The 57,671-nt window shown below is 56.6% G+C and carries 52 protein-coding genes (2 of these 52 cut by a window edge); 29 read left to right on the top strand and 23 right to left on the bottom strand.

The genetic code is table 11. The features are described from left to right. The 3 genes in view from bhcC to bhcA are tightly spaced (at most 27 nt apart) and all read right to left on the bottom strand, a layout consistent with a single transcriptional unit that may run on beyond the window. Positions 1-433, bottom strand: partial view of a 3-hydroxy-D-aspartate aldolase BhcC gene (bhcC, locus tag GS611_RS13465; protein ID WP_171636432.1) — the 5' end (the start) only. Its footprint begins 731 nt before the window's first position; the window shows 433 of its 1,164 coding nt (coding positions 1-433); the start codon lies at positions 431-433; its stop codon lies beyond the left edge, outside the window. A 27-nt stretch (positions 434-460) separates the two neighbouring features. Further along, positions 461-1,429, bottom strand: a complete 969-nt coding sequence (gene bhcB, locus GS611_RS13460) for a beta-hydroxyaspartate dehydratase BhcB (protein ID WP_171636430.1) — start codon at positions 1,427-1,429, stop codon at positions 461-463. After that, positions 1,429-2,619: an L-aspartate--glyoxylate aminotransferase BhcA gene (gene bhcA, locus GS611_RS13455; RefSeq protein ID WP_171636428.1), complete on the bottom strand. Its 1,191-nt coding sequence runs from the start codon at positions 2,617-2,619 to the stop codon at positions 1,429-1,431. The genes bhcB and bhcA overlap by 1 nt, the downstream gene beginning before the upstream one ends. Before the next feature lie 169 nt (positions 2,620-2,788). Here bhcA and bhcR point away from each other — a divergent pair, with 169 nt between their 5' ends. Beyond that, a complete protein-coding gene (gene bhcR, locus GS611_RS13450; protein WP_171636426.1) occupies positions 2,789-3,637 on the top strand; it encodes an HTH-type transcriptional regulator BhcR in 849 nt (282 codons plus the stop codon). Here the strand turns inward: bhcR and GS611_RS13445 are convergent. The 5 genes from GS611_RS13445 to GS611_RS13425 form a co-directional block, all read right to left on the bottom strand. Beyond that, complete coding sequence (locus GS611_RS13445) at positions 3,615-4,487, bottom strand: bifunctional allantoicase/(S)-ureidoglycine aminohydrolase (RefSeq protein WP_171636424.1); 873 nt, start codon at positions 4,485-4,487, stop codon at positions 3,615-3,617. The genes bhcR and GS611_RS13445 overlap by 23 nt on opposite strands. Before the next feature lie 183 nt (positions 4,488-4,670). Further along, the gene (gene nagA / locus GS611_RS13440) at positions 4,671-5,804 is read right to left on the bottom strand and encodes an N-acetylglucosamine-6-phosphate deacetylase (RefSeq protein WP_171636422.1); all 1,134 of its coding nucleotides are present in this window, start codon (positions 5,802-5,804) and stop codon (positions 4,671-4,673) included. Then, positions 5,801-6,829, bottom strand: coding sequence for an SIS domain-containing protein (locus tag GS611_RS13435; RefSeq protein WP_171636420.1), 1,029 nt, complete (start codon positions 6,827-6,829; stop codon positions 5,801-5,803). The genes nagA and GS611_RS13435 overlap by 4 nt, the downstream gene beginning before the upstream one ends. A 12-nt stretch (positions 6,830-6,841) precedes the next feature. Next, positions 6,842-7,597 carry a GntR family transcriptional regulator gene (locus tag GS611_RS13430; RefSeq protein ID WP_171636418.1) on the bottom strand — a complete coding sequence of 252 codons (756 nt, stop codon included), beginning with the start codon at positions 7,595-7,597 and terminating at the stop codon, positions 6,842-6,844. Beyond that, positions 7,584-8,471 carry a BadF/BadG/BcrA/BcrD ATPase family protein gene (locus tag GS611_RS13425; RefSeq protein WP_171636416.1) on the bottom strand — a complete coding sequence of 296 codons (888 nt, stop codon included), beginning with the start codon at positions 8,469-8,471 and terminating at the stop codon, positions 7,584-7,586. Before GS611_RS13425 ends, GS611_RS13430 begins: the two co-directional genes overlap by 14 nt. A 158-nt stretch (positions 8,472-8,629) precedes the next feature. Here GS611_RS13425 and GS611_RS13420 point away from each other — a divergent pair, with 158 nt between their 5' ends. From GS611_RS13420 to GS611_RS13395, 6 genes are all read left to right on the top strand, one after another. Continuing rightward, complete coding sequence (locus tag GS611_RS13420) at positions 8,630-9,553, top strand: N-acetylmuramic acid 6-phosphate etherase (protein WP_171636414.1); 924 nt, start codon at positions 8,630-8,632, stop codon at positions 9,551-9,553. Next, positions 9,550-10,800, top strand: coding sequence for an ABC transporter substrate-binding protein (locus GS611_RS13415; RefSeq protein WP_171636412.1), 1,251 nt, complete (start codon positions 9,550-9,552; stop codon positions 10,798-10,800). The genes GS611_RS13420 and GS611_RS13415 overlap by 4 nt, the downstream gene beginning before the upstream one ends. 63 nt (positions 10,801-10,863) lie before the next feature. Further along, a complete protein-coding gene (locus GS611_RS13410) occupies positions 10,864-11,778 on the top strand; it encodes a carbohydrate ABC transporter permease (RefSeq protein WP_171118044.1) in 915 nt (304 codons plus the stop codon). Between the two features lie 10 nt (positions 11,779-11,788). Continuing rightward, the gene (locus GS611_RS13405) at positions 11,789-12,628 is read left to right on the top strand and encodes a carbohydrate ABC transporter permease (RefSeq protein ID WP_171229417.1); all 840 of its coding nucleotides are present in this window, start codon (positions 11,789-11,791) and stop codon (positions 12,626-12,628) included. Beyond that, complete coding sequence (locus GS611_RS13400; RefSeq protein ID WP_171636410.1) at positions 12,625-13,659, top strand: Gfo/Idh/MocA family protein; 1,035 nt, start codon at positions 12,625-12,627, stop codon at positions 13,657-13,659. Before GS611_RS13405 ends, GS611_RS13400 begins: the two co-directional genes overlap by 4 nt. Further along, positions 13,656-14,651, top strand: a complete 996-nt coding sequence (locus GS611_RS13395; RefSeq protein ID WP_171636408.1) for an ABC transporter ATP-binding protein — start codon at positions 13,656-13,658, stop codon at positions 14,649-14,651. The genes GS611_RS13400 and GS611_RS13395 overlap by 4 nt, the downstream gene beginning before the upstream one ends. A gap of 59 nt (positions 14,652-14,710) precedes the next feature. On the opposite strand, the gene GS611_RS13390 is transcribed toward GS611_RS13395, so the two are convergent. Next, a complete protein-coding gene (locus tag GS611_RS13390) occupies positions 14,711-16,942 on the bottom strand; it encodes an adenylate/guanylate cyclase domain-containing protein (RefSeq protein ID WP_348539747.1) in 2,232 nt (743 codons plus the stop codon). A 57-nt stretch (positions 16,943-16,999) separates the two neighbouring features. Further along, the gene (locus tag GS611_RS13385; RefSeq protein ID WP_253285047.1) at positions 17,000-17,950 is read right to left on the bottom strand and encodes a FecR domain-containing protein; all 951 of its coding nucleotides are present in this window, start codon (positions 17,948-17,950) and stop codon (positions 17,000-17,002) included. A 512-nt stretch (positions 17,951-18,462) separates the two neighbouring features. Here GS611_RS13385 and GS611_RS13380 point away from each other — a divergent pair. From GS611_RS13380 to GS611_RS13345, 8 genes are all read left to right on the top strand, one after another. After that, complete coding sequence (locus GS611_RS13380) at positions 18,463-18,891, top strand: hypothetical protein (protein ID WP_171636406.1); 429 nt, start codon at positions 18,463-18,465, stop codon at positions 18,889-18,891. After that, positions 18,888-19,553 (top strand): MotA/TolQ/ExbB proton channel family protein, encoded by a 666-nt coding sequence (locus GS611_RS13375; RefSeq protein WP_171636404.1) that lies wholly within the window; start codon positions 18,888-18,890, stop codon positions 19,551-19,553. The genes GS611_RS13380 and GS611_RS13375 overlap by 4 nt, the downstream gene beginning before the upstream one ends. Before the next feature lie 31 nt (positions 19,554-19,584). Continuing rightward, positions 19,585-19,911: a biopolymer transporter ExbD gene (locus GS611_RS13370; protein ID WP_171636402.1), complete on the top strand. Its 327-nt coding sequence runs from the start codon at positions 19,585-19,587 to the stop codon at positions 19,909-19,911. A gap of 4 nt (positions 19,912-19,915) precedes the next feature. Beyond that, positions 19,916-20,293, top strand: coding sequence for a biopolymer transporter ExbD (locus GS611_RS13365; protein WP_152460515.1), 378 nt, complete (start codon positions 19,916-19,918; stop codon positions 20,291-20,293). Next, on the top strand, positions 20,290-21,438 hold the full coding sequence (locus GS611_RS13360) for an energy transducer TonB (RefSeq protein WP_171636400.1): 1,149 nt from the start codon (positions 20,290-20,292) through the stop codon (positions 21,436-21,438). Before GS611_RS13365 ends, GS611_RS13360 begins: the two co-directional genes overlap by 4 nt. Positions 21,439-21,637: 199 nt before the next feature. Next, positions 21,638-23,560: a DUF3604 domain-containing protein gene (locus GS611_RS13355; protein WP_171636398.1), complete on the top strand. Its 1,923-nt coding sequence runs from the start codon at positions 21,638-21,640 to the stop codon at positions 23,558-23,560. Positions 23,561-23,718: 158 nt separating this feature from the next. After that, positions 23,719-24,549: a peptidyl-prolyl cis-trans isomerase gene (locus tag GS611_RS13350; RefSeq protein ID WP_171636396.1), complete on the top strand. Its 831-nt coding sequence runs from the start codon at positions 23,719-23,721 to the stop codon at positions 24,547-24,549. Continuing rightward, entirely contained in the window at positions 24,546-25,535 is a 990-nt protein-coding gene (locus tag GS611_RS13345) for a HupE/UreJ family protein (protein ID WP_171636394.1), read from the top strand. Before GS611_RS13350 ends, GS611_RS13345 begins: the two co-directional genes overlap by 4 nt. Positions 25,536-25,697: 162 nt before the next feature. Here the strand turns inward: GS611_RS13345 and GS611_RS13340 are convergent, their stop codons facing one another. Further along, positions 25,698-26,645: a helix-turn-helix domain-containing protein gene (locus GS611_RS13340; protein WP_171636392.1), complete on the bottom strand. Its 948-nt coding sequence runs from the start codon at positions 26,643-26,645 to the stop codon at positions 25,698-25,700. Positions 26,646-26,702: 57 nt separating this feature from the next. Here GS611_RS13340 and GS611_RS13335 point away from each other — a divergent pair, with 57 nt between their 5' ends. The 4 genes from GS611_RS13335 (at position 26,703) to GS611_RS13320 (ending at position 30,610) form a co-directional block, all read left to right on the top strand. Next, entirely contained in the window at positions 26,703-26,924 is a 222-nt protein-coding gene (locus tag GS611_RS13335; protein ID WP_152460509.1) for a hypothetical protein, read from the top strand. A 4-nt stretch (positions 26,925-26,928) separates the two neighbouring features. Further along, positions 26,929-28,593 (top strand): sulfatase-like hydrolase/transferase, encoded by a 1,665-nt coding sequence (locus GS611_RS13330; protein ID WP_171636390.1) that lies wholly within the window; start codon positions 26,929-26,931, stop codon positions 28,591-28,593. A 143-nt stretch (positions 28,594-28,736) separates the two neighbouring features. After that, a complete protein-coding gene (locus tag GS611_RS13325; RefSeq protein ID WP_171636388.1) occupies positions 28,737-29,846 on the top strand; it encodes an HlyD family secretion protein in 1,110 nt (369 codons plus the stop codon). 17 nt (positions 29,847-29,863) lie between these two features. Then, a complete protein-coding gene (locus tag GS611_RS13320; protein WP_253285045.1) occupies positions 29,864-30,610 on the top strand; it encodes an outer membrane protein in 747 nt (248 codons plus the stop codon). 259 nt (positions 30,611-30,869) lie between these two features. Here GS611_RS13320 and GS611_RS13315 read toward each other — a convergent pair whose 3' ends face one another. From GS611_RS13315 to GS611_RS13300, 4 genes are all read right to left on the bottom strand, one after another. Beyond that, positions 30,870-31,940, bottom strand: a complete 1,071-nt coding sequence (locus tag GS611_RS13315) for a DUF2793 domain-containing protein (RefSeq protein ID WP_171636386.1) — start codon at positions 31,938-31,940, stop codon at positions 30,870-30,872. Positions 31,941-32,110: 170 nt separating this feature from the next. Further along, complete coding sequence (locus GS611_RS13310; protein ID WP_171636384.1) at positions 32,111-33,550, bottom strand: mannose-1-phosphate guanylyltransferase/mannose-6-phosphate isomerase; 1,440 nt, start codon at positions 33,548-33,550, stop codon at positions 32,111-32,113. Between the two features lie 69 nt (positions 33,551-33,619). Continuing rightward, complete coding sequence (galU, locus tag GS611_RS13305) at positions 33,620-34,513, bottom strand: UTP--glucose-1-phosphate uridylyltransferase GalU (protein ID WP_171229432.1); 894 nt, start codon at positions 34,511-34,513, stop codon at positions 33,620-33,622. A gap of 658 nt (positions 34,514-35,171) precedes the next feature. Then, positions 35,172-36,413 carry a lytic murein transglycosylase gene (locus GS611_RS13300; RefSeq protein WP_216598282.1) on the bottom strand — a complete coding sequence of 414 codons (1,242 nt, stop codon included), beginning with the start codon at positions 36,411-36,413 and terminating at the stop codon, positions 35,172-35,174. A gap of 179 nt (positions 36,414-36,592) precedes the next feature. Here GS611_RS13300 and GS611_RS13295 point away from each other — a divergent pair, with 179 nt between their 5' ends. Genes GS611_RS13295 through GS611_RS13270 form a run of 6 tightly spaced genes read left to right on the top strand, consistent with a single transcriptional unit; the run spans position 36,593 to position 43,125 of the window. Next, entirely contained in the window at positions 36,593-37,552 is a 960-nt protein-coding gene (locus GS611_RS13295; RefSeq protein ID WP_253283324.1) for a cytochrome ubiquinol oxidase subunit II, read from the top strand. Continuing rightward, the gene (locus GS611_RS13290; RefSeq protein ID WP_171636382.1) at positions 37,549-39,639 is read left to right on the top strand and encodes a cbb3-type cytochrome c oxidase subunit I; all 2,091 of its coding nucleotides are present in this window, start codon (positions 37,549-37,551) and stop codon (positions 39,637-39,639) included. Before GS611_RS13295 ends, GS611_RS13290 begins: the two co-directional genes overlap by 4 nt. Continuing rightward, complete coding sequence (locus GS611_RS13285; RefSeq protein WP_171636380.1) at positions 39,636-40,268, top strand: cytochrome c oxidase subunit 3; 633 nt, start codon at positions 39,636-39,638, stop codon at positions 40,266-40,268. Before GS611_RS13290 ends, GS611_RS13285 begins: the two co-directional genes overlap by 4 nt. Continuing rightward, positions 40,261-40,587, top strand: a complete 327-nt coding sequence (locus GS611_RS13280; protein ID WP_224856200.1) for a cytochrome o ubiquinol/quinol oxidase subunit IV — start codon at positions 40,261-40,263, stop codon at positions 40,585-40,587. The genes GS611_RS13285 and GS611_RS13280 overlap by 8 nt, the downstream gene beginning before the upstream one ends. Before the next feature lie 34 nt (positions 40,588-40,621). After that, positions 40,622-41,605, top strand: coding sequence for an HlyD family secretion protein (locus GS611_RS13275; protein WP_171636376.1), 984 nt, complete (start codon positions 40,622-40,624; stop codon positions 41,603-41,605). Further along, positions 41,602-43,125, top strand: a complete 1,524-nt coding sequence (locus GS611_RS13270; RefSeq protein WP_171636374.1) for a DHA2 family efflux MFS transporter permease subunit — start codon at positions 41,602-41,604, stop codon at positions 43,123-43,125. Before GS611_RS13275 ends, GS611_RS13270 begins: the two co-directional genes overlap by 4 nt. Here the strand turns inward: GS611_RS13270 and crcB are convergent. Together crcB and GS611_RS13260 are read right to left on the bottom strand one after the other, a co-directional pair. Further along, complete coding sequence (gene crcB / locus GS611_RS13265; protein WP_171636372.1) at positions 43,122-43,484, bottom strand: fluoride efflux transporter CrcB; 363 nt, start codon at positions 43,482-43,484, stop codon at positions 43,122-43,124. The genes GS611_RS13270 and crcB overlap by 4 nt on opposite strands. Beyond that, entirely contained in the window at positions 43,481-43,849 is a 369-nt protein-coding gene (locus GS611_RS13260) for a CrcB family protein (protein ID WP_171636370.1), read from the bottom strand. Before GS611_RS13260 ends, crcB begins: the two co-directional genes overlap by 4 nt. A 249-nt stretch (positions 43,850-44,098) precedes the next feature. Here GS611_RS13260 and GS611_RS13255 point away from each other — a divergent pair, with 249 nt between their 5' ends. Next, a complete protein-coding gene (locus GS611_RS13255) occupies positions 44,099-45,679 on the top strand; it encodes an FMN-binding glutamate synthase family protein (RefSeq protein ID WP_171636368.1) in 1,581 nt (526 codons plus the stop codon). 83 nt (positions 45,680-45,762) lie between these two features. Here GS611_RS13255 and GS611_RS13250 read toward each other — a convergent pair whose 3' ends face one another. From GS611_RS13250 to GS611_RS13235, 4 genes are read right to left on the bottom strand one after another with little or no spacing between them, the layout of a single operon-like run. After that, on the bottom strand, positions 45,763-46,419 hold the full coding sequence (locus GS611_RS13250) for an ABC-type transport auxiliary lipoprotein family protein (protein WP_171636366.1): 657 nt from the start codon (positions 46,417-46,419) through the stop codon (positions 45,763-45,765). Beyond that, on the bottom strand, positions 46,416-47,732 hold the full coding sequence (locus tag GS611_RS13245) for an MlaD family protein (RefSeq protein WP_171636364.1): 1,317 nt from the start codon (positions 47,730-47,732) through the stop codon (positions 46,416-46,418). Before GS611_RS13245 ends, GS611_RS13250 begins: the two co-directional genes overlap by 4 nt. Before the next feature lie 5 nt (positions 47,733-47,737). Beyond that, entirely contained in the window at positions 47,738-48,553 is an 816-nt protein-coding gene (locus GS611_RS13240; protein ID WP_171636362.1) for an ABC transporter ATP-binding protein, read from the bottom strand. Position 48,554: 1 nt separating this feature from the next. Then, complete coding sequence (locus tag GS611_RS13235; RefSeq protein ID WP_171636623.1) at positions 48,555-49,679, bottom strand: MlaE family lipid ABC transporter permease subunit; 1,125 nt, start codon at positions 49,677-49,679, stop codon at positions 48,555-48,557. Positions 49,680-49,940: 261 nt separating this feature from the next. Here GS611_RS13235 and GS611_RS13230 point away from each other — a divergent pair, with 261 nt between their 5' ends. From GS611_RS13230 to GS611_RS13220, 3 genes are all read left to right on the top strand, one after another. Then, entirely contained in the window at positions 49,941-51,473 is a 1,533-nt protein-coding gene (locus GS611_RS13230) for an alkaline phosphatase family protein (protein WP_171636359.1), read from the top strand. Between the two features lie 158 nt (positions 51,474-51,631). Next, a complete protein-coding gene (locus GS611_RS13225) occupies positions 51,632-53,497 on the top strand; it encodes a PAS-domain containing protein (protein WP_371732268.1) in 1,866 nt (621 codons plus the stop codon). Continuing rightward, the gene (locus tag GS611_RS13220; protein ID WP_152460491.1) at positions 53,497-54,198 is read left to right on the top strand and encodes a response regulator transcription factor; all 702 of its coding nucleotides are present in this window, start codon (positions 53,497-53,499) and stop codon (positions 54,196-54,198) included. The genes GS611_RS13225 and GS611_RS13220 overlap by 1 nt, the downstream gene beginning before the upstream one ends. A gap of 142 nt (positions 54,199-54,340) precedes the next feature. On the opposite strand, the gene GS611_RS13215 is transcribed toward GS611_RS13220, so the two are convergent. After that, entirely contained in the window at positions 54,341-55,651 is a 1,311-nt protein-coding gene (locus tag GS611_RS13215; protein WP_171636357.1) for an HlyD family type I secretion periplasmic adaptor subunit, read from the bottom strand. Further along, positions 55,635-57,671: the 3' portion of a type I secretion system permease/ATPase gene (locus GS611_RS13210; RefSeq protein WP_253285043.1), read on the bottom strand. Its footprint extends 111 nt past the window's final position; 2,037 of the gene's 2,148 nt are visible here — the last part of the coding sequence; the start codon falls outside the window, past its right edge — the gene reads right to left on this strand; the stop codon is at positions 55,635-55,637. The genes GS611_RS13215 and GS611_RS13210 overlap by 17 nt, the downstream gene beginning before the upstream one ends.

The raw sequence follows: 57,671 nt of genomic DNA, 5'->3' as shown, positions 1-57,671 counted from the left end.
CCACCGCCGCGCCTGAAAGATCCGCGACATTGTCCAGATCATCGACACAGACGATAATGCGGCTGCCCAGCTTTGGCAGGCTGGCAAGACGGTCGATCTTGGCGGGGTCACGCACCTGGTTCGACACCAGAACGTCCTTGATGCCGCCGCGCACGAACACCTCGGCCTCTGAAACTTTCTGGCAGCAGACGCCCACGGCGCCTCCGATCTTCTCCTGCAACTTGGCCACGTCTACCGATTTGTGCATTTTTCCATGCACGCGGTGGCGCATGCCGTGCGCCTTGGCATAGTCGCCCATCTTCTTGATGTTGCGTTCAAGCGCGTCGAGATCCAGCACAAGAGAGGGGGTCTGGATATCTTCTTCATCCATTCCGGGCTTGGCCGGAATGTCAAAGCCTACTTCGAATTCGTCGAGATTGGTCATATCTTTCATTTCCGTATTCCTATGTAGGGATTGATGTCACGCGTTCAGCCAGGGTAGCCTGTCCAGATCGACATTACCCCCGGTTATGATCAGGCCGACACGCTTGCCTTTGAATGCGTCCGGGTTCTTCAGGATCGTGGCCAGCGGAACGGCCGAAGATGGCTCCATCACGATCCGAAGGTGTTTCCACGTCAGCTTCATCGCGTCGATGATCTCTTGCTCTGATGCCGTGTAAATCTCGGATACGTGGTTCGACACGAAATGCCAGGTCAACTCTTTCAGCGGCACCAGCAGCCCGTCGGCGATCGTCTTGGGTGCGTCATCCGCGATGATGTGGCCGGCCTTGAAGCTGCGATAGGCATCGTCGGCCTGCTCCGGTTCCGCCGCGATGATCGCGGTTTCCGGGGCGAGCGTCGAAAGTGTCAGACAGGTGCCGGACACCATGCCGCCGCCGCCGATAGGTGCGACAACCGCATCCAGACCATCGGTCTGCTCGATGAACTCGCGCGAACAGGTGCCTTGCCCGGCAATCACGCGCGGATCGTTGTAGGGATGGACGAAATCCCCGCCCGTGGCGGCCTGAACCTCGGCAAAGGTTGCTTCGCGCGACGAGGTGGAGGGCTCACATTCCGTGATCTTCCCACCATAGCGCCGCACCGTGTCTTTCTTTGCCTGTGGCGCTGTGCGCGGCATGACGACATTGCACGGTATGCCCCGCTTCATTGCCGCATAGGACAGGCACGAGGCGTGGTTGCCCGAAGAATGGGTTGCGACGCCTTTCCTGGCCTGTTCGTCGTCAAGGCCAAACACGGCGTTTGCAGCGCCGCGAACCTTGAAGGCGCCCGGTTCCTGAAAGTTTTCACATTTGAAGAACAGCTGTGCACCGGATAGCTCGTTCAGATAGTCTGATGTGCGGACCGGTGTGCGGCGGATGAAAGGTTCAATCCGATCATGTGCCGCCAGCATGTCCTCGTAGGTAGGGATATACATGTTGCAGTCCTTCATCACGCGGCGTCCTTTTGAATGGCGCCCGAATGACCGCGATAGTATTCCTGCGCAGCCGCCACGCCCGAGCCCAACTGGATGTTCAGGCCCAGGTCGACCATGCACATTTCAGCGGTGGCAATCCCGGACAGGGCCATGACATCCGTCAGGCTTCCCAGATGCCCGATGCGGAATACCTTGCCCGCGACTTCGCCAAGACCGACACCGAAGGCAACGCCGTATTTTTCGGCCGCGTGCGTGACAATATCGGTGGCGTTGAAACCGTTTGGCGTACGGATCGCGCTGACGGTGTCAGAATAAACCGAAGGGTTCGCCGCGCACAGGTCCAGCCCCCAGGCGCCCACGGCGGCGCGCACGCCTTCGGCAATACGGTGATGCCGGGCAAAGACGTTTTCCAAACCTTCACCCAGCAGCATGTCACAGGCCTGATTGAGGCCATTCATCAAGCCAACCGCAGGTGTGTAAGGGTATGCGCTGTTGGCATAGCCTTTCGCCATGTCGTGCACGTCAAAGAAGGTGCGGGGCAGGGTCCCTGTGCTGGTCGCGTCCATTGCCCGCTGGCTGAACCCGACGATGGCAAGGCCCGCAGGCAACATGAACCCTTTCTGCGAACCCGTGACGGCCACATCAACGCCCCATTCGTCAAAACGGAAATCCATGGATCCGATCGATGAAACACCATCGACGAACAGCATTGCAGGGTGCCCGGCAGCATTCAGAGCCTTGCGTACAGCGGCAATATCCGATTTCACACCGGTCGCCGTTTCGTTATGCGTGGCAAGAACAGCCTTGATTTCGTGGCTTGTGTCGGCGGTCAGAATCTCTTCGTAACGATCGGCTGGCAGCCCTTCGCCCCAAGGGGTTTCGACGATCTCGACATTCAGACCGTGGCGCTGGCACATATCGATCCAGCGATGGCTGAACATGCCGTTGCGCGCCGCCAGAACCTTGTCACCGGCCGACAGGGTGTTGGTCAGCGCGGTCTCCCAGCCTCCGGTTCCGGTCGACGGGAAAATGAAGATTTCGGCGCTGTCGCTTTTCAGAATTTTTTGCACACCCGCGCGTGCTGGGTGCAGAATCTGCCCGAACAGCGGCGAACGGTGATCGATCGTGGGCATGTCGCAAGCCTTGCGAAGGCTTTCGGGGATATTGGTCGGGCCCGGAATGAAAACGGGATTTTGAAAGCTCATGGGTGGTCTCCTTCCGTCGTTGACCACACAATAAGTTCTAGCCGCTCTGCCCGATATATTTTTGAAAAAGACTTTCAAAACACCACGTATTGAATTTAATTTATAATTGTCAGTGTGTTATATTTTTCATATGATGAATTAGTCTTTCACGAATGATCAAAGGGTTTTTATGGATTCTCAAGACAATACTCGCGAAGTCCGCAGAAAAGCCCGTGGAAGACCACGGGGGTGGGACGACAAGACAGCGCAAAACACGATCAAATCTCTCGACCGTGCGATGGAAGTTTTTGAGTATTTGAGTGAAGCGCAGGGCAAGGCGTTAACCGCGCTGTCCGACGAAATGGGCCAGTCGCCCGCCACAGTTTACCGAATTCTCGTTACACTAGAGGGCAGGGGACTTGTCGAGTTCGATCATGACGAGCAGGTCTGGCACATCGGTCCTCGTGCGTTCGTAATCGGCTCGCGCTTCCTGCGTCGCACCAGCCTTGTGGACCGGGCCCGACCCGTGATGCGAAAGCTGATGGAGGCCACCGGCGAGACCGCAAACCTGGGGGTCGAAAAAGAAGGAATGGTGTTGTTCCTGAGCCAGGTTGAAACCCATGCCAGCATCCGGGCGTTTTTCCCACCGGGCACGCTGTCTCCGATGCACGCATCGGGCATCGGGAAAGCTTTGATGGCATATATGGATGAAGATCGGCTGGACCGGCTGTTGGCCAAGACGGAACTGTGGGCCTTCACGGACCGGTCGATTACCAGCCCGGCCGCGCTGAAAGAAGATCTTGCCATGGTCAGGGCACAGGGCTTCTCGATAGACAACGAAGAAAAAAACGCGGGTATGCGATGTATCGCTGCGCCGGTTTTCGATATCAACCGAGAGGCTGTAGCCGGGATTTCGGTATCCGGACCGACAAGCCGCGTCAGCGAAGCCGAAATCGCGCGCCTAAGCCGCCCCGTCATCGAGGCGGCGCGTCAGTTAACTCTGGCCATCGGCGGGACTATTTCTGCGCCGCTGACTTGAGGCTCCGGTGCTGCGGATAAGCCGCTGGTCCCGGCCGCAGGGCCATATGACGGTTCACGTCTTTGTACAGCAGGTAACGGAACTTACCCGGTCCGCCCGCATAACAGGCCTGCGGGCAGAACGCGCGCAACCACATGTAATCGCCGGCCTCGACCTCTACCCAATCATTGTTCAGCCTGTAGACGGCCTTTCCCTCAAGAACATACAGACCATGTTCCATCACATGTGTTTCAAGGAAAGGAATGACGGCGCCGGGCTCGAAAGTCACCACGGTCACGTGCATATCGTGCCGCAGGTCACTTGGATCGACAAAGCGCGTCGTGGCCCATTTGCCGTCGGTTCCGGGCATCGGCGTCGGCGTGATCTCATTTTCGTTGAGAACCAGAACGTCCGGGCGGTCAAGCCCTTCCACCGCTTCATAAGCCTTTCGAATCCAATGGAAGCGCAGGGTCTCACCGCCTCGGTTTCGTAAGGTCCAGTTGCATTCAGCGGGCAGGAAGGCATAGCCGCCGGGCGTCAGCTCATGGGTCGTGCCGTCGGCCGTCAAGGTCGCTGTGCCTTCGACCACGAACAAAACGCCTTCGGCTTCGGGATCGGTCTCGGGACGGTCAGAGCCACCGCCGGGCTGAACCTCCATGATGTATTGCGAAAAGGTTTCGGCAAAGCCGCTTAGCGGGCGGGATATCACCCATAAGCGGGTGTCGTCCCAAAACGGCAGAAAACTGGTCACGATATCCCGCATCGTTCCCTTTGGGATCACTGCATAAGCGTCAGTAAATACGGCGCGGTCAGTCAGCAATTGCTCCTGACCAGGGTGCCCACCGTGTGGAGAATAATACTTGGCGGTCATGCATGCTCCTGAAAAATGTCATATGCCTGAAATATGCGCCGAAGGATCGGTGCGGACCACCCGCAAAAAGTTGACAGCTCTATTCGTGAAGATTTGAAAAATCAGAATTTGGCCGTCGTTAAGCGCGCGCAGCATTGGCATCATGCGTGCGCTGCGCAGCCGGTCGGACCAACAAGGATTGGGTCAGGGTTGCACCGGTCTGACCCCGGACAGATCCGGGGCAATCCGTATCATCTGCGACAGGTTAGGTTTCAGTCCTGTGCTTTTACCGGAAATCATCCCAAGCGGAACGCTTGTCGCTGCGGCGAGTGCATCCTGAACGGGGATCCCAGCTTGTTCCGTCAGAACCCGCACCGCTTTTGTAAGGCACAAGTCTGCCCCGGCCAGAGTGCCGTCCTCCAAAGTCAGCCTGCCGTTTTCCCGCCGGATCCGGCGTCCTTCCAACTGAAACTCGGTCAGTGACGTTCCGGCGACCGCCATCGCATCGCTGACAAGGAAAATCCGCCCTGGTCCGCGCTTGGCGGCCCAGGCAATCCGTATCGTATCGGGATGAACGTGGATGCCATCCGCGATCAAGCCCGCCGATAGCGATCCGCAGGATAGCGCCGCGCCGACCAGTCCCGGTTCACGACTGCCGAGCTGGCTCATTGCATTGAATAGATGCGTTGCGCACTGCGCCCCGGCCCTTGAAAACGCCTGGCAGGTTTCAAAAGGCGCGTCCGTATGCCCCAGAGAAACGATGACCCCCGCGCGTTTCAACTCTTCAACCTGTTGCGGGGTTGTGCTTTCAGGTGCCAGCGTGACCATCAATGCAGGCAGGTGTTTTGCAGCGTCGATCAGAATTTCCAGATCGGTTTGCTGCATCGGGCGGATCAGGGCGGTATCATGTGCGCCCTTGCGTCGCACAGACAGGTGCGGACCTTCCAGATGCAGGCCCGCAATGCCGGGAACACCCGTCTGAACGGCCTTGATGGCGGCATCAATCGCGGCCCGGGTTTTCTCGGCCGTGTCCGTGATCAGGGTTGGCAGGATGCGAGTGGCACCCAGCGCGCGATGAGCGCTGGTGATTTGGGTCAGCGTGTGAACCGATGGATCGTCGTTGAACATCACGCCACCGCCGCCGTTGACCTGCAAGTCCGCATAGCCGGGGCTGAGGATGTCGCCATGCAGATCCTCGATCTGGTCATCCTGTGCGATCTGGGCCTCAGGTAGCAACGCATCCAGCACGCCGTTTCTGAACCGTGCGGCATATCCTTCACGCAATTCAGTGCCATCGAAGATCGGGCCGCCCGCAAAGGTAACAGTAGAGGGGGTCATACCGTTTCCGTCACTTTTTTCAGATGGCGTGGTGTGTCCGGGTCGATCCCGCGTTGTGTGGCCACCTTTTCCACCATTCCATAAAAAGCAGCGATTGTCGGTATCGGGTCCGTCATCCAATGCGACGTCCGGACATGGGGCAGTTCCGTGGCGTGTTTCACGCGGCCGGTTGTGGCGAAAACCACAGCGCCTTTGGACGCCAGTGCGTCCGCAACTTCGGCCAGATTGTCCTCTGCTGCATCTCCGGACGACAGGGCAAGCACGGGAAAGCCCTGATCCACGATGGAAACCGGGCCGTGCAGAACCTCGGCCGCCGAATAGCTTTCTGCGTGGATCTGGCAGGTTTCCTTGAATTTCAACGCGGCTTCGTTGGAGATTGCCAAAGACAGGCCCCGGCCCAAGGTAAACAAAGAACGCCCATCCACCGCGTCCGCCACGGCGCTCCAGTCGCAGGCGATTGCGGTCGACAAACTGTCCGGCAGCCCATGGATTGCGCGCAACAGGTGATCATCGCGCTTCACCTGCGCAATCAGCCACAGCCCGGCGACCAGAGACGTCACGAATGTCTTTGTCGCCGCCACGCTCAGTTCGGGGCCCGCGTGAATGGGCAGTGTTGCCGCAGCCGCCTCGGCCAGGGCAGAGGCAGGGTTGTTCGTGATCGCGACCGAGTAAGCCCCGCCGGATGTGAGCGACTGCGTTAGCTGCACGATATCCGGGCTCTGACCGGATTGTGAGACTGAGATGCAGATTGCATCCTCGCAACGCATGTCGACCCCGTAGATGGATTTCACCGACGGTCCGACCGAAGCCATCGGCAAACCAAGCAACAGTTCCGAGGCGTATTTCAGAAAGCTGCACGCATGATCCGAGGATCCGCGCGCCACCGAGATCAGGAACCGCGGGTCGCGGGCCCGGATCTCGTCGGCGCTTTGCGCGATCAATTCCGCGCCCTCGGTCAGAAGGCGGTCTACGGCGTCGGGAATCTCATCGATCTCGCGCCGCATCTGAGTGGTTGTGTCAGGCATTTTCCCAGGCTTTCAATTTGACAGGCGCAGTTCGGCCACAAAGTCATAGGCGTCACCGCGGTAGATCGAGCGGGTCAATTCAGCGACCCGCCCGCTTTGCAGATATGAGGTGCGTTGAATCCGAAGCCCGGCCGTACCTTCCGCAACATCCAGAAGCTCTGCCTCGGGCGGTTCGAGGTTGATGGCCGAGATTTTCTGGATCGCGCGCACCGGTCGCAGACCAGATTGTTCAAGAACAGAGTAAAGCGACCCCGTCACGTCGGTGGGGTTCGGCAGGATATCGAGCGGAAGGGCCGCTTTTTCCAACGCCATCGGGCGTCCTCCTGCCTCTCGCAGACGGTAGATACGCGCGACCTGTTCATTTGCCGACAAGCCCAATGCCATCATTTCTTCCGGGGACGGCAGGAAAACCCCGCGCTCCAGCCATGTAGAGGTCGTCTTGAGCCCGCGCCGCTCCATGTCTTCGGTGAACGATGTCAGATGGGACAGCGATTGTTCAACCTTCGCTACGGGTTCGCGAACAAACGACCCAGACCCCTGTCTTTGCTCGATTGCACCTTTGCGCACCAGCTCATGAATGGCCTTGCGTACGGTCACACGGGACAGGTCGGTGATCTCGGCGATTTCTCTTTCAGGGGGCAGCGAACTGTTGGGAGGCAGGATGCCGTCCTTGATCCCTTGTTCAAGGCGTTGACGGAGCTGTACATAGCGCGGGCCCGAGCTGTGCCCCAACCATCCTTCGGGCCGCAGGAAATCAGCTATGTTCATGTTCGATTTCCTCCAGATACGCCTGTGCCAATGCAAGTGCGCCGGACAGTGGATCGCCTGCGGGCTGGACCAGAGCAGATTGCATGTTCGCAGGCAGGTAGGGCGCGTAAAGGGGGCCAATTCCGCCGGTCAGACAAACGGGCAGGCCAACGTTCCAGCCCATTTTCTTCATCACGTCGATCAGATAGCCCGCACCGTCCTGCAGGATGGATCTGGCCAAGTCGTCCCCGCGATTGGAAATCTCGGTCACAAGCGGGGCGAGGGCGCCAAAGTCCGATGGCGTCATGTCAGCGGCGGCCCGTACAATTCCTGCGGCATCGCCAAATCGAGACAGCAGATCCTGCGCCAATGCTGAAGGGCCGGCCGTGCCGTCCGTGTGCTCCAGCGTCTTGGCCAGCGCCCGTTTGCCAACCCATTGCGCGGAAGCCTGATCGCCCAGAACAGGGCCCCACCCGCCGGCAAACTTCATCGTGCCACCCCTTTGCATTGCGACAAAAGAACCGGTACCGCAATGTGCGACAAACCCGTCCATGGCCCCCAATGCGCCGCGCAAAGCTGCTGCGCGATCATCTTCGATCCGGACGTGCCGAAATGGCAATGCCGTCGCAAGTTTCCGGGCAATTGCGTCACCTGTTATCCCGGCCAGGCCCAGATAGGCGGGCGCTTGCGCAAGCTCCTCGGGCGAACGGCCCGCCTGAACGGCCAGAGCTTCCAGACCGCGCTGCAGCTCGATGCAGGCGGCCTCGAAATCCGTGGACACGTTTGCTGCGCCGACTTCGACTCTGTGTGTTTTGCCATCAACAAAAGCGGCGACGCGGCAACGCGTTCCGCCCCCGTCGGCGGCCAGGAACATAGGTTTTGATGACTTTACCATATACAGACCTTTATAATACCTTTTACGTGTTTTGAAGTCCTAATTGCGACCAAAGCGGCGAATTTCATGCTATATCGGCCAAAAATATGGAAAAAAATAAATGGTAGACTAATGGTATTTAAAAGGTATGATATCGAGAGTTCTTGGGGGAGAATCACTTGATTACGCCGGCGACAGAACAATTGCATCAGGATGCGCATGGGCTTGATACCCGTCCGCTGGCCGAAGTTGCCGGCCTGCTGGCGCGGTCGCAGGTGTCAGCGGCAACGGCAGTGCTTGATGCGCTTGGCCCGATTTGCAGCGGGGCGACGGCCATGGCCCAGACGATCCGGTCGGGCGGCAAGCTTCGATATCTTGCGGCGGGGTCTTCCGGCCTCATGGCGGCCTCGGACGCGCTTGAGCTTGGCGGAACCTTTTCCATCCCGTCGCAGCAGATCCGCATTCATATGGCGGGTGGAATGCCGATCACGGCAGACATGCCGGGGGATGTAGAGGACGCTGTTGATGGGCTGGCGCAAGAGGTGTCGGATATGGTTGCCAACGATACGCTCATCGCGGTCTCGGCCAGCGGCACCACGCCTTATACCGTCGCTGCCGCAAAACTGGCGCGCGACCGGGGGACGCCCGTGATCGGGATTGCAAACAACGCGGGTTCGCAATTGTTACAACTGGCGGACCATGCCGTTCTGCTTGCGACCCCTCCGGAATTGATCTCGGGATCAACCCGGATGGGGGCCGGCACTGCGCAGAAAATAGCTCTCAACACGTTGTCGACGCTGATGGCCATCGAGCTTGGGCATATTCAGGACGGCATGATGATCAATCTGCGGGCGGACAATGACAAATTGCGGGCACGCGCCAACGGAATCGTGTGCCAGCTTACCGGCGTATCACCGGAACGTGCTGATGATGCCCTGAGGGCCGCGGATGGGAACCTGAAATGCGCGGCACTTGTCGCCGCAGGTGCCGCATCGGCAGAGGATGCACAAAAGCGACTGGCTGAAACGAATGGCCATCTGCGTCATGCGATGAACCGGCTGAATGAAAATAACGAACATAGCAACCTGGGAGAAACCAAATGAAACGCAAAGTTCTGAGCCTAGCTCTGATGAGCACGGCGCTGGTCACAAGCGCCTATGCGCAAGACGCCACGCTGACAATCGAAAGCTGGCGCAACGACGACCTCGCTCTCTGGCAGGAAAAGATCATCCCTGCTTTCGAGGCGGCCAATCCAGGTATCAAAGTTGTTTTCTCGCCTTCAGCCCCGGCGGAGTACAATGCGGTTCTGAATTCGAAACTGGAAGCCGGATCCGCCGGTGATCTGATCACCTGCCGCCCGTTCGATGCTTCTCTGGCGCTGTACGAAGCGGGCCATCTGACCGACCTGTCCGATTTGGATGCGATGGATAATTTCTCAGACGTAGCCAAATCGGCGTGGCAGACAGACGATGGGTCGGCCAGTTTTTGTGTTCCGATGGCATCGGTGATCCACGGATTTATCTACAACAAGGATGCGTTCAACGAACTGGGTCTGGAGGTTCCGACCACCGAGGCAGAATTCTTTGAGGTGTTGGACAAGATCAAGGAAGACGGCACCTATATTCCGATGGCAATGGGCACCAACGACCAGTGGGAAGCCGCAACGATGGGCTATAACAACATCGGCCCAAACTACTGGAAGGGCGAAGAAGGCCGTCTGGCCTTGATCAAGGGTGAACAGAAGCTGACCGACCCACAGTGGGTTGCACCTTATGCGACACTGGCCAAGTGGGGCGCGTATCTGGGCGACGGGTATGAGGCGCAGACCTATCCCGACAGCCAAAACCTGTTCACGCTGGGCCGCGCTGCGATCTATCCGGCAGGCAGCTGGGAAATCGCAGGTTTCAACACGCAGGCAGATTTTGAGATGGGCGCCTTCAAGCCGCCGGTCCAAAATGCCGGTGACACCTGCTATATCTCGGACCATACCGATATCGGCATCGGTCTGAACGCTGCCAGTGAAAACCAGGAGGCTGCCCGCACGTTCCTGGCCTGGGTCGCAAGCCCGGAATTCGCCAGCATTTTTGGCAATGCGGTTCCCGGTTTCTTCCCTCTGTCCAATACTCCGGTTGAACTGGAAGATCCCCTTGCCAAGGAAATCGTCGGATGGCGGGATGAGTGCGAGAGCACCATCCGTTCGACCTATCAGATCCTGTCACGTGGCACGCCCAACCTCGAAAACGAGACCTGGGGTGCGTCCGTTGCAGCCATCAAGGGCACCGAAAGCCCTGAGGCTTTGGGCAAGAAACTGCAAGACGGGCTGGCCAGCTGGTACGCACCGCATCAGTAAGACCTGAACCACTCTCACCGGACGCGGCCCGTCGCGTCCGGCACCTTTTCCCCGGAGATCCCCATGCAGACCCGCCGCATACGCTGGCACATCGCCGTTTTCCTTGCACCTGCGGTGCTAGTTTACACGGCGGTGATGATCCTGCCCTTGTTCAACACGCTCCGCCTTGCGCTGTTTACCGAAGTCGATCAGGCGCGTGTGTATGTGGGGTTGGAGAATTTCCGAACCTTGTTCCTTGATCCGCTCTGGTCCGAGCAATTCTGGAATGCGCTGGGCAACAACTTCTGGTTCTTCCTGATCCACATGCTGGTGCAGAACCCCATCGGCATCGCTTTGGCCGCGATCCTGTCACACCCGAGGCTGCGCTTTGCCGCACTGTACCGGTCGGCCATTTTCATTCCCACGATCCTGAGCTTCGTGATCGTGGGTTTTGCCTGGAAACTGATCCTGTCTCCGCTTTGGGGGATTGCGCCCTCGATGCTGGACGCGGTTGGCTTGAAATCCCTGTTCGCGCCTTGGCTGGGCAAGGAAGAATACGCGCTGACAACTCTGGCGCTTGTCTCGGTCTGGCAATTTGTCGGCATCCCGATGATGCTGATCTATGCGGCCCTTCTGTCGATCCCCGAAGAAATTCTTGAAGCCGGAGAGATCGACGGGATCACAGGAGCTTCGGCTTTCTGGAAAATAAAACTGCCGCTGATCCTGCCTTCGATCGGGATCATCTCGATCCTCACATTCGTGGGCAATTTTAACGCGTTTGACCTGATCTATGTCTCTCAAGGCGCGCTGGCGGGGCCGGATTTTTCGACCGACATCCTGGGCACTTTCATGTACCGCACGTTCTTTGGTTTCCAGCTGCAACTGGGTGATCCGTATATGGGGTCCGCCATTGCCGGCGCCATGTTCGCCATCATCCTTGTGGGTGTTTGCATTTACCTTTTCGGCATCCAGACCCGGATGCGCCGGTATCAGCTGTGAGGGCTCTGCAATGAACAAGGCACGCTCCAATCCACTGAACACCGCCGCAATGCATGGTGCGCTGATCCTTTACACTCTGATCGCGCTGTTCCCGGTTTTCGTGATCATCATCAACAGCTTCAAAACGCGCCGGGCCATCTTTCGCGAGCCGCTTGCCTTGCCTGATGCCGAAAGCTTTTCCTTGATCGGCTACCAGACGGTGATGAAGCAGGGGGATTTCTTTCTCTACTTTCAGAACTCGCTGATCGTCACCGTTGTTTCACTGGCCTTTATCCTGCTGTTCGGCGCCATGGCCGCCTTTGCCCTCAGCGAATACCGGTTCAAGGGCAACATGTTGATGGGCCTGTATCTGGCGCTTGGGATCATGATCCCGATCCGCATCGGCACCGTGGCGATCCTGGAGATGATGGTCGCCACAGGGCTTGTGAACACGCTCTGGGCCCTGATCTTCGTCTACACGGCACAGGGTTTGCCGCTGGCGGTGTTCATCCTGTCCGAGTTCATGCGCCAGGTCAGTGATGACCTGAAGAATGCAGGGCGCATCGATGGGCTTTCGGAATACACGATCTTTTTCCGGTTGGTGCTGCCTCTGGTCCGGCCCGCCATGGCGACCGTCGCCGTGTTCAACATGATCCCGATCTGGAACGATCTCTGGTTTCCCTTGATCCTGGCACCCGCTGAAGAGACCAAAACCCTGACGTTGGGCAGCCAGGTCTTCATCGGCCAGTTTGTGACCGACTGGAACGCGGTTCTGTCCGCGCTCAGCATGGCGATCCTGCCAGTTCTGGTGCTCTACGTCATCTTCTCGCGCCAGCTGATCCGTGGTATCACCTCAGGAGCTGTCAAATGACCCGGGTTCTGATCGCTGGTCTTGGCAACATGGGCCTGAGCCATGCCTTGGCCCATCATCGCCACCCCGACGCACGGATCGTGGGGCTGGTCAACCGCACAGGTCATGTAGACCATCCCGAACTGTCAGGCTATCCGGCCTATTCGGATTTTCAGGCGGCACTGGCCGAGACAAACCCAGATCTGGTCGTCGTCGCAACCTATTCCGACAGCCACGCAGACTTCGCCTGCGCCGCAATGGAAGCAGGTGCGCATGTCTTTGTTGAAAAACCACTGGCCACGACAGTTGCGGACGCCAGAAGCGTGGTCGCAAAAGCAGTGGAAACCGGCCGGAAACTGGTGATCGGATATATTCTGCGGCACCACCCGTCATGGATGCGACTGATCTCGGAGGCGCGCGATCTCGGCGGGCCGTATGTCTTTCGTCTGAACCTGAACCAGCAAAGCAGCGGGGTCGAATGGGAAACCCACAAGGCCTTGATGCAGACGACATCGCCTATCGTCGATTGCGGCGTGCATTACGTCGATGTGATGTGCCAGATCACCGATTCCGATCCCGTCCGCGTGCATGGCATGGGCCTGCGGCTGAGCGATGAGATTGCCGAAGACATGTATAACTACGGCCAATTTCAGGTGATCTTCGAAGACGGCTCGGTCGGCTGGTACGAGGCTGGCTGGGGCCCGATGATGTCCGAGACTGCCTTTTTCGTGAAAGATATCGTGTCCCCCAACGGATCGGTATCAATCGCCGATGGCAACAAGGGCGCATCCGCGGATATTGACGGCCACACCAAGGTTGGCGGTCTTCTGGTCCACCGTCCTGACGGCGACCGGACAATCGAAATGCCGAATGAGCCCGGCCATCAGGAACTCTGCGACGCTGAACAGGCCTATATGCTGCGCGCCATCGCCGAAGATTTCGATCTGACCCGCCACATGAACGACGCCGTGCAATCGCTGGCCATCTGCCTGGCCGCTGATGAAAGCATCCGTACCGGCCAACCCATTTCGCTGAAAGAGGCACGCACATGACCGCCCTGACGCTGCAAAACGTGAACAAATCCTTCGGCACCGTCGAGGTTCTGAAAGACATCAATATCGAGGTGGAAGACGGCGAATTCGTCGTCTTCGTCGGCCCCTCGGGGTGTGGCAAGTCCACCCTTTTGCGTGTCATCGCGGGGCTCGAGGATGTGACGTCGGGCGAAGTGCGCATCGGCGGAGAGCTCATGAACCTCACCCCGCCCTCGAAACGCGGTATCGCGATGGTGTTCCAGAGTTACGCTCTCTACCCCCACTTGAACGTGCGCAAGAACATGTCATTGGCGCTGAAACAGGAGGGCCAGAGCAGGCAGGTCATCGACGAGCGTGTCGAAAGGGCAAGCAAGATGCTGAACCTCGAACCTTACCTTGACCGGTATCCTTCCGAACTGTCCGGTGGACAGCGCCAGCGCGTCGCCATCGGTCGTGCCATCGTCCGGGAACCAAAGCTGTTCCTGTTCGACGAGCCTCTGTCCAATCTCGATGCGGCTCTGCGTATGAATACAAGGTTGGAAATTGCGAACCTGCACCGGCAGCTTGACGCTTCGATGATCTATGTGACCCACGACCAGACCGAGGCAATGACTCTTGCCGATAAAATCGTCGTTCTGCGCGACGGGTGTGTGGAACAGGTCGGCAGCCCGATGGAGCTTTACAACAATCCCGCCAACCAGTTCGTGGCCGGTTTTCTTGGGGCGCCGTCGATGAATTTCTTTCCTGCCAGCATGATCGGCGAAAGCGCAGACATTACAACGGGTATCCGGCCGGAAGACCTGTTTTTGTCTGACGACGGTCCGGTGGTCGCAAACGTCACCCATGTCGAGCATTTGGGCGGTGACACCAACGTGATTGCTATGATGCAGGATCACCAGATCACCGCGCGCCTGTTTGGGCAGCATCAGGTTGAAGCCGGTCAGAGCATCCGATTTGGATATTCTCCTGGCAGGGTCTATCGCTTCGACGCACAGGGTGCGCGTCTCGCGTGACAGTCACTGACGCAGGGCTCTGGGGGCCGAAGTCAGCCGACTTTTCCATGCAGCGCCGCCTAAACACCACCGGCTATTCTGGTGTTTCGGGTGAACATGACCGGCCCGGATGATGAGGCCGCGCGGAAATCAGCGGCGCGACCCGCCAAAGCGCGATAGAACTGGCGCAATCCGGGTTCGATATCTGCGGCAAGTTGTTCGCAATGCTGACACATGCGCACGATGTCGCCCTGAGGTTTTCGGGTTCTCAATGCTGCAATCAACTTACCGTGCCGAGCAACGAGTTCCTGGAACGCGTCGGTCTTCCGCAAAGCGGAATCTCCAACCAGAACAAAAACGGGCTCTGGGTTGGCTTTGCCTTTCAGGTCAACTTGGCCTGCCTGCAAAAATGCCAGGTCATCTCGCCCGGCTTGATACGCCGCGTCTGAAACGACAATGTCATACTCGACCGTTCGACAGCATTGTTCGATCCGTGCCGAAACATTCACGACGTCTCCAATAACCGTATAGTTGAACCGTTTTTGCGATCCGATGTTGCCGACGCAGGCCTGCCCCGTGGCGATTCCGGTTGCCAGCGCTATCGGCTTTCGGTTCCGCATGATCTCGGATGCATTGAACTGTGCCAAGGCACGCCGCATCCTGAGCGCGGCAAGCCCTGCGCGGCACGGGTGGTCCGCAACAGGCAAAGGCGCGTTCCAGAAGGCCATGATGGCGTCACCGATGAACTTGTCGATCGTACCACGCTCATGCAGGATCTGATCTCCGAGCTTAGAAAACAGCGCGTTCAGCAAGGATACAAGTTCCGTTGCCGACGCGGACTCGGACAGAGCGGTAAATCCCCGGATATCCGAAAACATCACGGTGATTTCCTGACTTTTTCCGCCCAATTGCAGCTGGTGGCCCGAATTCTCCATTTCATCAAGGATCTCCGGGGCCACGTAATGCGAAAAGACTTTTCGAATCTGGCGCTTTTCGCGCTCGGTCGAAACAAAAAGATACCCCGCCAGCAGACCGAAATTTGCGATGCCTCCAATCAGGGGGAAGGTGGCATCGAACAGGATGGATTGGTTTTGAAAAACCAGCCAACTGATGGCAAGAACGGCTGCGGCGGCTATGCCACCGGCGATGAAGGATGCGATGGCACCAAAGCTGGACATGACGGCAATCACCACAAGCCCCAGAAACGCAAAGGCAAGCAGTTCCTGTGCTGCGGTTATGTCAGACCGGCTGAGCATTTCCCCGGTCAGAGTCTGCTCGATCATTTGGGCATGAATTGAAACACCGGGGACGCTTTCGCCAAGTGCCGTCTGGTGAATATCGAACAAACCGGCAGCGGAAGTTCCGATCAGGATAATTCTTCCTTCGATTTCAGATCGCAGCCCAGGGTCTTCAGTACCTTCCAGAACATCCTTGGCTGAAATGTAAAGGTCGGGGCTGTCCCGCCGGTACTTCAGCCAAAGCTCGCCATTCTCGGTTGTCGGCAAACGGTATCCGGCGATTTCGACGGCCAGCATGATGCCAGCCTCGTCAGGCGCGCCTTCCACAAAAATGCTGGTCTCACCCAGAGCGACCCTGAGTGCTTCGACGGCAAGGCTTGGCAGCGGACCGTCCGGACCGTTCCAAAGAACCGGTGCACGTCTTACGATGCCGGTCCCACCGATGGGCGAGACATTGACCCCGCCGACACCCGCCGCCGCCCGATCCAATGGTGGCGCGATCGGCGTCCAATGCGGAACCGAGATCAGCCCCTCGGCGGGGCTTTCCCCGAATTCAATGATTCCGGCCTTGGCCGCAATGGGTTCACCTTTGGCTGACAATCGCGCGGCCACGCCCAGCACCACGGGCCAGTAGGCCATTTCCATTCCAAGCAAGACATCGTTGTCCAGCTTTTCGGCATGGCGTTCCACAGTCAGTACGCCCGCCAGCGATGGATCATTCAGAAGGCGAGACGGCGAATACCGGTCAGGTTCGGCAAACAGCATGTCGAACGCAATCGTCGCGGCGCCGTAGTCACCCAGATTTTGAACCAACTGCGCAACCAAAGTGCGGGGCCAGGGCCATTGTCCAAAGCTGGCAAGCGAAGCTTCATCAATATCCACGACGCGCACGGGGAGTTCGGGATTGAACTCCCGCGGGGATAATCTTTGCAAAACGTCGAAATAGATCAGGCGCGTCATTCGAACCGGGTACGGATCCCACGCCCGGATGAAGCAACCCAAAAGGATCAGCCCCAGCCCCACGAGGCGGAAGGCCCATCGCCCGTTCCTGGATTTCCGCACCTTGTCGCTCACACCATCCTCCAGACAAATGGAACTGGAACTGCGTGTTAAACAGCAATTCCCGAGCAATTACGGATCAGTTTCTTCCCGCTCTGGTTCGTCCCGTTCGGGCTCCTCAGGTTCCGGTTCGTCCCGTTCGGGTTCCTCATGTTCAGGTTCTTCCTGCTCCGGTTCTTCTCTGTCGGGCTCTTCCTGCTCAGGTTCTTCGCGTTCGGGTTCCGCAGGGTCCGGTTCTTCTCTTGCCGGTTCATTGTTCGCGGAAGGCGAAGGTCCAGTGACCGTATTCTGCGCTTCACGTTGCTGAGGAGGGTCTCTACGGGCTTCCGACCGGTCTGTCTCGATGCGCCGTATGGGCGCTCCATCACCTGAGCACCCTTCAACGCGTACCTGCAAAGGGGGCAGCAGCCCTTCCTGAGACTGAACGAATGGAAACCCGCTTTTCAGCGCTTGTTCGTATTGCGCCTGATCGGCAGGCCGTCCAACTCCTCCGTCTCCGCTTGTTGCGAACATGCTGCATTGACGCCCCGAAGACCTGCACGCGCCCTGACTGCCGCACATGCGGACCGTACCTTGCAGGACAAGCATCGCGCTTTGCTTTTCCGACACGATCCACATGTCGAAGGTGGTGCCGCGCACGGCCATTGTCGCCGACGGAGTCCTGATCGAGTATGCTTTCTTTCGGCTTTTTCCGGAAATAAACCGAAAACTGCCACCCAAGGCCTGAACGGCAAAGCTCTTGGCTTTGCGGTTACTTCGCAGCATGGACACATCCAGCACCATGCGTGCGTTGGGGCCGATGGCAATCTTGGTGTCATCCACAAAAACGATTTGGATTACGCCAGTCTGATCCGTGCTGAGCGCGTCGCCGGACGCAACCTCCATTCCTGAATAAATGGGTTGTGCTTTTCCCGCGCGAACAACTTGGGCGCCTTGTTTGACGCTAATAATTTTTCCGATGTTGGCGATGGTCTGCGACGGTATGGCCGCGACAACGCAAAGAACCATTACAATCTTTAACAACGACAAACTCGAACCCTTTCCCCCAATGGGCTTTCAAGCACGGAAACCGCGCTGTGCTCGACGCTTGCCTCTCGAAAAGCATGTTATTATTCATATGCATTAAAAATGTAGACAAATATGCATTATTTTTCGCGCTTTTAGCAAGAATTAAGTGAAAACGACGTTCCAAATCCGCTTTGGGGGCGCTTCTGTGCAGCCTTAATCGGGCGCAGTTTCGAACCTTTTGTTGCGGCTTAAGCACCTGTTTGGAAAAAGTGCGACTTTTCAAATTAGATCCGACATCAACTTGCTGGTTGTCCAGATGCGCTGAGCAGCATTGTGTGCAGTTGAAATTCTGATTGCGCAGCGTATGTCTTGCCGTGAACGTACGTATATCAACACGCGCTGACGACCCTTTTACTTTGCCACCCTTCGCGGCTCTTTAATGTGACATGTCCCTCGGGTAGAAACGCAGATGGGCAAGCTGACGGTCGCTGCCCGATTGTTCCAGCGCTGCAACACGGAGTCTGTTCATGCTGTTTCGTCGCATTATGGTCGCGGCCATGTTTTCTGGCTGTTTGCTGTCCACAGCGCCTGCACAATCCGATTCTGCTGCACGGCTCTTTGTGGAGCTGAACTCGGCCGAGAATGTCGCCAACGCGTGCAGGTTGACGTTTCTGGTCAAGAATGAAACCGGGCAGCCAATCGACGGTGCCGTGTTCGAAACCGTCATTTTCGACACCGAAGGTGGTGTTTTGAACCTTTCACTTTTCGACTTTCGTGACTTGCCCGCCGACCGGCCCCGGGTGCGCCAGTTCGACCTTCCCAACAGAACATGTGACACAGTTGGACAAGCCTTGATCAACGGCGCGAACTCCTGCGTCGTGGATGGTTCCGAAAGTGACATATGCGACAGCACCCTCACGCTCAGCAGTAGGGTGGAAATGGAGTTGTTGGGATGAGTCCTGTAGCCGCACTACGTGAGATATTTGACCTCGGCGGGCCGGTGGTGGCGATATTGATCGCCATGTCGGTTTTGACGCTGGCCGTCACCCTCTACAAACTCTGGCAATTTGCAGCCTGCGGTGTCGGGCGGCACAAGGTGCTGTCTGAAGCTCTGGCAGCCTGGGACGCAGGAGATCACAGTGCCGCGCGCGCAAGGCTGGCGGACAGCAGCAGCTATCTTGCCCCTATTGTGGGCGCGGCGATGAACGCATCTGGTGTTCCGGGGGCCGATGACCGGCTGGATGCCGAAGCGGGTTTGGCGCTTGCCGGGCTGGAACGTGGTTTTCGTTTGCTGGACACCGTGGCGCAGCTGGCGCCTTTGCTGGGTCTTTTTGGTACGGTTCTGGGTATGATCAGTGCTTTCCAAAGCTTGCAAACCGCTGGATCATCGGTTGATCCGTCTCTTTTGGCCGGCGGGATCTGGGTGGCCCTGATCACCACGGCCGTTGGTCTGGCCGTTGCGATGCCAACGTCGATGGTTTTGTCCTGGCTTGAAAGCCGAACCGCACGCGAGCGTGTTTTTGCGGACAAGGCTTTGCGTACGGTTCTGGTTCCCGGTCATTCCATCCAAAGTACAGAGGCAGCGGCACAGGCCCCGGTCGCCCCAGAACATGCGTAACACTGCGCCTTTTGTGCGGCGGCGCATGTCGATGACACCCCTTATCGACGTGATCTTTCTGCTGTTGCTGTTTTTCATGCTGTCCTCAACGTTTTCGCGGTTCAGCGAGATCGAGTTGAGCAGCGCCGCCACAGGCGGGAATGCCGACGCAACGCCGCCCGAACGCCTTTTCGTGCAACTTGGCCCCACACGTGTTGTCCTGAACGGTCAACCCCTGTCGCTTGAGGAATTGTTCGATCAGGTCCAAGCCGGTCAGGTGCTGGTGAGCCTTGATCCGGAGACAACTGCGCAACGTCTTGTGGACCTGCTTGTCCCATTGCGTGGGCGCGAAGGTTTGACGGTCAGGGTGTTGGAGTGAGGCAATGATCCGTTACATCCGACCCGGTCGAAATCGTGATTCCACCATTCCGCTGATCAACGTCGTCTTTCTGATCCTGATCTTTTTTCTGATTACGGGTACGATTGCACCGCCATTGGATCCCGATCTGGATCTGGTGAATACAGCGGACCTTGACGGCCGCGAGCCGCCGGATGCGCTTGTTCTTCATCGGGACGGGACGTTGAGCTTTCGCGGCAATCCGATCGAGGCGGAAGCTTTCATGGCCGCGCATGACTCGGGGCCTGTGCGGATCGTTCCGGACAGGAATGCGTCGGCCTCTCGATTGATGGAGATCACCAGCAGTTTGCGCCGGTTGGGTGCGCCAACCGTTTTTCTGGTGACCGAACAGGCCCTAGAATGATCAGGCGGTCCATTTCTGTTGCAATCATTGCAATTTCGATTTCCGTACTGGTGCATCTGATCGGCCTGATTGTCACGGTGCCAGAGTTGTCAGATCCGGCTTCCGGGGAACCCGGTACCGACACAATCGAACTCAGCAACGCGTTCGAAGAGTTGGCCGATACCAGGATCGAACCCGTACCGCCCGCTCCGAATGAACCGCCAACCCCTCCGGTGGAACCGCCAACCCAGCCGCAGGAGGCAGAAGTTCCGACAAGTGATGCCCGCGTGGCCTCGCCGAATCCGCAAGAGACGTTCACGCCCGACACCGGGGATTCAACGATTATCCAGCCGAGGGCGCCGGATGAGATTGTCGTGGACCCTGTAGACCAGAACCTGGAGGACGAAGGCGAAGCCGCCGAAGCCGAAGGCGCTGCGTCGGCAAGGCCTGAAGCGTTGGCCGAAACACCCGAGGTGCCTAAGGAAGAGGCGGTCGATCCGGTTGAGCCTTCTTCTGCCGAAGAACCGGTGTCCGAGGAACAACAACAGATCGCCGCGTTACCAGTCGAGGTGGCTCCGGTTGTTCCGGAAAACACGTCCCCACTTGAACCTGTGATACCGGAAGAAGCGTCAGAACCTCTGGATGAAGACGCCGAATTGACCGTACCCGATGCAAGCGTGGACGGATCCGAACAGGCCGTAGCCACGTCATTGCGGCCTCGCCTTCCAGACCGACGCCCGCAACCCACCCTGCGGGGTGCGTTGGATCCGTCAAGCAACTTTGACGCTCTGAGATTTCCGGAACAGACGATTGAATCACCGCTGGCGACGTATCAAAGAGAGGGTGTCGACGCCTTCCGACAAAACCGGGGCGGCACACGTTCAGGCGGGCGGGGGCCGGGAAATTCAGACACCACGAACTATGCAGGTCAGGTTCTTGTTCATCTGAACAGGGCGCCAATCGTTTACGTTGCCGGTCGTGGCTATGCGCGTGTTTTTTTTCAGATTGACCCGGATGGTTCATTGGCCTGGGTTGATGTCGTCGAAAGCTCTGGCTCGCCGGAAATAGAGCGCGCAGCCAAAGAACAGGTTCGAACCGCCGCACCTTTCCCGCGCCCGCCTGGAGGCGTCAGCCGGAAGCTTTCATTTTACTATCAGATAAGATGATCCGACGGGTCTTGTCAGGTGAACATGATTAGCGATCACCCTAAGGGCTTTCGCCGAATTCCCTGATTGCGCGGGTTTGCAGCTCTGAGATTAAGAATACCCTTTGGCCGATAGAATGTGATATAAGAAAATGGGAATATAATAATGGCGCGATGAAATTCGCCCTCATAGCTAAGTATTCCTGAACTGGGAGGTCACTTTGTTTCGGAAATCTGCTTGCATAATCTCACTCATATTGGTCCCTGCTGTTGTTGGTGCCGACGCCGTACCCAGCGAAGATGCCGCCGAGGGATTGTTTTCTGATCAGCCCTATTCCCCTTACGCCCAACGCACATTTCCTGAACGTCCATTATGGGGGGACACTCACCTTCACACCGGGCTTTCGCTGGATGCGGGTGCTTTCGGGAACACCTTGCTGCCGGATGAGGCGTGGCGTTTCGCCAAGGGTGAGCAGGTCATTTCTTCAACGGGTCAGCCTGTAAGACTGTCACGACCATTGGATTGGATGGTTCTCACGGATCACACGGATCTGATGGGGTTCGCGCCGGATTTGCAGGCTGGCAAGCCGGGCGTTCTTTCTGATCCCAAAGGACTGGAGTGGTACAAGGGGTACAAGGCCGGCGGGGAAGAAGCCGGTAAAGCGGCTTTCGACATCATCACCAATTTTTCTCAAATGACACTGCCGGAAATCCTGTTGGAATCGTACAGCCCCGGTGCCGATGCATTTGCCTTTACCTGGGAAAGCATCGTTCTGGCGGCAGAGCGGCACAATGACCCCGGCACCTTTACCGCTTTCATCGGCTTTGAATGGACCTCGGTACCGAAAGGGTTCAACTTGCACCGTAATGTCATGCTGCGCGATGGGCCAATCAGGGCGCTTCAAATGGTGCCGCCGGTCACGCAGCCGCCTTACGGTGATACGGATCCAAAGGCGCTTTATGCCTGGCTTGAAGAGTATCAGGAAAAAACGGGGGGGCGTGCAGTTGCCTTTGCCCATAACGGGAACCTGTCGAATGGGTGGATGTTCCCAACCGAAGACACCTATCACGGCGGCAAGGTTGACGAGGAATATGTCGCGGCCCGCGCAAAATGGGAGCCCCATTACGAAGTCACCCAGATCAAGGGTGACGGTGAAGCGCATCCTTTCCTGAGCCCGGATGATGAATTTGCCGATTACGAGAACTGGGACGTCGGCAATCTGGACATAACCGAGTTGAAAACCGATGACATGCTGGCCGGAGAATACGCACGAGAGGCATTGAAACGCGGATTGATGCTGGAAGAAAAGTTTGGCGTGAACCCCTATAAATTCGGCATGGGGGGTGCGACGGACAGCCATACCTCTCTGGCCACGGCCGAAGAAGACAACTTCTTTGGAAAATCCGTCAGCGTCGAGCCCTCAGCCTCGCGTATCAAGCATCCGTTCATAGCCAATGACCTTGGTGAAATTCCCGGCGACCTGCTTGTCGCCTCCGGATACACGGCTGTCTGGGCTACTGAGAATACACGCGCGGCGATCTTTGACGCGTTCAAGCGCCGGGAAACCTATGCAACGACCGGGCCAAGGATCGGCCTGCGGTTCTTTGGCGGATGGGGTTTCAGTGAAGCTGATGTTGAAACCCGTTTTCTGGCCAATGTTGGCTATACCAAAGGGGTGCCAATGGGTTCGGACCTGCGCCCGCGCGAGGGTGAGGCTGCGCCAAGCTTCCTGATCGCCGCTCTGCGCGACCCGGTTGGTGCCAATCTTGACCGTGTTCAAGTGATAAAGGGATGGCTCGATTCTGAAGGTGCCTTGCAGGAAAAGGTCTACGACGTCGCATGGTCGGATAACCGCGAGGTCGATCAAAACGGCAAAGTCCCTGCGGTTGGAAACACTGTGGACGTGGATACTGCCAGCTGGACCAACACAATCGGAACGGCCGAACTTGTCACCGTATGGTCAGACCCGGATTTCGATCCGAATGCGCGCGCATTTTACTACGTCCGCGCCATCGAAATTCCAACGCCGCGTTGGATCCTGTATGACAAGTTGAGATATGGCATCGAATTGCCCGAGGATGCAGTGCTTACGCATCAGGAACGCGCCTATTCGTCCCCGATCTGGTACACCCCGGCAGAGTGATCCGTTCTGCGATTGGAACACAAGCCGAGTTAATGACCTTACCTCGGTGCGTCCTCCGCGTTACTGTAACACGCGGAGGGCATCATCATGCAAAAACCCGACCCGATGACGCCAACATCTGAACAAACAATCTGGCCACGTTTCACGCAGGAGGCTTGATGCGAGTACTGAAAGAACCTCTGCTCCATTTTTTTTTGATAGGAGCGGCAATTTTTGTTTGGTTCCATATTGTAGCGCCGGAAAGCGAGAACGTTGAATATCTTGAGAAAATAACACTCGACCAGGATGACGTTGCGCTTTTGTCCGCTCGTTTCGAAGCGCAGTGGAAACGCCCTCCAAGCGATGCGGAACTGAAGGCTTTGGTCGACGCATCCATTCGTGAAGAGGTTCTGGTCCGGGAGGCAAGACAACTTGGTCTGGATCGCGGAGATCCCTTGATAAGGACCCGGCTGAGCCAAAAAATGGATTATCTGACCGAAGCCATTGCCACTTCCATCGTTCCGAATGACGAAGATCTGGAGGTTTTTCTTCAGGAAAACGCGGAACGCTATGCAACGCCTGTCATGGTGGCTTTTAATCAGGCCTTTCTTGGAGAGGAGCCCGGAGAGGCCGAAATCGAGAAAGCCCTGGCCACCCTGCGCGCCAAGCAAGACATCTCCGATCTGGGCGGTTCGACCTTGCTGCCGGCATCAATGCCTTTGTCCGCGACGCGGGTTGTCGAGTCGGTCTTTGGAGGAGGGTTTTCGCATAGCATAACAGAGGTCGAAAAAGGTCAGTGGACGGGTCCGATCCGGTCAGGTTACGGTATCCACCTTGTCGAGGTCGTTGCGGTCGAGCCCAGCCGAACACCGCCACTTGCTGAAATTCACAATACGGTGCTGCGGGACTGGCGCCGCGCGATGAGTGAAGATCTGGCGCAAGCGCAATATCAGTCTCTGGCCGAAAAATACGAGATTGTGGCCCCCGATCTTTCAGGCCCGGCTAAATGAGAGCTTTGATCTGCTTCCTGTTTGCGCTGCTGTTTGTGTGGCCTGCAAATTTCGCTGCTGCGCACGCGCTTGATCCGGGATTTCTGGAAATTCGTCAGATTGCCTCTGACACCTGGAGCGTTCATTGGCGAAAGCCCGACGTGAATGGCCAACCGATGGCGATTGACGCAGTTTTGCCAGATGGCTGCACTCCGGCGCGTGGCCCGGATCCCATTTCCGACGGTCGAGGGTGGGTTTCGTCCTGGGTCGTCGAATGCCAGGCGGGTATCGCGGGCCAACCCATTGCCATTGAGGGCCTTGAGACTCAGAGAAACGACGTGCTGGCGCGTGTGCATCCCCAGGATGCGCAACCTACTACGTTTCGTTTTACACCGGATATCAATGTTCAAATCATACCTTCTGAACAGTCGACATGGTCAGTGTTTGCCGCATATTCCCAGTTGGGATTTGAACACATACTGGAAGGTTGGGATCACCTTTTGTTTGTCTTTGCGCTGTTTGTTCTGGTCCGCGATCCATGGAAACTTGTCGGAGCCGTAACAGCGTTCACACTTGCGCATTCAATAACCTTGGCGCTGGCAACGATGGGCGTTTTGAATGTTCCCGGACCACCAGTCGAGGCCGTTATCGCATTGTCCATCGTTTTTCTGGCGATGGAGATCGTCAAAGGTGGCGAAGGACGGTTCCGGCTTTCAAAACAGAAACCCTGGATCGTTTGCTTCGGGTTCGGGCTTTTGCACGGCCTAGGTTTTGCAGGGGCCTTGGCTGATATCGGGTTGCCCCCTAACGATATTCCCGCGGCATTGCTGGCCTTCAACCTCGGTGTCGAAGCCGGGCAGCTGAGTTTTATTGCTGCCTTGGCTCTTTTGATGGCGACCTGGCGGCTGATCGCGTTTCCGGTTGGCAAACATGCCACGGTCTTGACCGCGTATGGGATCGGCTCAGTGTCAATGTACTGGCTGATAGAACGCATAAGCGGTTTTTGAACCGCGGCGAAGTCGCGAGAGTTGAGCAAGATTTTGTGGATCATGACGGCGCATGTGCATGAAATGGAATCCGGCCCGAGCCTGACCTGCTGAGCTTTTGCGCGGTTTCGATTTTGCTTCCATGAAAGGCCATGGTCACAAACAGCACAAAGCCAAGTGTTTTCAATCGACAGTGGCCGATGGCAATTCGCCGAAACACTTTTTGTAATCTTGTGAGAACTGCCCGATATGCCAAAAGCCATATCGGTTTGCGGCGTCAGAAATTGACAGATCTTTGCCTTGTTCTGCAAGCAGGCTGCGAACCCTGTTAAGGCGGAGCCTTGTGTAATAGGCCTTTGGGCCGATACCGAATTTTTCGTTGAACGCGCGTTCCAATGTGCGCAATGACACACTGATATCCCCGCAGATCTCGCTGATGGGGACGTTTTCGTCCGGGGTCGCCGTCATCCGATCAATGGCCGCAGCAAGTGCCAGGGCTTTTCGGTTTATCCGCGGTTCCCTGCGACCCGCCCCGCCCCCCAAAGCGATCCGCAGTATCTCTTCGATCAAATGGGTTTCGCCCTGTTCTGACGAATTTGGGTTCGCCAACAAAGTCTGAATGTCGTTCAAAAGCGCAGCCGAGCGATCAGGTGGCGTTGCAGGTAACAAAAATGCCCGGAATTCCGTATCAGAAACTGCGATCCCCAGCTTCTCGCCTATTTTCATCGCATTCTCAGTTTCAACGGTCATCGTATATCCGCCGAACCCGCTGTCGCTGATACAGTCGAACTCATCGCCGCTGCCGAAGGACAGAAACGGTGGCGTTTCGATGCTGGTACCGTTCCAGTCCGTCAGTCTTGAATGGGTAGGGATGCCAAATGTGATGTGCCCCTTCGGAGACGCGCCGATCTGGTGCACACGCCGCGAGAAACCAAACTTCATAACGGAAATAAGCGGGCCGGATCTAACCTTGAAATCAGCCTGCATTTCGCCGTCTTCGATCTGACGGAAATCCATATCCCATTTGGATATTGCGGCGATCTGGTTCGGATCACGGAAAGTGGCCGCAAAAAACCGGGGCGCTTCGGGCGGGGCCAAGTCTAGTTTTGTCGATTTTTTGATGCGGTGCAAAATATCTCCCCTGTAGTTTGCATGAAAAGCTTAGTCGAAACATAGGAATATGTTCAAATGAAATTGCCCGATCCGCTTGCCGCGCCCAAACGTGGTCGCCCTCCGCTTCCGAAAGCAGAAGTGCGGTCGGAACGGATCGTGACCCTTCTTACACCCTCACAGCGTCACAGGCTTACGCGTCTTGCGGATTTAACCGGTCAGACACTTTCCAGTGTCGCCCACGATCTTATCGCACAGGGTCTGGAGCGAGAAGAAAACCCAAGGAAAAAGGAAACCTAAAGAAATGGATCTCAAGTTGTTTTTGCTGGGTTCTCTGGCGATCAGCGCACCTGCCTACGCGCAGGATGCACCCATTGCGCATGATTCCGAGTTTTATATCCTTCAGGCCCAGAACAAGGATGCCTGGGAACAGGACGATACAGCCGTTGATCAGGCTCTCGCGGCATTTCGAGACGAGAACGGTGGCAACCCCCCGAACATCATCAGTATTCTGGTCGATGACATCGGTTTTGGGGATATGGGTATCCCAGAATTGAACGCGGTACGCGGCATCAGTACCCCAAACATCAACGATTTTTCTGACGAAGCGATGCGCATGGTGCGCATGTATACAGAGCCATCCTGCACCCCGACACGTGTGGCCCAGACGACCGGTCGTCTGCCGGTTCGGATCGGAATGGGTGATACGACCGTCGACATCGCCGGTTTCGGTCTGCCCGGAGAGGAAGTGACGCTTGCCGAGGTTCTGAAGGCCGAAGGATATGCAACCTCGCATGTCGGGAAGTGGCACATGGGTGACATTGCCGAGAGCTGGGCAATGAACCAGGGGTTCGACTATGCGCAGCACGCCGTTCATCAACAGGGTCAGCTGACGATTTTCAATGACGATGCAATCCGCGAGCAGGTTTCTGTTGGTATCGCAGATTTCGTCGACGATTACACGATCGACGACTGGTTCCGCCCCGATGCATCGGCCATGGCCACGGTGATCGAAGGAAATGCCGGCGGACCTGTTCGTGAGATCCGAATGGAGCCGGGTGAGCGTTGGAACGCAGCCAAATATGATGAGATGAACCAAGCTTTTCAGGACAAAACCCTGAGTGAACTGGAACGCTTGGCCGGCGGTACTGAGCCTTTCTTCCTACAGTATTGGCCGATGATCCCGCTGGACAACACGCGGGCCGGGCGTGACGGGCCGGAAAGCGTCAATGGAGGTCTGTACGCCGACAAACTGCAAGAGCTGGATACGTATTTGGGCGAAATCTTCACGCGCATGGACGAGCTTGGCGTGACAGATAAGACGATTGTCGTGTTGATGGGCGACAACGGCCATTTCACCAAGTATTCACCGGCATCCGGTTTTACGCCAATGGTCTTTCGCGGAGGCAAAGGCGATACGACCGAAGGCGGGGTTCGCGTGGACGCTTTCATAAGGTGGCCGGGTCTGATTGAACCAGACAGCATGATCAACAACATTATTCATGTGTCTGATCTTTATACGACGCTGGCTCGTTTCGGCGGCGCGGTTCAGCATATTCCCCGAGACCGGTTGATTGATGGCGTGGATCAATCTGCCTCGATCCTGTTTCAAGATGAAAGCAAAGGTCGGCGTGATCACGTGATCATCTATTCGGTGAGTACCCCAAAGGCGGTCGTCAAGGACAAGCTGAAGCTCAACCTTCCCGGGCCGGGTCAAAACGCGATCATTGCAGATTTCTTTGATGTGATGCGCGACACCCACGAAAAATACCCGGTTTCGACCGAAGTTGGTGCTTGGGGCGGGCAGGAGTTCGTCCGCATACTGGGACGCCACATGGCGAGAAAAGAGCTGTTCCCCGATACAGGCCCGGCCACAGGAATGCCGTATGAAGGAATTGAAAACCTGCGGCCGGAAACGCAACAGGCAGTCGAGGCTTTCATGGTCAAACGATCTTCGGCGCAACAATGAAACAAGGCCGCGCGCGTCAACAGAAATGCGCGGCCGCGAAATCGACACGCAAATAGGGCAAGCGTTGGCGTACTTCTTGGCCGCATCCGAAACCAATCTTGCGCCCCGCTGGTATCAGCAGCTCTGCGCAATGGAGTAAACATATGCTTATTGTCTTAGGTCTCTATTTCGGAGTGATCTGGGTGGTGTTTTCCAAGCTGGGGCTGCTTCCATGGAACCGGTTCTGGAAATCTGTCGTCTATGGGGGTGCCGCAATCATTGCTCTGGTTGTAATCGGTGCCCTCAACCACACCACACCGACAGGGCCTGTTTCGGTGCAAGGCGTTGCCACCAACATTGCCCCCAATGTGTCAGGTACTGTTGTTGACGTTGCGGTTCGCCCCAATGAGCGGGTTGCGAAAGGGGATCCGCTGTTCCGGATTGACGATACACCCTTTCGGATCGAAGTCGCCCGGCTGACAGCCAGTCTTGAAACTGCGCGTTCTGCGGCAGATCAGTTACAGTCCGATCTGGCAGCGGCGGAAGCCGACATTGAATCCCTCACCGCGCAATTGACCTTTGGCGTCCAGCGCCGTGACGACATTGTCGATCTTGAGAAGCGGGGGGCATCGACGACCTTCCAGTTGCAGGAAGCTGTGTCTGCCATCGATCAATTGTCCGCAAGCCTGCGCGCGGCCGAGGCGCGCAAAGCCGGTCTGGAGCGGCGGATTGCCGCCAAGATCGACGGTATTGATGCCGGCGTGGTCGAGGCTGAGCAGGCTTTGGCGCAGGCGCTTTGGAAGCTGGAACAAACAGTCGTGCGCGCGCCGGAAGACGGCTTTGTCACCGCCGTTTCTCTGCGTCCCGGAAATCGTGTATCTATCGCACAGGGGGCGATCTCTTTTGTTGTCCCCGATGACCGCCATCTGATCGCAAGTTTGCCCCAATCAAGTCGCATGAACGTTTCCGTCGGCGACCAGATCCGCCTTGCGCTGCGAATCCAGCCGGGCGGCGAATTACCAGGGACCGTCATATCGTTGCCCGTAGGAACGGCAGAGGGCGTTGTTGACTCGCGCACGGGCCTTCCTTCACTGCGCGATCTGGCTGGCGTGTCCAGCTATCCGGTGCTAATCGAAGTTCCGGACCAGATCAATATCGAAGATTTTCCATTCGGGACTTCCGGCACTGCGCTGGTGGTTACGGACAAGGCGGGCGCAATCGGTGTGTTGGCGGAAATCCTGTTCTGGATCACCAAAAAGCTGAATTACATCTGAAACATTGGAGGGACGAGATGAAAACAGAACTGGCAATAAAAGGCACGGGTTTGGCCTTGGTTGCGGCGTTTGGCACAACCGCTTCCGCGCAGCAAAGCGATTGGTCCCATGAAGCGACGATTTACCTTTTCATGCCTGAAACGGAAACTTCTATCGAAACCCCGTCAGGAACATTGGACGGCACGTTGAGTTTTTCTGACGCTCTGAGCAACCTGGATTTCGCCTTTATGGGCGCGTTTGCGGCATCCAATGGGCGTTGGAGCCTGCTGGCTGACTACAATTATACAAATTTATCCTTCAGCAACAGTGGTGCCGGTCCGTCTGGATCCACTCTCGATACATCATTCACCACCCAGTTCCTAAGTGGGTACGTGGCCTATCGGGTCTATGAAGATCCTTCCGTTCAACTGGACATTGCCGGTGGTTTCAGATGGTTCAGCACCGAAACCAATTTCACACTAACGTCCGGTTCGGCACCTGGGCGCACGACCGTTGTGGACGACGATTGGGTAGACCCGGTCATTGGCGCAAGAATACGTTACGTTTTTTCCGACAAATGGACGGGAACCGGGTTCGTTGATTATGGCGGCTTCCGCAGTGACAGCGAAACGTGGCAGGTTCTGTTGACGGCAGATTATGCTATCAATGACAGATGGGTGATCCGTGGCGGATATCGCTATATCGCCTTCGACCATGAGATTGGCGGCAATGATTTCGAGTTCCATCAGTCCGGGCCGGTGATCGGGGCGACCTACCGATTCTGATTGATTGTAAACGACTATTGTCTTCGGCTTTGACTTGGTACGAGACGTCAGTCGGGGAGGCGTGCATGTTTGGTCGGTGCAAACTTTTTCTTACAAGTTGTTTGCTGCGTTCCGTGAGCGGGCGCTCCACCAACCATCCTGCTTTTGCCGGTGTGATGAAGGGCTGCAAATCTGGTGGCGCGGGTAAACGCGGAACGGGTCGCAACCGATCTGCTGTCGGATTGGCCGCCTGATTCCGGTATCCAGGCGGCCCTGCCTGTCAGAACCAGCGACCAATGGCCGTGACGGATGGCGCCAAGGCTGCCGCATCCGAGATCGCCGAGAAGACAATGAATGTCGATTGGGACGACGAAGGTGTATCAAACCCGGTAAAACGGGTTGCAATACCTCCGGTACCGTTCAGGTTCGGGGGCGTCGAAAAGTCAGCCGGAAAATCCCAGGTTATTGGGCCGTTTTTGAAAAGAGCACCCTCAGCAGTCGTGCAGGCCACGGGCGCAAGAGTGGCCGTACAGATCTGAGTGCCGTCGGCAAACCGCACATAATCTCCGTTGGCATTGCTGCCGCGCTCAATGACAGCGCCGGTCGGAACACCTGCGTTTTCCGCCACTGTTCCAAGAAGGTTTCCAGGGCCGTATCCGTAGTCGGCGCGCATCAGTCGGCCCGAAGTCGTGTCGCTGGCGTCCGCCTGAACAGCTGCCCCCGACACGGTTCCGGCTACGGGATCAAAGGTCATCGCTTCAGTCCAATTGCCGCCGTCAGGAGATACTTTGATGGAAAATCCGGTTGTGCCAGACAGTCCCATTTCCGCGTGACCCGTCCAGTTCGATTGGAACAACAGCGACGCGGTATCACCTGTGCTGGCTTTGTTGATCTTCAGCTGATGCCCGCCGCCTTCGTGGCTCAGCAAGGTCGCCGGGCTGCGAACGGATAAACGGTTCGTACTGTCTGAATTGGTCGCGACCCCGACTCCGTCCAGGTTCTGCGTGCTGACTGGAAGGGGGGCCCAGGCTGTTCCTGTCCAGTATTTCAGATCTCCGGCCGCTTCATCCCAGGCGCGCCAGCCAATGTCGGGGGTCACAAAATGCCAGGCGTTGTCCAGCCAGGCGGCAAGTTCACCGGCATGTCCTGTCCAGTCCCCGGTCGGGTTGGCTCCAAGGGCATGAACATCGCCTTGCTCGGGGACAACTGGAGGTGTCCCGGAATCTGTGGACCGTACCGAGAGTTGCACGACCAGATCGAGCTGTCTCAGGGCTTCGTTGTGGGTAACGTGTTTTTGCGCTTGTGCCGGTTGCAGCAAAGGCAGGTTCAATCGGGGGGATGTTTGTGACACGGGGGTTCCTCCTGTGGCGTCGGTCCGAAGCTTCGGTTGCGCGCTACCCTGCCGCAAAGCGCGTCAATCCTGTCTGACCGGGCCGACCGCCCAGGGAAGATTTTGGTAAGATTCTGATGTCTGCGGAGAACCCGCCGATAGGCGTTCCCGTGCAGAGCAATGCCCGGGAATCAATCTCGGGCGTAGATGTCGTCGTATCGGATGATGTCGTCTTCACCCAGATAGGTGCCAGTCTGAACTTCGATCAAAACCATGGGAACTTTCCCGGGGTTTTCCATTCGGTGTGTCGCTCCCAGTGGGATATAGACGGATTGGTTTTCGGTTACCAAACGCTCCTGATCATCGATAGTGACCTTGGCCGTGCCTTCAACCACGATCCAATGCTCGGAACGATGATGGTGAGATTGCAGGCTGAGCGACGCACCGGGATGCACATGGATGCGTTTGACCTGAAACCTGTCTCCGATCACAAGGCTTTCGAACCAGCCCCACGGACGATGATCCACCGGCAGGGATTCTGCCTGCTTCGCCCCCTTGGCCTTCAGCGCTGCAACGGCCTGTTTCACGTCCTGGGCCTTGTCCATGCTCGCGACCAGAACCGCATCGGGCATCGCAATGGCAATTACGTTTTCCAAACCCATTGCCACGACTTCCTGTGCCGGAGACTCGGACCGTATCAGTGCATTGCGGCAGTCGATTGCTGTTACTTCTCCGTTGGTCGCCACACCGTCTTCATCGGGGTTCGACAGCTCTTGGACCGCGGTCCAGCTTCCGACATCGGACCAGCCAGCGGAATAAGGCACCACGCTCAGGTTCAGGGCCTTTTCCATCACTGCATAGTCTATCGAAATGTCTTCCACACCTGCCCATGCCGCCGGGTCCAGTCGAAGAAATCCCAAATCCGTTTTTGCCTCGGCTACGGCCTTTTGAACCGGTGGGATCAGTTCGCTCGCGTGCTGTTCAAAAGCTGCAAGGATATCGCGAACTGCAAACAGGAAGATCCCCGAGTTCCAAAGATAGCTGCCATCCGACAGCATAGCCTCGGCCGTTTTCCGGTCAGGTTTTTCCACAAAACGATCCAATGGGACAGCTTCTTGGGACGTATCCGGCGGATGGCGGAGTTTGAGATAGCCGTATCCGGTTTCCGGGTGCGTTGGAGTGATGCCGAAAGTTACCAGATCGCGCCGTTCACTTATTGCCCGTACGCCTTCGGCGACGGCTTGATGAAAGGCGTCCATGTCCGGAACCACGTGATCAGACGGCGCCACCAGCATGATGCCATCCGGATCCCGCGCCGTCAGATACAAGGCTGCAGCAAGAACAGCGGGGGCGGTGTTTCGACCTTCGGGCTCGATCAGAATTGGGCCGGGGTCAATTCCGACGGCCATCAATTGTTCCGGGACAATAAAGCGAAAAGCCTCGTTGGTCAGAACAAGTGGCTTTGCATACGGGGCCTGAGAAGGGCCGAGCATCCGTTCCGCGCAATTCTGCAACAGGCTTGTTTCACCGACCAGAGGAACGAATTGCTTGGGATAGCTTTTGCGCGACAGGGGCCACAAACGTGTTCCCGAACCACCGCAAAGAATGACGGGGTAGACTGTATTGGTCATGCACGTGCCTTCGAATAGCGGGTGACTGACAGTATTGCCATGTTTTTGGTCAAGTAAAAAAATCTGTGACTACTGAGCAGCTTTCCCCGTGGCGACAATGTCATTCAGATATTGGCTCAGATCATCGCGCAGGTCTTCGCGGGCAAGAGCAAAAGCAACGGTGGCTTGCAAAAAGCCTGATTTTGAACCGCAATCAAAACGCTGACCATCGAATTTATAGCCGTAGGCCGGCACTCCGGCGGCAATGTCCTGGGCGATGGCGTCGGTCAGCTGGATTTCGCCGCCGCTTCCGGTTTTTTTTGCGTTGAGGTTGTTCAAAACGGACGGCCGAAGCACGTACCGGCCGATGACTGCCAAATTGGATGGCGCTTCTGATGGGTCAGGCTTTTCAACCATGCCTCGGGTGGGGACGACGGACCCGATATTGTCGCCAACATCGAGCACGCCGTAAGAGCTGGTCTTTTCCTTCGGAACTTCCATCGCCGCGACCATGTTGCCACCGGTGTCTTCGTAGGCCTCGATCATCTGTTGCAGACAGGGTTTGTCGGCGGCGATGACGTCGTCAGGCAGCATGACGGCAAATGGTTCATCGCCGATCAGCCGCCGGGCGCACCAGACCGCGTGTCCAAGCCCCAGTGCTTTGTGCTGGCGGATATAAGCGATCGCGCCGCTTTCCATATTCGTTTTGTTCAGCACGTCCAGAAGTTTGTTTTTGCCTTTGGCTTTCAGCTCCTGCTCCAGCACCAGGTTGTGGTCGAAATAGTCTTCCAGCGCGGATTTCCCGCGTGACGTTACAAAAATGAATTCCTTGATCCCGGCTGCACGGGCTTCGTCAATTGCGTATTGCACCAATGGACGATCCACCAGCGTCATGATTTCTTTTGGAACGGATTTTGTCGCTGGCAAAAAACGCGTTCCCATGCCCGCTACAGGAAAAACCGCTTTGGTAACTTTGCGTGTCATGGTGCCTCTCAATTATCAAGTTTTGCCAGCAGAGCAGGAAATGTCCGGAATGTCCTCATAGGCCGCAATGCCCTGTCAATCAATGATGCCTGATGGATCAGGCTGCTATCAGTCAAATCGTGCCACCTTGCCAGGGAGGAGTCAAAAGTCCGCTCTGATGCGGTATCCATACTTAATTTGCGCACCATGTGCTTGGATCATTGGCTGACTGCACGGTGAAGAGCGGGATATATCGCATTGGTCCATCACGAAAAATTCATAGGCTTGTTCTTCGCGGCGTATCTTGCAGATCACGAGGTCCCCCGAACCGACCCGACTGTGTTGCCGCACCGCGTATCGTGTTATTTTTGCGTGGTTTTCCCAACCGGAAACCGCGACCCGCCCAAAGCAGCCCACAACCCTCATTTTCGGAAGCACGGGGTCTGAAGGACATACCGCGTCAAAGGGTGCAGACGGACAGAGTTTCTTACTTCCACAAGGGCGGCTGACCGCCTTGTTCAACGCATCCGAGTTTTTGATTTTCCCTTTTAGAGTTTGTTTTCGAATGGGCAACAATTGTTACGAGGTTCCGTTGATAGGTTCTGGAAGCGCCTGATTGTTGCACATTGGATCGATGAGCCGGCCGGGTGTCAGAGTCGGCTGAACAACTTGGTTTGCCTCACGGGGCCAGGCTTGTTTTCATCAGCGCATCCGGAAAGCAGGTCTGTTCGATGCCCAGGGTCTCTTGCCACCGACCTATCGAACGACGCGTTTTGAACCCCGGCAGTCCATCGACCCCTCCGACATCATGCCCTTTCTGTTCCAACGCCTGCTGCATCTTGGCGATATCAGATCTGTACAGCCCGCCGACCTTTCCCCAAGCGCCATTGAAATCTCCGATACCGTATTGAATACGGTCGCCAACGTGGCCGACAAACAAGGCATACAGGTCGCTTTTGTTGTATTCCTTCAGAACGTAGAAGTTTGGCGTGACCAGAAATGCCGGACCATGTCGTCCTGCGGGCATCATCAAGTACCCGTCACCACGCAGCTCATGGGCTGGAAAGGGTTTGCCCGAGACGCGACGTATCCCCATCTCAACCCAGTCCTGAATAGGTCGCCCCTGATCGGGGCCTTCCAAAGCGCAAGAGACATTTTGGGGTACGACAACCTCGAACCCCCAGTCCCGTGCGGTGACCCAGCCGTGTTTCATGAGGTAGTTTCCGATTGACGCAATCGTATCTTCGGGTGACCCCCAAATATCAGCCGCTCCGTCGCCGTTGCCGTCGGCAGCATAGGACAAATAGTTGGACGGCATGAACTGAGGCTGACCCAAAGCGCCAGCCCAACTGCTTTTCATTTGCCGGGCGGGCTGGTGCCCTGCTTCTGCGATTTGCAGCGCGGCAACAAGCTCGGCTGTGAAATAGTCTGCCCGGGTGCTCATGAAAGCCTTGGTCGACAGTACCCGGAAAGCATCATGTCGGATCGGAACCTGTCCGTATCCGCTCTCTCTTCCCCAGATCGCCAGAATAATGCGGGCAGGAACGCCGGTTTCAGCTTCGACCGCCGCCAGAGTTGCGGCATGGCGCCGTGCCATTTTCCGTCCTGCCGATGTTGCGCCTTGTACCGACCCCGGATTGAAATAGCGACCGGGTGAGCCAAACTCGGCCTGCTTCTGGACCTTGGGCGTATTGCGCGCGCTTCCCGGAGGCACCAGATCAGGCAATTTCCAGTCAAGGGTCACGCCGGAAAGGGCTGCTTGCATCGTCTCGCGTGTCACACCTTTGGCCTTTGCCCGAGGCCAAATGGTTTCTTGCAACCACGACTGAAACTGGCGTTCGATCGCCGCACGATCCTGTGCCAACAAGGGCTGAAAGAGCAGGATGAACCCGAAAGAGAATACCAGAATACGCATCGTCATTTTGTCTGTCCCGGTTGGGATTGCAAGTCAACGGGAAGATGCCGCAATGGCTTGGGCCCATTTACCCGAAGTTGAATCGGGATAGACTTGGGCAATTGGTGGTTTGAAAAACTCTTGAGAAAATTCACGCACTTGTCGATAGTCGAATGATATTTTGTTTGAGGAAGGGGCAGTCAGTCATGGCACATGTAAAAACGCCCAATCCAATCCCTTTGCTTGCGATGGCGGTGATCCTGTTTGTGTCGATGCCGCACATGGTTTCCGCCAGCGACAGTTTCATGGATCCGCAAGGACCCATTGCCGCCATCCAGAAAACGCATCTGCTGCGGGCGACCGCTTTGATCATGGTGGCTGTTATCCCTGTGCTGATACTGGTACCGTTGATCGCGTTTCGTTATCGCCGCAGAAGGAACAGTCACGCAGCTTACCGACCGGATTGGGATTTTTCCGCGAAACTGGAATTCCTCATGTGGGGTGTGCCCGTTGTGATTGTGGCGCTCCTGTCGTTCTACCTTTGGAAGGCCACCCATCGGCTTGATCCATACGCGTCGGCGTTTGGTGAAGATCCGGCCTTGCGCGTGCAGGTTGTCGGGCTGGATTGGAAGTGGCTGTTCATCTATCCCGATCTTGGTATTGCCAGTGTGGGCGAGTTCGGCATTCCCACCAAAAAGCAAGTGGCTATGACGCTGACCACCGATACCGTCATGCAATCCTTCATGATCCCTGCGCTGGCGGGCCAGATTTACGCGATGCCGGGAATGACCACCCAACTGCATCTGGTCGCGGACGTCCCCGAGGTCATGCAAGGCGAGAACACGCAGTACAACGGGCGGGGTTTTACCAAACAGAAATTTCGTACCGTTGCCATGAACAGTGATGAATTTGAAAGCTGGGCCCAGAAAGTGCGCGAAAATGGTATCCGACTGGACCCGGAAACGTATCAGATGCTCGCGATGCGGACAGACAGGGATGAGGTGCAGGCGGCGCTGGGCACCGACAAAATGCCAAAGGACGCGCTGTACTTCACGATGGAACAAGATTTGTTTCAAACGATCCTGCACCGCTATCACAGCGGCAAAGCGCTGCCGGTTGATCAACAGCCGGGAACGGCATCCTTCGGGCAGGTGGTGCAGCAATGACGCCGTCCTATTCAGGATTCCTCGGCCGCCTCGACTGGGATGCGCTTCCGATCACAGGGTTGATCCAGAACCCGAACGCGAATGAGATCGTTGCCAACGCCGCGGCCGCAATCGTCTTGGTTGGCGTTGTCGTCGTGGTCAGCCTGCTCAGCTGGTTTCGGTTGTGGACGCCCCTCTGGCGCGATTGGCTGACCAGTGTTGATCACAAGAAGATAGGGATCATGTATGTCGTCTTTGCCATCGTCATGCTGGCGCGCGGCGTGTTGGAAGGCGTTGTCATGCGCGCGCAGCAAGCCGCGGGCCCGGGCGACGGGTTCCTGGAAGCCGAACATTTCGCCGAGCTGTTCAGCACCCATGGCACGATCATGATTTTCTTTGTCGCGGTGCCTTTTGTCTTTGGTATCGCGAACTATGTCGTCCCGCTGATGATCGGGGCGCGGGATGTGGCGTTCCCTCGCTTGAACCAGATCAGTCTGGGCCTGACGGTGTCTTCCGGTATGATGCTTATGGTTTCGCTGGTCGTGGGGCGGTTCTCGACCGGTGGCTGGACGGCCTACCCGCCGTATACCGGGGCCGCCTTCAGTCCGGGCGTTGGGCCGGACTACTGGATCTGGGCGATCGTTGTATCGGGTATCGGCACGACGCTTACCGGTATCAATTTTGCCGTGACGATCTACAAGATGCGCGCGCCGGGCATGACCTTCATGCGGCTGCCGATGTATTGCTGGACCATCATTTGCAGTTCGATCCTGATCGTCTTTGCCATGCCGCCGCTGGGCGTCGCGGCGCTTTTGCTGGCCGCGGACCGCTATTTGGACTTCCACTTTTTCACCAATGACCTCGGCGGCAACATGATGAACTATGCCAATCTGTTCTGGCTGTTCGGCCACCCCGAGGTTTACCTGCTGGTTCTGCCTGCCTACGGCATCTACTCCGAAGTTTTTGCGACTTTTTCGGCCAAGAGGCTCTATGGCTACAACTCGCTCGTCATCGCCACGATGTCGATCGCGGTTCTGTCGTTTACCGTCTGGCTGCACCACTTCTTCACCATGGGGCAGAGCGCCCTGATCAACGCCGTTTTTGGTATCGCAACCATGCTGATCGCCATTCCCACCGGTGTAAAAGTCTATGACTGGATGGCGACTTTGTGGCGGGGGCGCATCCGGTTCTCGGTGCCGATGCTGTATGGTTTGGCATTTTTGATGTTGTTCGTGATTGGTGGCCTGAGCGGGGTGATCCTGGCCAATCCGACCGTGGATTATCAGGTACACAATACGCTGTTCCTGGTGGCCCACTTCCACAACGTACTGTTGCCGGGTGTGCTGTTTGGACTTTTGGCCGCCTATAACTACTGGTTCCCCAAGGCTTTCGGCTTTCGCCTGAACGAGTTCTGGGGCCGCGTCACGGTTGCCCTCTGGACCATAGGATTTTTGTTGACCTTCATGCCGCTTTACTTCGTCGGGCTGATGGGGATGCCGCGCCGTTCTTTCAGCTATGATGACCCATCTTTCCATCCCTTCATGATGGTGGCGATCGTCGGGGCGCTGGTGATTACCTGCGCGTTGTTCTCGGTTCTGATCCAACTTTGGGTCAGCATCCGTGACCGCGAAAAGACCCGCGTTCCCGTTGGAGATCCATGGGATGGACGGACGTTAGAATGGTCTGTTCCGTCGCCGCCGCCGCCGTACAACTTTGCGATCATCCCAACCGTTACGGACCGGGATGATTTTGCGGCAGCAAAGGAAAAGGGGGCAGCCTACCCAACGCCCGACGCCTATGAAGATATCGATTTGCCGCGCAATACAGGCATTGGGTTCGTTCTGTGTGTCATGAGTGGTATCTGGATGTTCGCGCTGGTCTGGTGGATCTGGTGGTTGGCTGCATTGATGACGGTTCTGATGATCCTGGCGGTGATCGTCTGGACGTTCGACGACAGTACCGAGCTGACCATACCGGCGGAAGAAGTGCGCAAGGATCACGAAGCCTGGCTTGCATTGGTTCACGGTGAAAAGGCGGTGGATCGCGATTTCGAGACGTCTTCGGAAAATCGCGGCCTCGCCCGCCCCGATCTGGAGGCGGTGACATGAAGCGCGCGCCCACCCACAGCTATCCGGGTATCAACCTGGGGGAACGTCACGCGAGTGCTGACAAGGCGACCGAGGTCGTCACCTTCGGGTTCTGGGTCTTTTTGATGAGCGACCTGGTCTATTTCGGCCTGATGTTTGCGATTTACATCACGATGATCGATGCACAGGCAGGTGGTCCCGGCCCGCACGAGCTGTTTGATCTCAAAAGCGTCTTTGCGCAGACGCTCATCCTGTTGACAAGCAGTCTGACGGTTGGCCTTGCCATGCTGGCGCTGAAATACAATCTGCCGCGCGCTCGCATTGTCTTGTGGTTTGGCGTCACGCTTTTTCTGGGCATCAGCTTCCTAGTGCTAGAGGTGCGTGATTTCATGGCCATGGCGGAACAAGGTGGCATTCCGCAGCGCAGCGGTTTCTTGTCGGCTTTCTTCGGACTTGTTCCGCTGCATGGCTTGCACGTCGCCGCTGGGTGCTTGTGGCTGATCGTTCTGGGTATCCAGTTGCGCGTGAAAGGGATGACGGACGTCATTATCTCGCGCGTGGTTCGGTTGGCCCTGTTCTGGCATTTTCTGGACCTGATCTGGATCGGGATCATCACCATCGTTTATTTCGGAGGCCTGACCTATGGATAAGCGCTCTGAAATGCACCGTCGCGAGCGTCGGCGCTATGTGATCGGATACGGTGGTTCGCTGCTGTTGACTTTTGCGACCTTCGGCGTGGCCCATCTGTTTGGGATCGAAACCCCCGGTGTTTACCTGACAATTGGATTGCTGGGTCTGGCCCAACTTGTTCTGCAACTTGTTTATTTCCTGCACATCGATCGCCGGCGCAGCAGCCGCGAAGACCTGCATCTGGTTCTGTTTTCCACGATGGTTCTGTTGATCATGATTTTTGGAACGGTCTGGGTGCTGGGCAATCTGGCAATTCGAATGCACATGCATGTGATGTGATGCGCATGGGGCGCGTGCAGAAAGGGATATGAGAATGAAGCCACTCAAAATCGCAGCCGTGGCTTTGATACTTGCAGCAATTGCAGTCGGTCTTGTTCTGTTCTGGAGGCACGAAGAGCGCTACCCGTCCACTCAGGATGCATATCTGGGCGCGAACATCATCTATGTCGCTGCACAGGTGACAGGGCAGGTGGCCGATGTACATGTGATCGAAGACCAGCCCGTGAAAAACGGCGATCTGCTTTTCACGATCGACGACACTCAATTCAAGGCTTCTGTGGATGCAGCCAAAGCCAATCTGGATAGTGCGATACAACAGGCCAAATCCTATTCCACACAGATTGCGGCGGCAGAGGCTTCGGTGGACAGCGCCCAATCGGCCTACGATACTGCATTGAAGAGTTTTGAACGTGCAAAAGCCCTGTTCGCATCAGGCGATATCGCGCAGGCATCGCTGGATCAGACGGCATCGGATTTCGCCCAAGCCTCTGCAAGGTTGACGACCAGCCAATCCGGCCTTTTGGCACTGAAAAGCGGGTTGCAGGCAAAACAGGATGATATCCTGTCTGCGCGGGCACAACTTGAAATTGCGCAAACCAACCTTGCCTGGACCAAGATCCATGCTGCGGCCGACGGATGGATCGCCAATCTGACTCTTCGACCAGGATCCTCGGTGTCCGCCAATGCCCCGCAATTCTCGATTGTCGAATCGTCCGATTGGTGGGTGGACGCGAACTTCAAAGAGACCGCATTGGCGCGCATTCGTCCGGGGCAGCCGGTCACAATACGTGTCGATATGCTCCCCGGAACGACGCTTACAGGTAAGGTGGCGTCAATCGGGCGAGGGTCTGGGGACACGTTTTCCTTGTTGCCCTCGGAAAACGCGAGCGGGAATTGGGTCAAGGTCACCCGGCGATTTCCGGTTCGGATCGCGCTTGACCCGACCGATGCGCCCTTGCGTGTCGGAGGCAGCAGCAAAGTTGTCGTAGATACAACAGGTCCGGTGGACGACAAATGACCCCTGTGGCGTCCGGCCATGTGAACATGGTGATCGTGATCGCCGTTGTTCTCAGCGCCATTCTGGAAGTCCTGGACAGTACGATTGTCAATGTGGCGTTGCCGCATATCCAGGCCGCATTCGGGGCGACGACCGATCAGGCGACATGGATTCTGACCAGCTATATCGTTTCCGCGGTGGTCATCATGCCGTTGACAGGGTTCGTCGCCCGACGCGTGGGCCGACGACGGTTGATCCTGACGGCGGTGACTGGTTTTGCCGTCATGTCGGTGATGTGCGGCATGTCCTGGAGCCTTGAGGTCATCGTTGCCTTTCGGCTGGCTCAGGGCATGTTCGGCGCTTTCCTGATCCCTTTGTCCCAGTCCATTCTATTTGATGCCTTCCCGCGGGAAAAGCGCGGACAGGCAATGGCCATCTTCGGTCTGGGCGTCGTGGTGGCGCCGGTACTGGGGCCAACGGTCGGTGCAATCCTGACCGAATATTTTTCCTGGCGGATGGTCTTCTTTGTCAATGTTCCTGTGGCGGCCCTTGCGCTGCTTCTGCTGGCCGGAGAATTGCCGGAAGACAAAACCGAGGAGGTTCAGATCGATTGGAAAGGCCTTGCTCTGCTGGCTATTGGAATCGGGTGCCTTCAATTCGTTCTGGATCAAGGCGAGACACTGGACTGGATGTCGTCCCGCGTCATCCAGGTGGCTGTGATCGCAGCAGTTATCGGGGCGTTTGGTTTCATTTTTCACGCGTTGACCTCTCGCAATTCGGTTGTGGACCTGCGTCTGTTCGCAGACCGAAACTTTGCCTTGTGCAATCTGATCATCGCGGGTTTTGCCGTGTCTCTGTTCGGGGGCATCGCGATTTTGCCGACGCTTGTTCAAAGTCTGCTGGATTTCCCAGTCATCGCGTCCGGCCATCTGTTCATTCCGCGTGGCCTGACCGCAGGGCTGTCCATGGTTCTGACCGGCGCAGTTCTGGTAAACCGCTTCGATCCGCGCCTGCTGGCGGGCATCGGCCTGTTGCTGACAGCAATAGGGAATTTCATGATGGGGGCCATCAATCTCAATGCCGGTTTTTGGGAGCTCGCATGGCCGGGGGCCATCAGCGGCCTCGGGATGGGTCTTGTGTTCGTGCCCATGTCGATACTGGCTTTCGAGAGCATCAGTAAAGGCCGGCAGGACGAAGCTTCTGGTCTGTTCAACGTGACAAGGCAACTGGGGTCGTCGGTTGGCATCTCGCTGGTCGGCACCTGGGTTGTACGCGGGTTGCAGACCAATACGGCGGTGCTCAGCCAGAATGTGACGCCCTACAACCCCGCGGCCCAGGCGTATCTGAGCCCGCTTGGCCTTGCGCCGGACAGCGCTGAAGGTGCTGCCATTCTGGGCCAGGAAATCATGAAGCAGGCCGAGATGATTTCCTATTTGACCGTATTCAACAATCTGGGTCTGCTTGCCTTGGCGACAATTCCATTGCTTTTCTTTTGTCGCGCTCCGAAGCCCGGGTCACATGTTGCCGCTCATGTCCATTAGCGCGTCAAGGTCAGCCCAAGCCACAGGGCGAACCAGCACAGCACCAGGCTGATCAGGATATTGCCAGCTGCCAGAACCAGAGTGCGCTCGCGCCGAAGTTCAAGAGATTGATAGGCAAAGCTGGAAAACGTGGTGAACCCGCCGCAGAATCCAAAGACCAGCCGTCTTTGATCCTCGGGGATGTCGACAGGGCCGCCCAGATAGCCGATCCAGATCCCCAGCAGCAGGCTGCCCAATACATTGACGATCAACGTCGAAAAGGGCAAATCGTGCCGCACTTTCAAAGTCAGCCAATGACGCAGGACCGCCCCCAGGCCTCCGCCCAGTCCGAACATCGCATGAAGATAGAGGTCATTCATGACGGTGACCTCTCGGAATGAAAATGGTTGCCCAGCTTCTCTCCGACCAGGGCAGCGCCAATGCCTAACGCGACTTCCAACCCGACAGCAAGCGGCACGGCCCAAAGATCACTTTCGGCAATACGTTCCAGATCAGCTACAAAAGATGAAAAGGTGGACAACCCACCACAAAATCCGACCGCGCCCAGATGCAGAACATGCGCGTGCACCTTGTGACGTATTGAATACAGCCACCCCAAGACGAAACAGGCCGCCACGTTAATGCCGAAGGTCGACGTGAGGAAACTGAGGCCGGGGATTTCCAGCGCGAAAACTTCGCGCAACGCCGATCCCAGCGCCCCTCCGGCAAAGACAGCGAGAAACATAAGGCTCTTGCGGTCGCGTCGGGGTTGGGAATGCGTCTTTGTCAAGTGTATGCCTGTCGCCTTCTGGTATGCGTGGCATATCCACTGGCGACACCCTGTTCAACTGTTGAGCCACCGTAACGCACTTTCACGTTTTCGTCTTTGGGCGGATAAATTCCCGCGAAAGCTTGCAATTAAAAATCAATCTGTTTCACGTTGAGTGCTGTTGGAACGCGCAACCACCGGTCGGAAACATGAGGAGACAGGAACATGATTGTACGCAGGATCTACTATTTTCTGAGCTATGTCTGCCTGCCGTTCGTGTTGCTGTTGGGGTTCTTCTGGCCACCCGTACTTTGGCTTTTGGTCATCTTGGTGCCCTACGCGGTCATCGGCCTTTATGATGTTTTGACTACCAAGCACAATGTGCTGAACAACTATCCGGTTTTGGGGCATTTCCGGTACATGCTTGAATTCGTCAGCCCGGAAATTCGACAGTATTTCGTTGAAACCAACGAAAGCGGCCGACCTTATAACCGGATCGTACGCGGCCTGGTTTATTCCCGCGCCAAGGGCCAGATGGATACGCAGGCCTTCGGAACACAATACGACATAAACGAGGTCGGATATCACCGCGCAAATCATTCGCTTGCGCCCAAGCACGTGGACAAAAGCGAAGATCGCGTCATGTTGGGCGGGCCACAATGCACAAAGCCTTACAGCGCCTCGCGTCTCAATGTTTCGGCCATGAGCTTCGGCGCCCTGAGCGCCAACGCCATCCGCGCGCTGAACGGCGGGGCAAAGGATGGAGGTTTCGCCCACAATACCGGTGAAGGCGGGTTGTCTCCTCACCATCTGGCCGAAGGCGGCGATATCATCTGGCAGATTGGGACGGGCTATTTTGGATGTCGAACGCCGGAAGGCGGGTTTGACAAGGACAAGTTCGCCGAAAAGGCCACAAAGGATGTGGTCAAGGCAATCGAGATCAAGTTGTCCCAAGGTGCCAAGCCTGCGCATGGGGGCGTTCTGCCCGCTGCCAAGGTCGATGCCGAAATTGCCGAAATCCGCGGGGTGCCCGAGCATCAGGATGTGATTTCCCCCCCAACTCACAGCGCTTTTGACGGGCCCTCGGGGTTGATGCACTTCGTTCAAGATCTTCGCGAAATGTCCGGCGGCAAACCTGTCGGCTTCAAAGTGTGTATTGGCAAACCTTCCGAGTTCATGTCGATCTGCAAGGCCATGCTCGAGACAGGGATTTTGCCGGACTTCATCACCATTGACGGATCAGAAGGGGGTACAGGCGCGGCCCCGGTCGAGTTCACCAACCGTCTGGGTATGCCCCTGAACGAGGCGCTGATTTTCGCAAACAATTGCCTGCGTGGCGTTGGGCTGCGCGACAAGATCCGGATCATTTGCGCGGGCAAAGTGGCGACCGGATACGACATGGTCGAGAAATTCGCGCTTGGTGCGGATATGTGCAACGCGGCACGGGCGATGATGTTTGCGGTGGGCTGCATTCAGGCCTTGCATTGCAACACCAACCGTTGCCCGTCCGGGGTCGCCACTCAGGATCCCGTGCGCGGGCGCGCTGTGAACATCCCGCAAAAGCGGCGGCGCGTTCACCGGTATCACGACGCAACACTCGAAAGTTTCCGCGAACTCTTGGGTGCGATGGGAAAGGAAAAAGTGTCCGAGCTGCATCCACGCGACATTTTGCGGCGCACGGCGGACGAGCATGAGCGAACCTATGGTGACCTCTACACCTATCTGGAGGATGGTGCGCTGCTGGCAGGTGTTGTGCCCGAGGAATTCGCGGCGGATTGGGAACGCGCTTCGGCATCTCGTTTCTGAGACCCGATCCGTTAACAACCGTTTACCCAGAACAGGTGTGGGCGAACTGCGCCCGCGCTTACTGTTTTGACATGTGGCTTAACTCAACTGGGGTTCGATCTGGGATTGTTGGCCACATGCGTGCTGATCCTGCGAATGCTCCATTCAACAGAATCTCGCATCGCGCGCCCCAAGGCCAAATCAAACGCTTTGATCAGATCTGATGTCTGGTCGCTTGCGGCAACGACATTTTCCTGAAACGAATTCGAAGCGATGATCTTGTCGTCGTATTCATCGATGACCTTGATGTTCATGCGCACTTCGATACGGATTTTATCTCCGTTCTCGGGGTCCGCAACAACAATCCCCTGAAACTCGCGCAGGTCCGGTGCGATCACGTAATCAGCACGCAGACCGACCGTTGACCGGCCAACGGCAGCGACTTTGCCAGAATTCTCAAAGCTTTCGATCAACAGCGTCTGAACGATCAGGGGTGCGCGATCCACCCAACGTGCCCGCGGCAAATACTGAACCTGTAACGGGGTGGGCTGAATGGCGATCTGATCCGTATTCACAGCGGCGGTTGCTGTTGGTTCTTCAACTACGATCTGTTTCTGTATTCGCGGCAACGCCGACGAAAATGTGCTTTTGGGTGTCAACAGATACAGATCGTTGGGTTTCGCGGCTTGTTTCAAAGTGCCCAAACCGGCACATCCACCGACCAATGCAAACGTCAGAATTGCAATTGCAGGCTTGATCATTGACGGAACTCCGATGCTTGGGTGCCCAGCAGAAACCGCGCAGGATCACGTTCGACCTTGTCCACCAGACGGTCGAGGCTGATTACCAGGCGTTGGGATTCTTCGACGAAGCGAATAAATTGCGGCAGACCCACCCGCAAGAAGTCTGACACCTGCCGGCGGTTGGTCTGAACGATGCCGTCAATTGTCCCCAGCAGCTCTGACGCAGAGTTCGAAGCGCTCAGGACATCGTCTGAAATCTGATCGATCTTACCGGTGATGTTCGAGACTGTTTCGGTGACCTGGTTGGCCGCCTTCCGGATATCTTCCGCTACGGGCGCCACGTCTTCTTCCATGACGCGGTTGGCCGATTCAAAGGCCGTTTCCGCCGAAGACAGCGCACCTTTGGCCGTGTCCATTGCAGATGTGATCGAACCAAGTGTCGTGTTGGCGTTCAACACGGTCTCGTTCACGATCCCCAGCGTGACGCTGCCTTCGTCCGACAAGAGGGTCAACCGTTCGGCCAGTTGCGACCCGCGTTCGATGAAAGGTCGAACGTCCTGCTGCAAGATGCGGTCTGCCGTTTCGATCGTCGTTTTCGCTTCGTCCAGCGCAGCCCTGGCTGACTCGGACGCGGACTTGACCGAATTGAGCGTGTCCGTGCCGGTCTTGAGGGTCGTATCCGCCGTTTCGATCAAAGGGTCCAGACGTTTTGAAAATTCACCAATATCCTTGGCTGCACTGCCTATGTCGCTGGCCACGGATTCAAAGCTTGTCAATGTTTTGTCCAGCCGGCCAGTCGCAGAGGCAAGGTTGTCCAGAATGCTGCTCACGGCTTGCCGGTTCTTGTCGTCGACGACCTTGTTCAGGCTTTCCAGAAGTGTAACGGCCTCGTCCAGCACTTTTGGTGCGCCTTCAAATAATGACTGGATGGTGCTGCGCTTGCTTTTGATCACGCTGTCCTGCGGCAATCTTTCGGCAGTAGGCGACCCGCCAGTAAGTTCAACGTAACCGACGCCGGTAACACCCAGCGATTGAAGCTGGGCGATCGTTTCTTCGGTGATCGGAATATCTGCATCCACTTCTATTCGCACGCGAACCTTGGACGGATCGTCCTCGTCCAGGTTCAGAGAGATCACCTGCCCAACAGGAAGGCCGTTGAAATTCACCCCGCCCGCCGCCGAAAGCCCCGAGACGTTATCGAACAATACATCGTAGTAAGCGTATTGCCGGGTCACTTCGAATTTCGCCAACCACAGGAAAAAGCCGAATACGCCCAACAGTCCCGCAAGGGTGAACGCGCCGATCAGGATGTAATTTGCTCTGGTTTCCATCGCCTTTACCTGTCCTGACCCTTCTGTTGCGCCGCGCGGGCGCGGGGGCCTGTGAAATATTCCTGCACCCAAGGATGATCCACTTTGGTCATATCCTCAATCGGACCTTCAACCAGCACGCGTTTTTCTGCAAGCACTGCAATTCGGTCACAGATGGCGTAAAGGCTGTCCAGATCATGGGTGACCATGAAAACAGTCAACCCAAGTGCCTGCTGCAATTCGCCGATCAACTCATCATACGCAGCCGCGCCAATCGGGTCTAATCCGGCAGTCGGTTCATCCAGAAAAACGATTTCGGGATCAAGCGCCAGTGCCCGTGCAAGCGCCGCGCGCTTTCGCATGCCGCCTGACAGCTCCGATGGAAATTTGCCGCAACTCAGCTGGGGCAGACCCACAAGGCTGATCTTCAACGCACCCAGAGATTCCATCAGTTTTTCACTGATGCCCGTATGTTCTCGCAGTGGGGCCATCACGTTTTGCAATACGGTCAGCGATGAAAACAGCGCACCGTCTTGAAAGGCCACGCCCCAGTGGCGTTCGATCCTGCGGCGTTCCTCTTCGGGACCGTTCAGGACATCCACTCCCAACACTTCTATACTGCCAGCAGCAGGTTTGTTCAGACCCACAATTGTACGTAGCAAGACGGATTTTCCGGTTCCGGACCCGCCAACAATGCCCAGAACCTCGCCGCGCCAGACATCAAGGTTCAGATCGTCATGAACCACCTGCGTTCCGAATTGGTTTCTGAGACCGCGAACGCGGATCACGGCGTCACGCTGCGCTGCGTTCTGTTCCGTTTCGTGTTGCGTGCTATCGTTCATGTCAGATTCCGATTTCGGAAAAGAAAATCGAAAACAATGCGTCGATTGCAATCACCATGAAAATGGATTGCACAACCGAGGCGGTTGTACGCTGCCCCACACTCTGGGCCGACCCTTTGACCTGCAAGGCCTGCCAGCATGCTGTGACCCCGATGACCAGCGCAAAGAATGGTGCCTTGATCAACCCAACCGCAAGTTGCCAGACATCGGTGTTTTCTTTCAAACGGGTGACAAACATGCCAGGGCTTACGCCCAGATCGATCCAGCTCATCAGCGCGCCGCCGAAGAGGCCGGCAACATCTGCGACAAAGCCAAGAATGGGCAGCATGATCAGCAACGCCAAAACACGTGGAATGACAAGAACCTCGATCGGGTCAAGGCCCAGCGTCCGCATGGCGTCGATCTCTTCCTGTACTTTCATCGAACCGATCGAGGCCGTGAATGCCGAACCCGAGCGGCCGGCAACAATAATCGCGGTCAGCAAAATTCCCAGCTCTCGCAGAATCGAGATTGAAATCAGTTCGACCACGAAGATCTCGGCCCCGAACTGTTTCAGTTGTGTCGCACCCTGAAAGGCCAGCACGACACCGATCAGAAAACCCATCAGGGCCACGATGGGAAGGGCTTTGACCCCGGTTTCCTCCATATGAGTGACAAGGGCCGCTTTGCGCAGACGCCACGGCATGACCAGGGTCCGAAACAAGCGGTGCAGGGTGAGGCCCAGAAATTCGAGAATCGACAGGGTATCCTTCCAGGCTCCGAATGTGCCCTGACCCACATGTGCGACCCAGTCCAGAAATCCACGAGGGTCCTCAAGCTTGCCGGGTTTGTCCGGGAAGCTGCGTGTCACCGTGTCTATCAGTGTCGCATGTGCGGGTTTCACACCTTGAAACTCCAGCGTGGCACCGTTTGACGTGAACCTCCGGCCCAGGTCCGCAACCAGCCAGGCTCCGCCCGTATCCAATGCTTCTATACCGGACAGGTCAATAACGACTTTGCCCCCGCAAGGTTGGACCGCAGCAAAATCACGCTCCACGGTTTGCAGGGATTGTGTGAGCAACTCACCAGAAATGCGCACTTGATTGCCGCTGGCGTCGCGCTCTGATGTGATCGTTGGCTGCGTCATGGTGCCATGTGAAGTAAAACATTCAATGCCTGCAATGACTTTGTGCCCTTTGACGTGGTTTTTGCCGCACAGGATGGCCTTGGCGTCACGCCGGACCATGAGTTGAAGCAAGCGTAACTGTAAACAGGGGTGTTACTTTTCTCGACTCAAGTCAGGCCGGAAAAGAAAACGCAGGGCTGTTGGACTAATCGGTTGCGCGAAAAACGGAAGCGGGACACATTCCGCTGCGGAACCCTGGGTGCGGAATTCGGAGAAGTCGGTATGCATCACGCCAAGAACGTTCTGTTCATCATCATCGATCAATTGAGGGCAGATTGCCTGAATGGCGCTCTGGCCGAGCACGTGCAGCTACCGAACCTTCGGGCTTTCATGGACGAGGCGGTAAGTTTTACGCGCCACTTCTCTGTCACCAATCCCTGTGGGCCATCCCGTGCATCGATTTTGACCGGCCAATACGCGATGAACCACCGTTCCGTGCGAAATGGTACTCCGCTGCGTCATGACACGCCGAACATCGCCACGGAAATGCGAAAGGCGGGTTATATGCCGATGCTGTTCGGGTACACCGATACCTCTGCCGATCCCCGAGTCCATGATCCCAACGATCCCGTGCTCAAATCTTACGAGCAATCGATGAACGGGTTCCTTGAAGTTGTCGAAATGCGCCTGGAAGAGTCATACCCCTGGCGATCATATTTAATGAAAAATGGCTATACGTTCGATACATATTGGGATGTTTACAAGCCTGTCTCACCGGATGGTCAAACGCCCAAGCTGAACGACCCGGCCATGTATCGGGCAGAACACAGCGACACAGCCTTCCTGACCGATGCGTTTCTGGACGGGATTGAACCTCATCAAGGCGAGGGATGGTTTGCTCATCTGACTTACATCCGTCCTCATCCGCCTTTGGTTGCGCCTGCCCCGTATAACGACATGTACGATCCGGCGGAAATCCCTCTGCCGAAACGCCTGCCAAGCGAAGCCGCTGAAAAGGCACTGCATCCGTTTTTCGGACCAAAGCTGGACGCTTATACGGCAGAAAAGTTCGTTCATGGCTTTGCTGACGTTGAGCCAACGGATGAAAACATCCGCACTTTGCGCGCCGTTTATCTGGGATTGGCGACCGAGGTCGATCACCATATCGGGCGCGTCGTTCAGTATCTCAAGGACAGTGGGCAATACGACGATACCATGCTGGTCATAACGGCTGATCATGGCGAAATGCTGGGCGACAGGTACAGCTGGGGCAAAATGACTGTGTACGACGCGGCCTATCACACACCGTTGATGATACGTCTGCCGGGGAACGAGGCCATGGCCGGCGCGAAAGTGACCGTTCCTACCGAGTCGATTGATGTCACGCCGACTATCCTTGATTGGATTGGGCAGACTGTTCCAAACGCCATGGATGGCAGGTCTTTGTTGCCCTTGTTGCAAGGCGACGTTCCCGGTGATTGGCGCAGCTATTCCTTCAGCGAGCTGGATTTTTCGGAACCCGAAGAACCGACCCTCTGGCAGCGGCGGTTGGGAACGGGCAACAGTGATTCCTGTCTGGGAATATTGCGGGACGAACGATTCACGTTGATCGAATTTGCAGCCGACCTGCCGCCGATCCTGTTTGATCACCAGGGACAAGGAGAATTCGAAAACCTTGCGGATAACCCCGCGTTTGCGGCTGATCTTGCCCGGTTGGGCAGACAGATGCTGCGCCATCGGATGCGAAACATGGATCATACCTTGTCGTTGCACTCCATCACTTCCGAAGGCGCGAAGTCCCGTTCCAGATATTAGGATTACTGCACGCTTTCGCGCTCTTTTCAGTTAGATCATGGAAGTTGCATGAGACGTTTTGTCGTTCATCAATTCCACTACCGGCGCATCAATTCTGATGGTACCCATGGGGCGTGGAGAAGACGAACCTGGACATCACCGAACAGCGCATAAAGGCGATGACGACTGCCGGACTGAATCTCATCGGTCAGGCGCTTTCGATCTATGACAGCAACCTGAAACTGGTGCTGAGCAATCGTCGGTTCAAGGAAATGTTCGACCTGCCGGACGAGCTGGTCGAACGCGGAGCCTTGTTTCGGGATACCATCCATTTTCTCGCCAGCCGTGGCGAATACGGTGACGAAGAAAGTGTGGAAAAAATGGTGAACCTGCGCGTCGAGCAGGCTTTGGCTTTCGAGCCTCATTACATGGAACGCGTAAGGCCCAACGGGCAGGTTATCTCGATAGAAGGCGCGCCGTTGCCACAGGGCGGATGGGTTGCGGTTTACACTGACATTACCGGCACCCGGCGTGCAGAAAACCTGCTGCGGGCGCGATCGGAAGAATTGTCGGAACAATTACTCGGCCACGCCGAAGAACTGTCTGCAACCAACCGAAAGCTTGCGGCCACGATCAAGGCATTGGAAGAGGCCAAACGCGAGCTGACCGAAATCGAAGCCCGCACACGCATGATGACCGAAATGATGCCGGCTCATATCGCGCATTTGGATAGCACTGGTCGATATGACTACTCCAACCGCCGTTTGAGCGCGGTCCTTCCCGGACGTCCGTCGGAGGTTCTTGGGCTTCACATATCCGAAGCTCTTGGTGCCGCCGCGTATCGGCGGGTCAAAGCGCATCTGGCAAAAGCATATGACGGAGAAACCTCCGTATTCGAGTTCACCGAGGATCAGGATTCCCGCCGTATCCGCGTTTCATTCACGCCCGATGACGCCGGTGGCGTCTATGTAATGTCGGTTGATATCACCGAAGAAACGCAGGCGCGCGTCGTTTTGCAGCAAACGCGTCGGCGGGCTATGGCCGCCCAGATGACCAGTGGATTGGCCCATGACTTCTCCAACTTGCTGACGATCATCCTTGGGATGCAGTCCAAACTGAACAAAATGGACCTGTCGGATGAAGCACATGAGCTGGTTACCGCGACACAGCAAACGGCGCGTCGGGGTGGGCAATTGCTGAACCGGATTGCGGATATGACCGGGAACCGAACGCCACATCCTCAGGCCACGGACATGAAGGCGCTGTTGGAAGACCTGAGAATATTGGCCTCGCCTTCCTTGCCGCGCGGCGTCGGTTTGTCGGTGGTCAACACTTTGCCCGACCGGGCTTTGATGCTGGACCCGGGAATGGTGCAGGATGCGTTGCTGAACCTAGTGCTGAATGCGCGGGATGCCTGCGGCAGTTCGGGTCAGATTACAATCAGCGCGCATACCATCGGAGAAATCTGGGTTGAAATCACCGTATCGGACACTGGCCCGGGCTTTACTCCAGAGGCGCTGGAAAAGGCGCTGAACCCGTTCTTTACCACCAAGGGAAGCGACGGGTCGGGGCTTGGTCTGCCCATGGTGTATGACACTGTCAAGCTGGCCGGGGGCGATCTGAATCTCAAGAACACGGTATCAGGCGCGTCCGTCGTTTTGCGGTTGCCCTATCGGCCAGCTCCGCCCGTGCAAGACGGTCTGGTACTTCTGGTCGAAGACAGCGAAGATTTGCGGGGGCAGTTTCGGGATATGCTGGTAGAGCTGGGCTTCGCCGTCATCGAGGCCAATTCGGTAGATGAGGCGCTGGCGTTGATTAACAGCGTTGAAGACATTTCTCTTGTCCTGTCCGATATCCGTCTCGAAGGAAGTGGTACCGGTCTGGACATTTTGCGGCAGGTGAAGCCGGGATTGCCATGTATCCTTATGACGTCGCTGCCCAGTTCGGACCCGTTGTACCAGCGCGCCCTTGCGTTGGCCCCGGTGTTGCGTAAACCGTTTTCGCAGGCTCAATTGTCAGCCCTGATCCAAACCGAGGCCGCCTGATGACGCAACCGCTGGTTACCATCCTCGACGACGAACCCGAAATCCGGCGCATCCTGACGGACGCTCTGGAGGATGCCGGTTTCCGTACGCAGAGTTTTTCCCGCGCACGAGAGTTCGAGGCTGCGCTCAACCGTGTGACGCCCGATGTCTGTCTGGTCGACCTGTCATTGCCGGATACGGATGGGCTGGCGTTGGTTCATCGTCTGGCGTTGGAACAAGGCGCGGCAGTGATCATCATTTCGGGGCGCGCGCAGGTGCAGGACCGTGTTACGGGTCTGGAACTTGGGGCAGACGATTATATTACAAAACCGTTTGACCCTGCGGAAGTCGTGGCGCGGATCAGGGCAAGATTAAGAACACCTCGCACTCAGACCTCTCATTCGGATACGGCGGAATTCAACGGCTGGACCGCACATTTTGACCGATACGTCCTTGAAAGTGAATCAGGTGACGAAACGCCTTTCAGCCATGCAGAGGGGGAAGTCCTGCGGCTGTTTCTGGAAAGCCCCAAGCGGCTGATCAGCAGAGGGCAAATGCAGGAGTCCCTGGGTGGCGCAGCCGGAGACAGTTTTGACAGGGCGATGGACGTTCGGATTTCCAGGTTGCGCACCAAGCTGGGAGAAGATCCCAAGAACCCGCGGTTGATCAAGACGATCTATGGGGCGGGGTATATATTCTTGGGTGATGTCGGTTGGAAGTAGTCGCAGATCCAACCGGCCGAGACTTGGTCAGATGAGTTGTTCTCCATGTTTGTTTGACCCTTTCGAGCCTTCCGTGCTGAAGCTGCTGACACCGAGATTTCCGTATCGGAAGTGACATGTCTGTCCCCAATTGCCCCATCGCTCATTCGCGCAATGCCTGATCCTTTATCTTCACAACCGGTTGCAGAATATAGTCCAGCACTGTTTTGCGACCCGACAGAATGTCGACTTCGGCGATCATTCCAGGTATGATTTCGACTGCTATGCCATTCCCATCAAGCATGGTGCTTTTGGTTCGAATCTCGACCACAAAGACCTCTTCGTCATTACGCTCAGATCGAGTGACCGTATCTGCTCCGATGCGGATGATTTCCCCATCCAACGCTCCGTATCGTGCAAAATCATAAGCCGTGATTTTGACCTTCACAGGCTGACCAGAATGCAGAAACGCAATGTCCTCGGGCTTTACATAGGCTTCAACCAGCAATGTGTCGTCCAGCGGCACGATTTCAACAAGGTCCTCTCCACTGCGGGCAAGACCGCCAATGGTAGAGCGATGAATCCGGTTTACAATGCCGCGTACCGGAGACCGAACCTGCGCCCTTGAGGCCCGGTCGCGCAAAGCGGGCAGGGCGGGTTGCAAGGCAGCCAGCTCGGCAGTGGCAAGCGCCAGGTCCGTCAGCGCGGCGCTGCGAAACCGGCTTCGCACCGCTTGAATTCGATCGTCGATTTCGTCCAAGCCCGTTTGCAATCTGTTGGTTACGGCTTCTGCCCGCACCTTGCGACCGCGCCATTCGGCTTCACTTCGTCGCAACGCAAGCAATGTTGTTGCAGGCTCCATTTGACGCTCGACCAGCGGCGCCATGATCGCCCTTTCTTCAGCCAGGACCAGCAAGGTTTCCTCTGCCGTCACTTGATCGACCAGGCCTTCCTCAAATTCTCGCTGTTTTTGCTGACGCTGACGCTCCAAGATGGCTATTTCTGCCTCCAACTCGGCCCGCCGGCCTTGGTACAGTGCAGTTTCAGATTGCACGACGGTAGGCGCGCCGTTGATCAGTTGAACATCGAAATCCAGTTGTGTCCCATCAATTTCGGACCGAAGGCGTTGGATGCGCGCCATCAGCCCGAACGCGCGTTGCTGTTCCTGACTGAGCTGACTGTCAATTTGGGTTGTTTCCAGTTCCATAAGCAGAGAACCTTTTTCGACCAGTTGGCCTTCGCGCACATGCAACGACTGCAATACGCCGGGCTCGGTGGCTTCGATCAGCTGGATGTCTCCGGAAGGCACGATCCGGCCGTCCACGCGCGTGACATCGTCCAGTTCAGTCAGGTGCGCCCACAATAGGGCGGCGATCAGGCAGAGCAAAATCACCAAAAGCAGCAAGGAACTCCGAACAGGAGAGCGTCCCTGCATCTCGCGCGCCAGGGTGGCCAGATCAGGATGCTGCGACATTCAGGTGCCTCCCTGTCCGGCGAACATGTTGCGTCAGCATGCTTTTGGGGCCATCCGCCGCGATTTTCCCGTGTTCAAGGATGATGACTCTGTCAACAAGCTCCAACAGGCTGGTTCTGTGTGTAATGACAACCATGGTGGACTCTACCGTGCATTCTTTCAGACGTTGGATAACCTGGGCTTCGGTTTTGACATCCATCGCGCTTGTTGGTTCATCCAGCAAGAGAACCGGCGGACGGCCTATGAGTGCCCTTGCCAGGGCAATGGCTTGACGCTGTCCGCCAGAGAGGCCTTCGCCGCGTTCCGCGAGTTGAAGATCGTAACCCCCGGGATGGTTGGCCACGAAATCCTCAACCCCGGCGGCGCGGCCTGCTTCGATCAGTTCGTGATCTTTTGGCCGGATTGCACCGCTTGCGATATTGTCCCGGACTGATCCGGAAAAGAGCCATATGTCCTGTAAGACGGATCCGATATTGCGGCGCAGATCGCCAGGATCGATCTGGCGGATATCAAGACCGTCGAACGTAACAGATCCAACACGCGGCGCGTACAATCCCAGCATCAGACGTGCGATGGTGCTTTTACCGCAGCCAATCTGACCAAGGATCGCCACTTTTTCACCCGGTTTGATCGTGAATGAAACGCCTTGCAGGGTATCTTCCCCTTGGTCAGGGTAGGAAAAATACACGTTGTTGAAGGCGATCGCTCCTTTGAAATGGGGCCGGTTCACCCATGTTCGGCCTAGTGGGCGTTCGCTTTCCGCCATCATCAGCGCGTTGAGATTTCGGTATGCACTTCGGGCTTGGTTAAGCCTTGTCAACGTCTGCGCTAACTGCCCCAAGGGTGCCAGGGCCCGCCCTGTCAGCATTACCGAGGCAACCAAAGCGCCCATGCTGGTCTGGCCGTCTGTGATCAGAAAAACACCATAAAATACGATCAACACCTGTGCCGCTTGTTGCGTAAAACCGGTCAGGTTGAGAGCAAATTGTGTAACGGCCCGGCTCTGAGCACCGTGCGAGGATTGTCGTTCTATCGCCTGCTCCCATCGGGAACGCATTTGCCGGCCCGCTGCTGTTGTCTTTATCGTTTCAAGGCCCGAGACGGCTTCTACGAGGACCGACTGTTTGGATTGCCCGTCGGACAGGCTCTTTTCTGCCATGCGCGACAGAAGCGGCTGTACGGCCAAACCTGTCAGCAGAACCACAGGCACGGCCAGAGCCGGGACCAATGCCAGTTGTCCGCCGACCAGGTAAATCACAAATACGAACAACCCGATGAACGGCAGATCCACGACGGCAACAAGCGTTGCGGATGTGAAGAACTCACGCAGGGTCTCGAACTCACGGATGGTACTGGTCATGGCGCCGGTGGAACCCGCGCGTGACTTCATCTGGATGTTCAGAACGTGGTCGAAAATTCGCCGCCCCATGAACAAGTCGGCTTTTTGCCCGGCCTTGTCGATAAACGCCGCTCGCAGCAATTTCAGCACGAAGTCAAATAGCAGCGCCAGAGCTACGCCCGCCGTCAAGGCAATAAGCGATTCGGTTGCCTCATTGGGCAACACGCGATCATAGACAACCATGATGAAAACTGAGGTCGACAAGCCAAGAAGGTTTGCCAGAGCCGCAGCGAGAGCAACCTGTATGTAGGTCCATCGATTGGCGGACAACGCCGCGCGAAACCAATGACCTCGGTTACCCGTGTGACCGGCGTCCAGTTCATCTGTATGATTTCGCCGAAACAAGACCGCGAAACCGGTGTATAAATTGGCCAGCTGTTCTTCTGAAACTTCGCCGATTCCTTCACCAAGTTCCGGGTCATAGATCAGCAAGGCACCGTTTTTTGCGCGGCCATGGTACACAACAGCCTTGTTTTCGGTCATCAGCAACAAGGCCGGGGCCAATGCTTCGTCAAAACTCGCGAAGCACCGCTCGCCATAGCCCGCCTGTAGACCAGTGTATTCCGCCACCGAGAGGATGTCACGAACAGTCAGATCCCCGTCCGAACCGGTCTGCGACGC

This window comes from Ruegeria sp. HKCCD6119 (genome assembly GCF_013110585.1).
GTDB lineage: Bacteria > Pseudomonadota > Alphaproteobacteria > Rhodobacterales > Rhodobacteraceae > Ruegeria.
This window is presented reverse-complemented; position numbering and strand designations above follow the sequence as displayed.

Excerpts from the sequence above, each read along its gene's own strand:
- bhcB (WP_171636430.1), bottom strand. The coding sequence starts at position 1,429 with ATGAAGGACTGCAACATGTATATCCCTACCTACGAGGACATGCTGGCG.
- bhcA (WP_171636428.1), bottom strand. The coding sequence starts at position 2,619 with ATGAGCTTTCAAAATCCCGTTTTCATTCCGGGCCCGACCAATATCCCC.
- bhcR (WP_171636426.1), top strand. The coding sequence starts at position 2,789 with ATGGATTCTCAAGACAATACTCGCGAAGTCCGCAGAAAAGCCCGTGGA.
- GS611_RS13445 (WP_171636424.1), bottom strand. The coding sequence starts at position 4,487 with ATGACCGCCAAGTATTATTCTCCACACGGTGGGCACCCTGGTCAGGAG.
- nagA (WP_171636422.1), bottom strand. The coding sequence starts at position 5,804 with ATGACCCCCTCTACTGTTACCTTTGCGGGCGGCCCGATCTTCGATGGC.
- GS611_RS13435 (WP_171636420.1), bottom strand. The coding sequence starts at position 6,829 with ATGCCTGACACAACCACTCAGATGCGGCGCGAGATCGATGAGATTCCC.
- GS611_RS13430 (WP_171636418.1), bottom strand. The coding sequence starts at position 7,597 with ATGAACATAGCTGATTTCCTGCGGCCCGAAGGATGGTTGGGGCACAGC.
- GS611_RS13425 (WP_171636416.1), bottom strand. The coding sequence starts at position 8,471 with ATGGTAAAGTCATCAAAACCTATGTTCCTGGCCGCCGACGGGGGCGGA.
- GS611_RS13415 (WP_171636412.1), top strand. The coding sequence starts at position 9,550 with ATGAAACGCAAAGTTCTGAGCCTAGCTCTGATGAGCACGGCGCTGGTC.
- GS611_RS13410 (WP_171118044.1), top strand. The coding sequence starts at position 10,864 with ATGCAGACCCGCCGCATACGCTGGCACATCGCCGTTTTCCTTGCACCT.
- GS611_RS13405 (WP_171229417.1), top strand. The coding sequence starts at position 11,789 with ATGAACAAGGCACGCTCCAATCCACTGAACACCGCCGCAATGCATGGT.
- GS611_RS13400 (WP_171636410.1), top strand. The coding sequence starts at position 12,625 with ATGACCCGGGTTCTGATCGCTGGTCTTGGCAACATGGGCCTGAGCCAT.
- GS611_RS13395 (WP_171636408.1), top strand. The coding sequence starts at position 13,656 with ATGACCGCCCTGACGCTGCAAAACGTGAACAAATCCTTCGGCACCGTC.
- GS611_RS13380 (WP_171636406.1), top strand. The coding sequence starts at position 18,463 with ATGCTGTTTCGTCGCATTATGGTCGCGGCCATGTTTTCTGGCTGTTTG.
- GS611_RS13375 (WP_171636404.1), top strand. The coding sequence starts at position 18,888 with ATGAGTCCTGTAGCCGCACTACGTGAGATATTTGACCTCGGCGGGCCG.
- GS611_RS13370 (WP_171636402.1), top strand. The coding sequence starts at position 19,585 with ATGACACCCCTTATCGACGTGATCTTTCTGCTGTTGCTGTTTTTCATG.
- GS611_RS13365 (WP_152460515.1), top strand. The coding sequence starts at position 19,916 with ATGATCCGTTACATCCGACCCGGTCGAAATCGTGATTCCACCATTCCG.
- GS611_RS13360 (WP_171636400.1), top strand. The coding sequence starts at position 20,290 with ATGATCAGGCGGTCCATTTCTGTTGCAATCATTGCAATTTCGATTTCC.
- GS611_RS13350 (WP_171636396.1), top strand. The coding sequence starts at position 23,719 with ATGCGAGTACTGAAAGAACCTCTGCTCCATTTTTTTTTGATAGGAGCG.
- GS611_RS13345 (WP_171636394.1), top strand. The coding sequence starts at position 24,546 with ATGAGAGCTTTGATCTGCTTCCTGTTTGCGCTGCTGTTTGTGTGGCCT.
- GS611_RS13335 (WP_152460509.1), top strand. The coding sequence starts at position 26,703 with ATGAAATTGCCCGATCCGCTTGCCGCGCCCAAACGTGGTCGCCCTCCG.
- GS611_RS13330 (WP_171636390.1), top strand. The coding sequence starts at position 26,929 with ATGGATCTCAAGTTGTTTTTGCTGGGTTCTCTGGCGATCAGCGCACCT.
- GS611_RS13325 (WP_171636388.1), top strand. The coding sequence starts at position 28,737 with ATGCTTATTGTCTTAGGTCTCTATTTCGGAGTGATCTGGGTGGTGTTT.
- GS611_RS13320 (WP_253285045.1), top strand. The coding sequence starts at position 29,864 with ATGAAAACAGAACTGGCAATAAAAGGCACGGGTTTGGCCTTGGTTGCG.
- GS611_RS13310 (WP_171636384.1), bottom strand. The coding sequence starts at position 33,550 with ATGACCAATACAGTCTACCCCGTCATTCTTTGCGGTGGTTCGGGAACA.
- galU (WP_171229432.1), bottom strand. The coding sequence starts at position 34,513 with ATGACACGCAAAGTTACCAAAGCGGTTTTTCCTGTAGCGGGCATGGGA.
- GS611_RS13300 (WP_216598282.1), bottom strand. The coding sequence starts at position 36,413 with ATGACGATGCGTATTCTGGTATTCTCTTTCGGGTTCATCCTGCTCTTT.
- GS611_RS13295 (WP_253283324.1), top strand. The coding sequence starts at position 36,593 with ATGGCACATGTAAAAACGCCCAATCCAATCCCTTTGCTTGCGATGGCG.
- GS611_RS13290 (WP_171636382.1), top strand. The coding sequence starts at position 37,549 with ATGACGCCGTCCTATTCAGGATTCCTCGGCCGCCTCGACTGGGATGCG.
- GS611_RS13285 (WP_171636380.1), top strand. The coding sequence starts at position 39,636 with ATGAAGCGCGCGCCCACCCACAGCTATCCGGGTATCAACCTGGGGGAA.
- GS611_RS13280 (WP_224856200.1), top strand. The coding sequence starts at position 40,261 with ATGGATAAGCGCTCTGAAATGCACCGTCGCGAGCGTCGGCGCTATGTG.
- GS611_RS13275 (WP_171636376.1), top strand. The coding sequence starts at position 40,622 with ATGAAGCCACTCAAAATCGCAGCCGTGGCTTTGATACTTGCAGCAATT.
- GS611_RS13270 (WP_171636374.1), top strand. The coding sequence starts at position 41,602 with ATGACCCCTGTGGCGTCCGGCCATGTGAACATGGTGATCGTGATCGCC.
- crcB (WP_171636372.1), bottom strand. The coding sequence starts at position 43,484 with ATGAATGACCTCTATCTTCATGCGATGTTCGGACTGGGCGGAGGCCTG.
- GS611_RS13260 (WP_171636370.1), bottom strand. The coding sequence starts at position 43,849 with ATGTTTCTCGCTGTCTTTGCCGGAGGGGCGCTGGGATCGGCGTTGCGC.
- GS611_RS13255 (WP_171636368.1), top strand. The coding sequence starts at position 44,099 with ATGATTGTACGCAGGATCTACTATTTTCTGAGCTATGTCTGCCTGCCG.
- GS611_RS13250 (WP_171636366.1), bottom strand. The coding sequence starts at position 46,419 with ATGATCAAGCCTGCAATTGCAATTCTGACGTTTGCATTGGTCGGTGGA.
- GS611_RS13245 (WP_171636364.1), bottom strand. The coding sequence starts at position 47,732 with ATGGAAACCAGAGCAAATTACATCCTGATCGGCGCGTTCACCCTTGCG.
- GS611_RS13240 (WP_171636362.1), bottom strand. The coding sequence starts at position 48,553 with ATGAACGATAGCACGCAACACGAAACGGAACAGAACGCAGCGCAGCGT.
- GS611_RS13235 (WP_171636623.1), bottom strand. The coding sequence starts at position 49,679 with ATGACGCAGCCAACGATCACATCAGAGCGCGACGCCAGCGGCAATCAA.
- GS611_RS13230 (WP_171636359.1), top strand. The coding sequence starts at position 49,941 with ATGCATCACGCCAAGAACGTTCTGTTCATCATCATCGATCAATTGAGG.
- GS611_RS13225 (WP_371732268.1), top strand. The coding sequence starts at position 51,632 with ATGACGACTGCCGGACTGAATCTCATCGGTCAGGCGCTTTCGATCTAT.
- GS611_RS13220 (WP_152460491.1), top strand. The coding sequence starts at position 53,497 with ATGACGCAACCGCTGGTTACCATCCTCGACGACGAACCCGAAATCCGG.
- GS611_RS13215 (WP_171636357.1), bottom strand. The coding sequence starts at position 55,651 with ATGTCGCAGCATCCTGATCTGGCCACCCTGGCGCGCGAGATGCAGGGA.